The organism is Acetobacter sp. DsW_059 (assembly GCF_002153695.1).
GTDB lineage: Bacteria > Pseudomonadota > Alphaproteobacteria > Acetobacterales > Acetobacteraceae > Acetobacter > Acetobacter thailandicus.
Window position 1 is genome coordinate 1 of the sequence record NZ_JOPI01000003.1, and the last position, 42,956, is coordinate 42,956.

Annotated in this window: 46 protein-coding genes and 3 pseudogenes; 28 read left to right on the plus strand and 21 right to left on the minus strand. The window is 47.9% G+C overall.

The features are described 5' to 3' along the window. The first annotated feature begins 326 nt into the window (after positions 1 to 326). From HK25_RS00880 to HK25_RS00920, 9 genes are all read left to right on the plus strand, one after another. Complete coding sequence (locus HK25_RS00880) at positions 327 to 824, plus strand: RNA polymerase sigma factor (RefSeq protein ID WP_158092806.1); 498 nt, start codon at positions 327 to 329, stop codon at positions 822 to 824. An 81-nt stretch (positions 825 to 905) separates the two neighbouring features. Further along, positions 906 to 1,859, plus strand: coding sequence for a FecR family protein (locus tag HK25_RS00885; protein WP_086634996.1), 954 nt, complete (start codon positions 906 to 908; stop codon positions 1,857 to 1,859). A gap of 171 nt (positions 1,860 to 2,030) precedes the next feature. Beyond that, positions 2,031 to 4,532, plus strand: a complete 2,502-nt coding sequence (locus HK25_RS00890; protein WP_086634997.1) for a TonB-dependent receptor — start codon at positions 2,031 to 2,033, stop codon at positions 4,530 to 4,532. Continuing rightward, positions 4,532 to 4,816, plus strand: a complete 285-nt coding sequence (locus HK25_RS00895; protein ID WP_086634998.1) for a hypothetical protein — start codon at positions 4,532 to 4,534, stop codon at positions 4,814 to 4,816. The genes HK25_RS00890 and HK25_RS00895 overlap by 1 nt, the downstream gene beginning before the upstream one ends. A 1-nt stretch (position 4,817) precedes the next feature. Continuing rightward, positions 4,818 to 6,362 (plus strand): PepSY domain-containing protein, encoded by a 1,545-nt coding sequence (locus HK25_RS00900; RefSeq protein ID WP_086635029.1) that lies wholly within the window; start codon positions 4,818 to 4,820, stop codon positions 6,360 to 6,362. Beyond that, positions 6,362 to 6,724, plus strand: coding sequence for a DUF3325 family protein (locus HK25_RS00905; protein WP_086634999.1), 363 nt, complete (start codon positions 6,362 to 6,364; stop codon positions 6,722 to 6,724). Before HK25_RS00900 ends, HK25_RS00905 begins: the two co-directional genes overlap by 1 nt. Positions 6,725 to 6,743: 19 nt before the next feature. Further along, the gene (exbB, locus tag HK25_RS00910) at positions 6,744 to 7,463 is read left to right on the plus strand and encodes a tonB-system energizer ExbB (protein ID WP_086635000.1); all 720 of its coding nucleotides are present in this window, start codon (positions 6,744 to 6,746) and stop codon (positions 7,461 to 7,463) included. 5 nt (positions 7,464 to 7,468) lie between these two features. After that, positions 7,469 to 7,924, plus strand: a complete 456-nt coding sequence (gene exbD, locus HK25_RS00915) for a TonB system transport protein ExbD (RefSeq protein ID WP_086635001.1) — start codon at positions 7,469 to 7,471, stop codon at positions 7,922 to 7,924. 59 nt (positions 7,925 to 7,983) lie between these two features. Continuing rightward, positions 7,984 to 8,802 carry an energy transducer TonB gene (locus tag HK25_RS00920; RefSeq protein WP_233127553.1) on the plus strand — a complete coding sequence of 273 codons (819 nt, stop codon included), beginning with the start codon at positions 7,984 to 7,986 and terminating at the stop codon, positions 8,800 to 8,802. A gap of 28 nt (positions 8,803 to 8,830) precedes the next feature. Here HK25_RS00920 and HK25_RS00925 read toward each other — a convergent pair whose 3' ends face one another. From HK25_RS00925 to HK25_RS00985, 13 genes are all read right to left on the minus strand, one after another. Continuing rightward, positions 8,831 to 10,021, minus strand: a complete 1,191-nt coding sequence (locus HK25_RS00925; RefSeq protein ID WP_086554839.1) for a hypothetical protein — start codon at positions 10,019 to 10,021, stop codon at positions 8,831 to 8,833. Between the two features lie 119 nt (positions 10,022 to 10,140). Then, the gene (locus HK25_RS00930) at positions 10,141 to 11,016 is read right to left on the minus strand and encodes a hypothetical protein (RefSeq protein ID WP_086635003.1); all 876 of its coding nucleotides are present in this window, start codon (positions 11,014 to 11,016) and stop codon (positions 10,141 to 10,143) included. A gap of 88 nt (positions 11,017 to 11,104) precedes the next feature. After that, positions 11,105 to 12,148 (minus strand): EscU/YscU/HrcU family type III secretion system export apparatus switch protein, encoded by a 1,044-nt coding sequence (locus HK25_RS00935; protein WP_086635004.1) that lies wholly within the window; start codon positions 12,146 to 12,148, stop codon positions 11,105 to 11,107. Continuing rightward, positions 12,145 to 12,945: a type III secretion system export apparatus subunit SctT gene (sctT, locus tag HK25_RS00940; RefSeq protein ID WP_086635005.1), complete on the minus strand. Its 801-nt coding sequence runs from the start codon at positions 12,943 to 12,945 to the stop codon at positions 12,145 to 12,147. The genes HK25_RS00935 and sctT overlap by 4 nt, the downstream gene beginning before the upstream one ends. 3 nt (positions 12,946 to 12,948) lie before the next feature. Then, the gene (locus HK25_RS00945; RefSeq protein WP_086554835.1) at positions 12,949 to 13,221 is read right to left on the minus strand and encodes an EscS/YscS/HrcS family type III secretion system export apparatus protein; all 273 of its coding nucleotides are present in this window, start codon (positions 13,219 to 13,221) and stop codon (positions 12,949 to 12,951) included. 24 nt (positions 13,222 to 13,245) lie between these two features. Continuing rightward, a complete protein-coding gene (gene sctR, locus HK25_RS00950) occupies positions 13,246 to 13,896 on the minus strand; it encodes a type III secretion system export apparatus subunit SctR (protein WP_086635006.1) in 651 nt (216 codons plus the stop codon). Continuing rightward, positions 13,893 to 14,948 carry a FliM/FliN family flagellar motor switch protein gene (locus HK25_RS00955; protein ID WP_086635007.1) on the minus strand — a complete coding sequence of 352 codons (1,056 nt, stop codon included), beginning with the start codon at positions 14,946 to 14,948 and terminating at the stop codon, positions 13,893 to 13,895. Before HK25_RS00955 ends, sctR begins: the two co-directional genes overlap by 4 nt. Then, a complete protein-coding gene (locus tag HK25_RS00960) occupies positions 14,945 to 15,493 on the minus strand; it encodes a hypothetical protein (protein ID WP_086635008.1) in 549 nt (182 codons plus the stop codon). The genes HK25_RS00955 and HK25_RS00960 overlap by 4 nt, the downstream gene beginning before the upstream one ends. Next, positions 15,469 to 17,172 (minus strand): FliI/YscN family ATPase, encoded by a 1,704-nt coding sequence (locus HK25_RS00965; protein ID WP_086635009.1) that lies wholly within the window; start codon positions 17,170 to 17,172, stop codon positions 15,469 to 15,471. Before HK25_RS00965 ends, HK25_RS00960 begins: the two co-directional genes overlap by 25 nt. Positions 17,173 to 17,178: 6 nt before the next feature. Beyond that, complete coding sequence (gene sctL / locus HK25_RS00970) at positions 17,179 to 17,760, minus strand: type III secretion system stator protein SctL (RefSeq protein WP_086635010.1); 582 nt, start codon at positions 17,758 to 17,760, stop codon at positions 17,179 to 17,181. Further along, entirely contained in the window at positions 17,753 to 18,325 is a 573-nt protein-coding gene (locus tag HK25_RS00975; protein ID WP_143295942.1) for a hypothetical protein, read from the minus strand. The genes sctL and HK25_RS00975 overlap by 8 nt, the downstream gene beginning before the upstream one ends. Before the next feature lie 44 nt (positions 18,326 to 18,369). Then, a complete protein-coding gene (gene sctJ, locus HK25_RS00980; protein WP_086635012.1) occupies positions 18,370 to 19,122 on the minus strand; it encodes a type III secretion system inner membrane ring lipoprotein SctJ in 753 nt (250 codons plus the stop codon). 4 nt (positions 19,123 to 19,126) lie between these two features. Next, positions 19,127 to 19,660 carry a hypothetical protein gene (locus HK25_RS00985; protein ID WP_086635013.1) on the minus strand — a complete coding sequence of 178 codons (534 nt, stop codon included), beginning with the start codon at positions 19,658 to 19,660 and terminating at the stop codon, positions 19,127 to 19,129. Between the two features lie 146 nt (positions 19,661 to 19,806). Here HK25_RS00985 and HK25_RS00990 point away from each other — a divergent pair, with 146 nt between their 5' ends. From HK25_RS00990 to HK25_RS01035, 10 genes are all read left to right on the plus strand, one after another. Beyond that, positions 19,807 to 20,427 (plus strand): hypothetical protein, encoded by a 621-nt coding sequence (locus tag HK25_RS00990; RefSeq protein WP_143295943.1) that lies wholly within the window; start codon positions 19,807 to 19,809, stop codon positions 20,425 to 20,427. 216 nt (positions 20,428 to 20,643) lie between these two features. Further along, positions 20,644 to 21,426, plus strand: a complete 783-nt coding sequence (locus HK25_RS00995) for a hypothetical protein (protein ID WP_143295944.1) — start codon at positions 20,644 to 20,646, stop codon at positions 21,424 to 21,426. Between the two features lie 82 nt (positions 21,427 to 21,508). After that, positions 21,509 to 21,697, plus strand: a complete 189-nt coding sequence (locus HK25_RS01000; RefSeq protein WP_086554824.1) for a hypothetical protein — start codon at positions 21,509 to 21,511, stop codon at positions 21,695 to 21,697. 109 nt (positions 21,698 to 21,806) lie between these two features. Next, positions 21,807 to 22,730, plus strand: coding sequence for an EscD/YscD/HrpQ family type III secretion system periplasmic domain-containing protein (locus HK25_RS01005; protein ID WP_158092907.1), 924 nt, complete (start codon positions 21,807 to 21,809; stop codon positions 22,728 to 22,730). A 38-nt stretch (positions 22,731 to 22,768) separates the two neighbouring features. After that, positions 22,769 to 23,149: a hypothetical protein gene (locus HK25_RS01010; RefSeq protein WP_086554822.1), complete on the plus strand. Its 381-nt coding sequence runs from the start codon at positions 22,769 to 22,771 to the stop codon at positions 23,147 to 23,149. 4 nt (positions 23,150 to 23,153) lie between these two features. Further along, positions 23,154 to 23,474, plus strand: a complete 321-nt coding sequence (locus HK25_RS01015) for a lipopolysaccharide assembly protein LapB (RefSeq protein ID WP_143216367.1) — start codon at positions 23,154 to 23,156, stop codon at positions 23,472 to 23,474. Further along, complete coding sequence (gene sctV, locus HK25_RS01020; RefSeq protein WP_086554820.1) at positions 23,474 to 25,609, plus strand: type III secretion system export apparatus subunit SctV; 2,136 nt, start codon at positions 23,474 to 23,476, stop codon at positions 25,607 to 25,609. The genes HK25_RS01015 and sctV overlap by 1 nt, the downstream gene beginning before the upstream one ends. A gap of 31 nt (positions 25,610 to 25,640) precedes the next feature. Then, positions 25,641 to 26,321, plus strand: coding sequence for a response regulator transcription factor (locus HK25_RS01025; protein WP_158092803.1), 681 nt, complete (start codon positions 25,641 to 25,643; stop codon positions 26,319 to 26,321). Positions 26,322 to 26,358: 37 nt separating this feature from the next. Further along, entirely contained in the window at positions 26,359 to 27,747 is a 1,389-nt protein-coding gene (locus HK25_RS01030; protein ID WP_158092908.1) for a type II and III secretion system protein family protein, read from the plus strand. Continuing rightward, positions 27,744 to 28,481, plus strand: coding sequence for a CpaD family pilus assembly lipoprotein (locus tag HK25_RS01035; protein ID WP_086635018.1), 738 nt, complete (start codon positions 27,744 to 27,746; stop codon positions 28,479 to 28,481). The genes HK25_RS01030 and HK25_RS01035 overlap by 4 nt, the downstream gene beginning before the upstream one ends. On the opposite strand, the gene HK25_RS01040 is transcribed toward HK25_RS01035, so the two are convergent. Beyond that, a complete protein-coding gene (locus tag HK25_RS01040) occupies positions 28,439 to 29,299 on the minus strand; it encodes a tetratricopeptide repeat protein (protein WP_158092909.1) in 861 nt (286 codons plus the stop codon). The two genes, HK25_RS01035 and HK25_RS01040, sit on opposite strands and share 43 nt — an antisense overlap. Positions 29,300 to 29,500: 201 nt before the next feature. Between HK25_RS01040 and HK25_RS01045 the strand changes: the two genes are divergently transcribed. From HK25_RS01045 to HK25_RS01060, 4 genes are all read left to right on the plus strand, one after another. Next, on the plus strand, positions 29,501 to 30,568 hold the full coding sequence (locus HK25_RS01045) for a cupin-like domain-containing protein (RefSeq protein ID WP_086635020.1): 1,068 nt from the start codon (positions 29,501 to 29,503) through the stop codon (positions 30,566 to 30,568). Between the two features lie 44 nt (positions 30,569 to 30,612). Beyond that, positions 30,613 to 30,948 (plus strand): hypothetical protein, encoded by a 336-nt coding sequence (locus HK25_RS01050; RefSeq protein WP_086635021.1) that lies wholly within the window; start codon positions 30,613 to 30,615, stop codon positions 30,946 to 30,948. Between the two features lie 240 nt (positions 30,949 to 31,188). Next, a complete protein-coding gene (locus tag HK25_RS01055) occupies positions 31,189 to 31,746 on the plus strand; it encodes a hypothetical protein (RefSeq protein ID WP_086635022.1) in 558 nt (185 codons plus the stop codon). A gap of 207 nt (positions 31,747 to 31,953) precedes the next feature. Continuing rightward, entirely contained in the window at positions 31,954 to 33,303 is a 1,350-nt protein-coding gene (locus HK25_RS01060) for an inorganic phosphate transporter (RefSeq protein WP_086554812.1), read from the plus strand. Positions 33,304 to 33,372: 69 nt separating this feature from the next. Here the strand turns inward: HK25_RS01060 and ppk2 are convergent, their stop codons facing one another. After that, positions 33,373 to 34,284 (minus strand): polyphosphate kinase 2, encoded by a 912-nt coding sequence (ppk2, locus tag HK25_RS01065; protein ID WP_086635023.1) that lies wholly within the window; start codon positions 34,282 to 34,284, stop codon positions 33,373 to 33,375. Between the two features lie 279 nt (positions 34,285 to 34,563). On the opposite strand from ppk2, the gene HK25_RS13535 reads away from it, so the two are divergent. Further along, on the plus strand, positions 34,564 to 34,851 hold the full coding sequence (locus HK25_RS13535; RefSeq protein WP_086635024.1) for a glycosyltransferase: 288 nt from the start codon (positions 34,564 to 34,566) through the stop codon (positions 34,849 to 34,851). Continuing rightward, positions 34,791 to 35,231 (plus strand): hypothetical protein, encoded by a 441-nt coding sequence (locus HK25_RS01075; RefSeq protein WP_143295946.1) that lies wholly within the window; start codon positions 34,791 to 34,793, stop codon positions 35,229 to 35,231. Before HK25_RS13535 ends, HK25_RS01075 begins: the two co-directional genes overlap by 61 nt. 6 nt (positions 35,232 to 35,237) lie before the next feature. On the opposite strand, the gene HK25_RS01080 is transcribed toward HK25_RS01075, so the two are convergent. The 5 genes and pseudogenes from HK25_RS01080 to HK25_RS01100 form a co-directional block, all read right to left on the minus strand. Continuing rightward, positions 35,238 to 35,570, minus strand: a complete 333-nt coding sequence (locus HK25_RS01080; RefSeq protein WP_198945925.1) for a transposase — start codon at positions 35,568 to 35,570, stop codon at positions 35,238 to 35,240. Positions 35,571 to 35,656: 86 nt separating this feature from the next. Then, positions 35,657 to 35,967, minus strand: a pseudogene (locus HK25_RS01085) (DDE-type integrase/transposase/recombinase); the annotation flags it as partial. Then, the gene (gene mgrA / locus HK25_RS01090; RefSeq protein ID WP_086635026.1) at positions 35,958 to 36,956 is read right to left on the minus strand and encodes an L-glyceraldehyde 3-phosphate reductase; all 999 of its coding nucleotides are present in this window, start codon (positions 36,954 to 36,956) and stop codon (positions 35,958 to 35,960) included. The gene mgrA and the pseudogene HK25_RS01085, both read right to left, overlap by 10 nt. 39 nt (positions 36,957 to 36,995) lie before the next feature. Further along, complete coding sequence (locus HK25_RS01095) at positions 36,996 to 38,243, minus strand: MFS transporter (protein ID WP_086635027.1); 1,248 nt, start codon at positions 38,241 to 38,243, stop codon at positions 36,996 to 36,998. A 3-nt stretch (positions 38,244 to 38,246) separates the two neighbouring features. Beyond that, positions 38,247 to 40,538 (minus strand): TonB-dependent receptor, encoded by a 2,292-nt coding sequence (locus tag HK25_RS01100; RefSeq protein WP_233127554.1) that lies wholly within the window; start codon positions 40,536 to 40,538, stop codon positions 38,247 to 38,249. A 340-nt stretch (positions 40,539 to 40,878) separates the two neighbouring features. On the opposite strand from HK25_RS01100, the gene HK25_RS01105 reads away from it, so the two are divergent. From HK25_RS01105 to HK25_RS12755, 3 genes and pseudogenes are all read left to right on the plus strand, one after another. Beyond that, entirely contained in the window at positions 40,879 to 41,835 is a 957-nt protein-coding gene (locus HK25_RS01105) for a TauD/TfdA family dioxygenase (RefSeq protein ID WP_086635028.1), read from the plus strand. An 86-nt stretch (positions 41,836 to 41,921) separates the two neighbouring features. Then, positions 41,922 to 42,089: pseudogene (locus HK25_RS01110) on the plus strand (IS6 family transposase); the annotation flags it as partial. After that, positions 42,078 to 42,304, plus strand: a pseudogene (locus HK25_RS12755) (IS5/IS1182 family transposase); the annotation flags it as partial. The pseudogenes HK25_RS01110 and HK25_RS12755, both read left to right, overlap by 12 nt. On the opposite strand, the gene HK25_RS12760 reads toward HK25_RS12755, so the two are convergent. Beyond that, on the minus strand, positions 42,243 to 42,506 hold the full coding sequence (locus HK25_RS12760; protein WP_369824721.1) for a DUF6538 domain-containing protein: 264 nt from the start codon (positions 42,504 to 42,506) through the stop codon (positions 42,243 to 42,245). The pseudogene HK25_RS12755 and the gene HK25_RS12760 sit on opposite strands and share 62 nt — an antisense overlap. Between the last annotated feature and the right edge of the window lie 450 nt (positions 42,507 to 42,956).

Below are 42,956 nucleotides of genomic sequence, written 5' to 3' on the forward strand. Positions count from 1 at the left end.
CAGGGCGACAGAAAGTACAACCCTCACGGCACATGCTCAGTGCTTAACTGACGACACGCCGTAGTTTAAACTCCCCAATGCTGCAAGCAAACTGAGTTCCGCTGTTCTTGCAGCCTTTCAGTTAGCCGTAATGATTATTTTGCTTACCTGACGACACGCCGTGATAATATTAACAGGTCATGAGCCTAAAAGCCGTGCTGTGCCTGTAAGATAAATTAAAGGGTTTTTTCCGAGCTGAGAACATATTTTTAGTCTCATAATTGCGAATGATTATCATTTATGTTATTATTGCGCCCGTTATGACATAAGGCGGGTATCTGCAAAAAGTGGACAGGTTACGTATTAGCAGGCTGTTTATAAGCCATAGGCACGAGCTGGCTGACTATGTGGGCAGGCAGCTCAATGACCGGGACCTGGCCGCTGATTTTGTACAACAAACCTTTATTCGCTTTATAGAACACGGCGACTCTCTTCCTGCTGAATCCTGTCGGGCTTTTCTCTACAGCACATTACGCAACCTTATTATCGATCATGTACGTTCTGTGCGCCGCCGCCAGACAGTTTGCATGCCAGCCGAAGAGCTTGCTCACATTGCTGAAGACCAGCCAGCAGCTGATGATATTGCTGCGGCAAGAGAAAGAATTCGACAAATTGCTGCATTACTTGATGAGCTACCTCCCGTTACCAGAAAAATTTTTGTACTGAATCGGGTGGGTGGTTTAAAATATCGTGCTGTAGCAACACAGCTTAATGTTTCTGAAAGCACTGTGCAAAAACACCTCTCAGCCGCTCTCCGGCATCTGCTGTTACGTTTGCCACGTTAATTTGTATGATTTGTTTTACTCTTTTATCTGATCTGCAACGTCTTATCTGTAGTGGCTTCATGACGAACAAAAGGCCGGTTTATGACTGACGCTGCGGATAACCAGCAAATCAGAATTGATACTGAAGCGGCAGAGTGGGTTATTCGCCAGGGCGGAGATAAATTTACTTCTCAGGACCAACAGTCTTTCAAAGCCTGGATGGCAGCGTCTCCACTGCATCAGCAAGCGTTTCAGCGTGCCTCAGCTTTATGGTCAGGGTTTGATGCCGGCGGGCGGAAAAAACAGGTTAAAGCCCGCCGTGCAGCAGGGTATGTTGCAACAACAGGCCTTGCAGGGCTTGGCATATTCGCACTCAGCTTTCACCTGGGCTGGTTTGATCCCTCCTCCTGGCTGGCTGATTATACCACCGGATCTGGTCAGATCCGCACTATTCATCTGACAGACGGCAGCATTGCAGAGCTGGATAGCCGTGCAGCCCTTAACATTCGTTATACCGATGGTGAGCGCCGCGTTGTTCTGGTCAAAGGCGAAGCTTATTTCACTGTAGCACCTGTAGCCGGGGAAGAACGAAGACCTTTCATTGTAGAAGCTGCCTCTGGCACATCAACGGCCCTGGGTACACAGTTTATGGTTGCGCGTGACGGGGATGATGTTGATACGACCGTTACTGAGCATAAAGTGCGCGTCACCGTAAACAAACAGAGTGGCCTGACACAGTCTCTGATCGTTGCGGAGGGGCAGGGGGTGCATTATGGCCCAGGCGGGCTGACTGACACATACAACGCAGAGCTATCAAAGCTGACAGCCTGGCGTCATGGTCAGGTCATTTTTGATAATGAACCATTAGTCAATGTTATTAACCGGCTAAATCATTACAGCCATGGGCGCATTATGGTGTTTAAACCAGGCGTTATGCAGCGCCGTGTCAGCGGTGTTTTTGCCTGCGCTGATGTCGATAATGCATTAATCACAATTAGTCAGGAACTACACCTGAAAGTTGTCTCAGTCGGGCGTCTGGTTACACTTCTTTATTAAAAGAAGTCAGTTTCCAGAGCATGAGCGCTATTATTTAACTAGCTGTAAATAAAGAGTAAAAATAAAAATATAAAAAATCTTACTGTGTCTGTGCAGCTCAGACGTCTTACTCCATACAATAATGCAAATCATTTGCAACTGTGACGAAGCGTCTTATGGAGTAAGAAGAAAATGAGCTTTGAAAAGACGCGCATACCGACCGCGTGTGGCAAAAATTACAGAGCAGTTGTTTATACGCTCATGTCGGGCACAGTGCTGTCTTTTTCCTGGGCTCTTGGTTCAGCTTCTCAAACCTGTGCACAAAGCGCTCCTCTTCAGGGTGCCGCGGCACAGCAGGCCATAACAATTAATATCCCGGCAGGCCCGCTCAATGAGTCTTTGCTTGCTCTGAGCCGTAAGGCTAGTCTGCAAATTTTCTATGATATGCAAAAGGTTAAAAACTTAAAGGCCGAGGCCGTGTCGGGCACTATGACCCCTGACGAAGCCATGTCGCGTATTCTGGCAGGCAGCGGATATACATTTTCCCGTACAGGTAACCATATTTCTATTTTAAAGCAGTCATCAGGTATCATGCTGGGGCCTGTCCGCGTAGGCGGTATCTCTCGCGTCGCCGTCCCCTCAACAGCGATGATTGGTAACCTTCCTCCTGTCCTTCCTGGTGGAGAAATTGCCCGCGGTGGCCAGCTGGGTATGCTTGGTAATCGTGATGTTATGGACACCCCGTTTAACTCGACCAGCTATACAGCAGAATTTATTGAAAAACGACAAATCAGAAGCGTACGTGATGCACTGAAAGATGACCCTTCCGTTCGGGCTATTTTCTCAACCGGCACAGCCGGCGTTGAACGCATACAGATCCGTGGGTTTACGCTTGATGATGTCGATATGTCTTATGGTGGGCTGTATGGCCTGATGCCATTTAGTGGCATTACTTCTGAACTGGCTGAGCGTATCGAAGTTCTGCGCGGCCCTGCAGCTTTGCTTAATGGTATGTCACCGGGTGGTGCTGTGGGCGGTGTTGTCAACATTGTGCCAAAACGGGCTCATGACAAACCAATGACCAGAATTGAGGCTGATTATACTTCTAATGCACAATTTGGTGGTCATGCCGATCTTGGCAGGCGTTTTGGTAAAAAAAAGCAGCTTGGTGTGCGTCTTAATGGCATGATCCGCTCCGGGCCGACTTCTGTTCCGTATAACTCACAAAAAACAGCTTTAGTGGCTACGGGCGTTGACCTGCGCCTGCACCGTGTTCGTCTCTCAGCTGATTTTGGGTATCAGCACCGCGAAATTGATGGTGTTCTGCCATATTACTCTTTGGGGAAAGGTGTCTCTGTTCCCGATGCCGGAAAGGTTAAAAGAAACTTTCACCTCCCCTGGAGTTATTTCTCAGGCAATGACTATTTCGGTGTTTTTCGTGGTGAAGTTGATATTTTTCGAAATATAACCGCCTATGGAAGTGTTGGCGTTCATGATTATGAATACAGAGGAGCCTATTCTCAGCAGATTGTTGTGAACGATGCTCAGGGCAATGGTAAAGGGGCCGTTCCGGTTGGTATTGTACAAAGTGGTCGTTACCTGACTGCTGACCTCGGTGTGCGCGGACAGGTAAAAAGTGGCCCTGTAACACAGGATCTCGCTTTTTCAGCAAATCGCCTCGATCTTACTATGGGGCGTATTTTTGGATCAAACAGCGATATTTCAGCATATGACGTTAATATTTATGGAGGAAAAAATAAATTCCTTCTGAACCGTGATGTCTCTGTTCCCAAAAGCTCTCCCAAAAGTGGCACATCTACTTTGTCAAGTCTTGCTTTTGTCGACACACTCTCTGCGCTCAGTAAGCGTATTCAGGTGACAGCGGGTTTGCGGGTGCAGCGAGTTCAAAGTGCGAGCTTTAACACAACAACAGGTGTGGCAACCAGCCGTTATGACAGAACGGCCATCAGCCCTTCTGTTCTGGCAGTGTTTAAACCTATGAAAAATCTTTCCATTTACGGAAACTGGATTCAGGGTCTTCAGCAAGGCTCTGTTGTGGGAACAAATTATGCAAATGCCGGTGAAATTTTTGCACCCTATAAATCCACACAATATGAAGTTGGTGCAAAATATGACCTTAAAAGATTTATTGTCAGTGCCGATGTTTTTCAGATAACTCAGCCCAGCACTGTCTATGACCTTAAAACTAACATTATGTCTGTTAACGGCAAACAGCGTAACCGCGGCCTGGAGCTTAATATTGCAGGGGAGATCCTGCATGGCCTGAGAGCAACAGGTGGTGTGATGCTGCTCAACCCCATTCTTACCAAAACACAAGGTGGTACTTATGATGGTATGCGTGCATCAAATACTGCCACAGTTAATTTTAATATGGGATTTGACTACGATATTCCCTTTGTCAAAGGAGCGGCCGTTACATCTGACATTATGTATACGAGTTCAGAGTATATTGAAAATGCGACATCGAATCGCCGGCGCATACCCGGCTGGGTAAGGCTTGATTTAGGTGCTCGTTATGCCATGAAAAATCCGGCTGTGAGAGATGGAAAACTCACCTTTGCCCTCAATGTCGATAATGTCACAAATGCCAGATACTGGAACGCCAGTGGTGCCAACTACCTCTCACTCAGCATTCCCAGAACTTTCCGTTTTGCTGTTACGGCGGACTTCTGATGAAACATCCCGGCATAGTTATTGCTGGCAGAACGACCCTCGCTTTGTTCGGGGGCTATTTTGCAGCCTCATCAGTCTTTGTTTTTTCTGACCGGTTTTTGATAAGCCTTGGTCTGCCACGGGCTGAGGCCGTTTCATTTGGCATGATGTGTGTTTTTATTACATATCTTTTCTTTATATTATGGGTTTTTGCTGTCCGTAACCTGTGGTTGCCATTTTTTGTTTTTTTTGTGCTGATTAACACAGCTCACCGCCTGTCTTTACATCATGGGCATGGAGGCTGAGATGGAACCGGATTTTCGTCGCTCCATGCAATGGCTGCACACCTGGACCGGCGTGGTGCTCGGCAGCATTTTGTTTGCTGTATTCTGGATGGGAACACTTTCAGTTTTTGACCGCGAAATTGATCTCTGGATGAAACCAGAAACCCGCCTGCCTCTGACTTCACACCCTCTTTCTTTTGACAGTGTTCGCACCTCGCTTAATGACGCCATTGCCAGTAAAGCAACTTTTTGGAACGCGGTCATGCCAGACGATCGCCAGCCCTATATCGAAACACACTACCGGGCAGGTAAAAAAATGATCAGCCAGGTTATTAACCCCGATACAGGACAAATATTACCACAAACAGGCACACTGGGGGCAACTGGTTTCTTTTTTCCCTTTCACTACACGCTCGAACTTCAGTTTATGCATCTGGGGGAGTGGCTTGTAGGGCTTGCTTCTGTGGCTATGCTGGTGCTCTGCATGACCGGGGTTATTATCCACCGTAAGATATTTGCAGAATTCTTTACGTTCCGCCCTCAGAAGAGACCAGGCCGCTTACTGCTCGACCTGCATAACCTGACAGGTGTTCTGGGGTTGCCATTTCATATTATTCTGACGTTCTCAGGGCTGCTTATTCTGGGCTCCACCTTTTTTCCGGCGGGGATTGAGGCTGTATATAAAAACCCGCGTGATTATTTTTACGATGCCAATGGTCTCTCCTTCTTTCCGGTAAAACCGGGTAAGCCCGGGGCTCCTGTTGTCTCGCTCGATATGGCTGCAGCTCAGGCCTCTGCCCTGTGGGGTAAAGCAGACCCACATATGGTGCTGGTCGTTAATCCGGGTCAGACAACAGGGCGTATTGCTTTTTTTCACAGTACCGAAAAACAGGTTACATCTGACCGCGATGTTATTGCCTTTGATGCGACAACCGGTCAGCTTGTTTCTCATGCACCCCTTCCTGGCCCGGCGCTTAAAACTCAGCGTTTTTTAAGCGGGCTTCACCTCATACAGTTTCACCACTGGGGCTTACGATGGTTGTACTTTATATCTGGGTCAGGCAGTTGTGTTCTCATCGCAACCGGCTTTCTGTTCTGGATGGAGGCCCGTCAAAAAAAACAGAGTGCTTCTCCCGGCTTTCGCCTGGTTAAAGGCATAACGTTAGGGTCTGTTGCCGGAATTATAATTTCTACACTTGCTTTTTTTATAATAAACCGAATTCTTCCCGCTGATGCGCAATATTATGGTCTGACACGGTCAGCACTTGAAGTCAGAGGGTTTTATCTCGTCTGGCTTATAACCTTTCTTCAGGGGTGGTTATGGCCAAAACGTGCATGGATGCTTCAGGTCAGTGCAATTTCAGTTCTGGCCTTATGTGCGGTGCTGCTTAACTGGCTTACTACCAGCGACCATCTGCTGCATACGCTCTCGCACCGTTATCTCTGGCCAGTAGCAGGAATGGATAGCATGCTGCTGTTCACTTCATTTATGGCTTTTTTTGCTGCACGCAGGTTATCCCGCCGGGTGCGAAATGAAATACACTCCAAACCATTGGTGGCAGTCTGATGATGTCATGTATTTTGTATATAATACTGGCAGTTTTACTGTTTCTTGCCTGTGCATTGTCGGCACTGACACAGCTTTCACACCGCCGTACAACCGACGTGAAAGAGCTGGCACCACAGCGCACTGTGCACATCAGAATACTCTCGGTTTGCATTCTGGTTTTTACACTAACAGCATTTATATGCCGCGAGGGCGGCGGGTTTGGATTTTTGCTCTGGGCCGGGCTTCTTTCTGTTTCAGTCTGTTGTGTTGCTCTTGTTTTAGGATGGTGGCCGCGCCTGCTCGTGCCGCTGGCTCGCCTGATGTCACATTCTCTTCTTCCTCTCATGCCATTGGCGGGTCCTGGAAAATCTCCTGACTAACCAAAACCGGAGTTTTATTATGCCTGTTTCTTTTTCGCCGTGGGACATGTTTCTCAACGCCGGACCTGTTGTCCGTAGCGTTATCATGTTGCTGACACTGGCCTCATTGCTGACATGGATCACCTTTCTGGCGAAATCAGCCGAGCTTTTTAATGTCAGACGAAAACTGCACCATGCGGAAAAAACTCTTGAAGGTGCGCATACACTTGATATGGGCGAAGACTATGTACGCAATACCGGGTTACCTTATACTCTGGTCATGGCGGCAAGAACCGAACGTGAACGCTCTCAGGATATTCCCTGTGACAGTGAGGGGCTGAAAGAACGAATTGTTCTTCACCTTGAACGTCTTGAAGCCGCAGAAGGCCGCCGCCTGATGCGCGGCACGGGTTTGCTGGCCACCATTGGCGCAACCTCACCTTTTATCGGTTTGTTTGGCACTGTGTGGGGTATTATGACGTCTTTCACTGGTATTGCAGCCAGTAAAGCAACCAGCCTTGCTGTTGTCGCTCCTGGTATTGCCGAGGCACTTCTGGCGACGGCACTCGGGCTTGTGGCAGCTATTCCTGCTGTTATTATTTACAATTATCTGGCGCGTCAGACAGCCTCATGCCGGGCACAGGTAGCGGACATCACAGCCCTGGTTATGCGTCTGGTATCGCGTGATCAGGGGCGGGCACAGGCTCTGCGCAACAATGATAAAGTACTATCATTTGGCACACGTATAGCCGGAGAATAATCATAATGATCCGTATACGTCATACAGATGAGAACCCGCATGAAGTGAATGAGATCAACGTCACGCCTTTTATTGATGTGATGCTCGTTTTGCTGGTTATTTTTATGGTTACAGCCCCGCTGACAACGGTCGATATTCCTGTTGATCTGCCCTCTTCCTCTGAGGCACCAACACCCCGCCCTGAAGAGCCGGTATTTCTGACAATTCAGGTGGATCATTCTCTGGCTCTGGGCGAGAAAAGTATAACCTCTGAAACTCTTTCCAGTGAAATGTCAGCTGTTACAAAAGGAAATAAAGATCAGAGAGTTTTTTTGCGGGCTGACAAAGCGGTAGATTATGGCACCCTCATGAGTGTTATGAATAAACTGCGTGCTGCTGGTTATCTTAAAGTTGCCCTGGTTAACCTGCAGGGTCAGGAACAGGGGAGTGAGGCCAGCACCTCAACAGGTATTACGCCGTGATGATAAAAAAAGAAGGCCACAGCTGTCAGTCAGCTGCGATCCGAGCGGTAACACAGTCTGTGTTACCTTCTTTTGAAGATGTTCAGCGTAATCAGCGTTTGCGTACACAGCGCTACGATGCGCTGCGCTGGGGGACATCCTGCCTGATTGTTTTTACCCTGACAGGGTTAGCTGGCTGGTGGGCACTACATTTGCCCCCGATAAAGATCTCTTCTGTACCTGAGGCACCGCCACCAGCTATTGCGATTGACCTGGCGCCTGAGCCTGTATCTGTTATCGCACCCCCAACGGATGTTCCGCCCGGCCCGCAGCAGACACTCACCTCAGCTGAACCGGTTCCTGAAGAAAAACCTGATATTTCGGCACCGCCTTCTCCCGCAGTGTCTCCGCCAGTTTTGTTACCCAAGCCTGGTAAAGTAAAAAAGAATATTAAAAAACACGAGGTCGCACCAAAAATTAAACACCCTGCACCTGAAAAACCTGATCAGGCAGAGGTTACTACTGCTCCTCCGGCAACGCAGGCACCTGAAGCACAGGCCATGGCCGCCCCAACACCTGGTGTGTCATCCTCTCATGCAGCTCATGATCCTGTAAAATGGCAAAACGCTTTGCTGGCTCAGCTTGAAAAATTTAAACGCTACCCGTCTGAAGCCATGCTTGACCATCAGGAAGGCGTGCCGACTGTCACTTTTTCAATGGACCGTAAAGGACACATTCTGACAGTTGCTCTGGCCAGTAGTTCAGGCAATTCATTACTTGATCAGGAGGCCCTGGCTTTGCCAAAACGCGCGCAACCTCTTCCTGTTCCGCCCGACAGTATTGAAGGCGACATTGTAACACTAACGGTGCCGGTTGAGTTTTACATTCATGAAGACTGAGACTTTAGCCAGGTCTTTTTATAAGATCTTAGCTGTTACCCTGCGTCATACTGTATAGATTTGTTCCATAATCTACTTTATCAGCAACGGAAGAGGCTGTGTTAAGAGCATCAGAACCAGCATTTTTCAGCGTGTCTGTAATTGAGGCACTTTCTTTGGTTGCAGCGCTTGCAGCAGTTTCACCAATTTCTGCTGCCCCTTCAGCAGCATCAATTTCAGCACCTGCCCCGGGTACAACAATCAGTGCAGCGTCACTGAGGGTTCCCTCAACCATTTCGCCCATATCTTCAAACCCTTGTTTGATGTGCCCCTTAGCAAACTGGTCAACCATACCAACGCCATTAGTTACAGGGGAGACAATTGAAGACATAAAGCTTGCCATGCCGTTTTCTATTTTGTTCCATGCTTTTGATCCTCTGGTGCTACCCCGGTCGATGGTCCCTTCACCAAATTCTGCCTGAAACATAGCGGCATCCTGCCTGGAAACTTTTCCTTTGCCTAATACTCCTATCTGGCTACCAAGCATTGCGGCATCGGCATCAGAGAATGTGCTGCCGGTCTGAGCTGATTCTTCTCCCGCAATTTCAAGATCTTCAGCCATAGCATTTCCATTTTTTGCTTTGGCATCTTTAGAAAATTGCTGAGCAAGATAAGGGTCGGTTTCTTTGAGGTCAGACATAGCCTGTTGTGTACCCTGGCTCAGGGCGGTGCTTCCGGCATCAAGAACAGTGTCTTTTGCTACGCCGTCAGAGGTTTTTTCTTTAATACCTTTGATTAACTGAGCGAGAGGGGAAGACGCTTCGAGAAATTTCAGAATATCGTGTCCGGCACGTGTCTGGCCGCCTTTAATATAATTTCCGCCTAAAATTTCTTTAGCTTCTGCCCTGATATGCTTGTTAATTCGTCCCCCGCCATTTTTATTGGCAAGTGACTGCGCACCAGAGACAGCATCAATGGCCTGACTTTTGGTCAGATCACCTTCCTGATAGGCCTCAAGCTCATCTTTCGCCAGGTTATTCCCGTTTCCTGACTCTCCTGCTGTCATAATTTTTGCAAATAATGCAGGATCATTTTGTTCAACGGTGTCCATGCCTTTTTCAAGGTCAGTATTATAAGCCGTGTTTTTACCAGACTTACTGCTGCCACTTTTCTCCAGAGCACTTGTCGCTTCCTGGGTGCCAATGTCAGTTGAACTGGTTGCCACAGATCCAAGCAGCATGAGGTGGACTCCTGGTAAGAAAAATGCAGAGAATAATAGTATGCGTAACCTGAAACCCTGACGTTAACCTGACTGATGAAAGTAAGGTTTTGTCAGAGGTTCAGACGTGAGGTGAGCAGTCAGGCATCTCCAAAATCAGCTGTGTAAGTCTGACTTGTATCTTCAGCCATTGTCATGGGGTTTGAGCCGGTTGCATTACGGTCATCATCGGGGTGAATGTATGAATTCCCTGTTCCCAGTTTAGATTCCATGTATGCGCCGCCGCTTTGCATAGCCTGCGTTGAGCCATCATACCAGCCGGTAATAGTTGCGCGCCCCCCTGCGTCTTTTGTTATGTCAGCAGCGGGTGCATCACTGGCAATGCTTTCGCTGTCGCCAGCTGTTTTGCCTTTGCCGTCAGATACCTTAATTGCAGCGTTACGACCATCAATATAGCTGACATCAACACTGTTAACGCCTTTATTGCTGGCATAAAACTCAAGCCGGCTTGCTGTAGACTGATAGGTGTCAGAGGAGTCAGCTTCAGCAGCATACCCTCCCTGACCATTCTGATATTTTAGTGTGCCACTCTGACCCGGTTTCAGGTCAATTTCAGCAACAGGTGTTGTTGTCGAACCGCCGTTCAGAAATTCACCAATTTTTTCATCATGATCACTGGTATTGGTAATATGTAACGTATTTGCACCACTTCCTGCGCTGGTGCCCGAGGTGTCATCCTGTTCTGATGTATTGTTTGGTGTGGCAGTACCGGTGGTCTCAGATGGTTGTGTGGTGCTTGTTGTCGCTGTTGGGGTTTCTTCAGAAGACCCGGAGGTTGTGCCTGAGGATCCTTTCTCCAGCAGGCTCATAAGTTCCTGAAAAATTTCAGAAAGCTGTGAGCTGGTATTGCTCTCGCTGCTGGTTGGTGATGCTTCTGATGATGAGGACTGCGTATAGGCCTGTAGTTCCTGCAGCAGGTTTTGTAATGCAGGGTCTGTTTGTATCGAATTGCTCATGCCGGCCTCATCATAATACTGTGTTACCTGTGGGGATGCAGCTTTTACTGGCGGTTATTTTAAGCTCTGAAGCTGACGTCAGCCTGATTTATGTCGGAAGATTTTGTAAAATACGGGCAACAGGCTGAAAATATGCTGGTGTAATTGTCATGCCAGGTTTGAAATTTTCGGCCAGATCGCGTGTCAGCTCCGCCTCCCATACGAGGGGGATACGACTGTCACGTGCAGTCTGCCGGTAGATTTCAGCCTGCTCCCCGTTCCCCCGGCATACAATTTTAGGCAGCGGTGTATCGGGTGGGTTATAGCGTAGACCAATAGCAGAAGAGTGGTTGCAAAGCATTACTGTGGCGCGACGCGGCCCCATATGCTCTGGCTTACGCCGGGCCAGAATCTGAGCGCGTCTTTGTTGTTTCCTGATGAGTGGGTTACCCTGAGTTTCCTTGTGTTCATTTTTGGTTTCTGTTTTGGTCATACGCATTTCCTGCATAAACAGGTAGCGTTGAATTATAAGGTCGGTGACACCCGCAATCAGATAGAAAATACAGGCGGCTGCGCATAATGGTGTCAGGAGCATAAATAATATTCCTGGCAATCCGGAGGCGCCGGCTTCGGGCACTCTCATCAGGCCATTTAGTGAGCTGAGTATGATCAGGGCAAGTGTGCCACCAAAAAAAATGGTTTTCAGCACAGACATTCCCAGATCAATAAAAGTTCTTTTTTTGAAAATATTCTTTAACCCGGAAACAGGGTTAATAGTTTCAGGTTTTGGTATGATCGGATCAAGGGAGAATATAAAACCACCATTTGTGATGAGCTTAATTAAAATACTGCTGATGACAGAAAGAGCCAGTGGAGCAAGCGCATCCTGCAGAAAGAGAGTATAGATAATTTTTGAAAAAACGGCTCTGGCTGAAGTAAAATCCATCAGCACAGAATGGTCGGCCGCATCAAACAGCATTATCATATGCGCAGCAATGGCGTGGTGTCTGATAGCCAGCCAGCAAATCATAATAATTGTTACGACACCAGCCTGCAGGTCGGGTGCTTTGGCGATATGCCCCTTGCGGCGCTCATTCGCCAGTTTTCGGGCCGAGGCAGGAAGGTTTTTTTCTTCGCTGCTGCTTCCGCTCATGGCTGCAACAGTGTGTTCAGAGTGCCTGTTACATGATGTAAGGCAACAAGGTCATGTTTCATATAAACCACCAGCCATGAGCAGTAACCAAAGATCATCAGTGTGAAAGCAAGGTTGCGCAAATTGGGTGCGAGGTCATACAGATGTAGCTTAGGAATGGCCCGCATAAGCAGGATAATAGAAAATTCACAAAGCAGCATGGCCAGCATCACCGGGGCGCCGGTTGTCAGGGTGATGAGCTCCAGCTGATCTAATAATGTCAGGAGCACTGTCGTAGCACCAGGCTGAGGGGACAGGTTCAGAACTGTGGGTGGCCAGAGGCTCTCTGATGAGAGGATGGCACCGGCCATCAGGTTTAACCCGCCGGATACGACAAAAAGTGTAATAACAGCCATAGCAAGAAAACCTGCCGTGATAGAATCCTGATTTCCACTTGCAGGATCTTCCGACTGGCCTTGTGTGGCACTACGCTGTGTATCCAGCATCTCACCTGCGCATTGTACTCCCCATACAGGCAGACCGAGAATAAACCCGATTATAATACCGATCATCAGCTCTTTTGCACTGAGGAGCCCAAGCATGATCAGAGAGTGCGATGTATCTGTTAATTTTTCGTAGACTGATGGTGTAACAGGTAACCCAAGGGCAAAGGCAATGGCACCACGCACCGGTCCGCCTAACTGCGCGCGCGTAAACACTGGCAGAACAACAGCTACGCCTGCTGGCCGTGACATAGAGATAGCCAGAGCTGATAGCCATGGCATGATATTTTGTATCAGATCAGCAGGCGCTGACATAGGTTAGTACCGTGTCATGGTCGGAAAATCATTCAGAATACGTTCCGTAAATGACAGCAGAGGAGGGAACAGTGTGGAGGCCATAAGCAAAAGGGTGGCGCAGACCGCCACGACTTTAAAAGTAAGAGGCATGGTCTGATCCTGTAGCTGTGTCACAGCCTGCATGAGCCCGACAACCAGCCCGACAATGAGAGCAACTGCCAGAGGCGGCCCTGCAATTGAGGCGAACAGGAAAAGAGCAGATGACAGTTCCTGTGTGAGCGAGGCATCATCCATTTATGAGAGCTCCGTTCAGCATATTCAGGTATAACTCAGCACCAGGCCATGCAGCAGGCGGGTCCAGCCACTGGCGAGAACAAAGAGTAATAATTTTAAAGGAACGGAGATCGTATTGGGCTGGACCTGTGAAAGCCCCATAGCAATCAGAATAGTAGTAACGATCAGGTCAATGGTAATAAAGGGCAGATAAATCAGAAAGCCAATTTCAAAAGCGCGTTTAAGTTCACCTGTCAGATAAGCCGGGAGTAAAATTGGCAAAGAGTCATCTGATAGACTATCTCTCATATCCTCAGGCCATAATCGTTTGGTTGCACTTATAAAAAATTTTCGTTCAGGCGCCTGGGTAAAGTGTAGCAGATGGTGTGCTATGGGCTCCTGAATATGATCATAAGCTTCAGCATAGTCTGAAATCGTTTCATATTTCTGGTCAGATTCAGCCAGTGATTTATAAATATCGTGCCCCAGAGGCGCAGATATAAAAAGGGTTAACATAAGAGCAATGGCATAAAGTACGATATTGGGCGGTGCCTGCTGAATACCCAGAGCTGTGCGCAGCAGAAAAAGAACAACAGAAATTTTTACAAAAGAGGTGACTGTCAGAACAGCAAGAATGAGAATGCCAAAACCAAGTGTCAGAACCAGTGCTGTAACAAGGTTTGATGAACTGATCATGACGTAATAATCCGGGTTATGCGAACAGCTGCTGACTGTCCGATCGTCACCAGTTCTCCTTCACCTATGCGTCGTCCGTTCGCAATAATAGAGACAGCCCGTTCGTTCAGAGGGCCAATGTCAATGATATGTCCTTCTCCCATTGTTCTGAGCTCAGCAAGTGAGACCGTTATACGCGCCAGTTCAAATGTTAAAGGGATCTGAAGCTGATCAAGAGTGCTTTCACTGATGAGGGAAGAAGGGTCTGTTTCAGGAGAGGGGGGTGTATCAGTCATATCAGTCCTGTTTGCTGTCAGGTTTTGTGTCACAGGTGAAAGGTTGCTGTGAAAAATAATTTTATTATTTAAGTAATTAACCGAAGCACTTAGTGCTTCTGCGGCTGTGATGCTCAGGCTGATGCTGTCACCTGGCCCCAGCACCAGGCCAAAACCTGGCGCAAGCATGCTGAGCTGCCCGGGTGTCAGAGCAACGCTGCCAACAGTCAGAGCAAGAGTGACTGGCGGGTCAGGAAAATGCACCGCCAGGGGAGGGGCCAGAGAATGCAGTAAAGGCAGAAAGGCAGTTTCGAAACATAATACGCCTTCAAATAATATGTTCGTGTCAGATGCTGCCTGAAAACCCGTTCTGCAGTTTATATCTGTGTGTCGCAGAGCTTCTGCCGCTGTGGTAATATAAGACAGATGAACAACCTGACCACTCATCTCCTCAAAGCTGTTTAGTGCCTTCTCAAACAGAAGCTCAAGCAGCAGGAGTGCGACCTCTGGCTCTATGCCTGCATGAGGTGAGGGCTCAGCCATGTGTAGCAGTGCAGACATGCTTTCCTTAGAGAGAAGGAAAAATCCTTTATCCTCACCAGTAGAAAATACGAGTGCATACCAGTCATTTTCTGGTGTGACGGGAGGGTTGAATCTGATGGTAAAAGTGGTCTTTCCTGCGGGGATAATAAACGGTTTTCGTCCGAAAAGGCGGCTGACTGCGGCATTATAACCGAGTGTATGAGGGTGGTATGGTATTGCCGAAGGCAGGGGGTATGTCCGGGCCTCAGTAGTCATGACTTAAGCTTATTCATTATTAATTTTTTTGTGCGCTCTTTTGTCTGACTGGCACTGTGACGAGCCATAACCAGGTCAGAAAGTTCCTGTTCATCACGGTTGTATCGTGCTTTTTTTTCATTTTCCTGAATTTTCTTTACGAAATCCTGAGCCTGTTTTTCTTTTTGTTCAGCCATCATCAGGTCATGACGTATCTGCGTGGCCATCAGTATCAGGTTTTCAACAGCCTTATGGTCTGCCGCAGCTTTCTCCTCCAGACGGATAGCCTGATCAGCCATACGCTGCAGTGTTTCGTGATCCTGACGGAAGTGCTGCCCTTTGAGGATATGCCCTTTATGTTGCTCTGATATGCGGTCTTGTGTTTCAGCCCATGCGTTCTGATGCGACTTCAGCGCGTTAAGAGCCTGTGTGTATGAGGTGACTGCGTGTGTCAGTTCTGAGCTGATTTTCTTAAATAATATACGAGCCTGGTCACTGCGCCGCGTACGTAGCAATGTCAGTTGCCGGGCTGTATAGATTGTCAGCTGTGCAGACGGTTGAGCCATGCCAGCACCTCAGTGAAAGACGTATAGTCATTATGGTCTTGCTGTAAAAAGCTGCGCAGTAAATCGATTTTAGCAATGGCTTCATCTGCCAGAGGATCACCGCCCGCTTTGTATTCACCAACCTGTAAAAGAAATTCGATTTCTTTATAACGCGCCCATAAGCTACGTATTTTTGTAGCAGTCTTAATATGTTCTGCACTGGTTACGAGGTTTATAACGCGCGAACGGCTGGAAAGGACGTCGATGGCCGGGTAGTGGCCTGAAGCGGCCAGAGCACGTGAGAGAATGATGTGACCATCAAGAATGCCGCGGGTTTCTTCTGCTATGGGGTCATCTCCGCCATCTTCAACCAGCACCATATAAAAAGCGGTGATTGACCCCTTCACGCCCATACCTGTGCGCTCCATGAGCTGTGGCAGCGCGGCAAAAACGGAGGGAGGAAAACCACGGCGGGCAGGAGGCTCTCCCGCAGCAAGGCCAATTTCGCGTAATGCCCTGGCATAGCGTGTAAGGTTATCAACAAACAAAAGTACTTTCAGTCCCTGGTCACGAAAATACTCTGCGATTGTTGTGGCCGTTTTTGCACAGAGAACCCGCTCAGCCGCAGGTCTGTCAGAGGTGGAAACGATAAGAACCGTTTTTTTCAGACCATCCTCACCAAGGTTATGTTCAATAAATTCACGCACTTCACGGCCACGCTCACCCACCAGGGCGACAACAGCAACATCAGCGCTGCTACCTTTAACAATGGCAGACATCAGGGTTGATTTGCCGGCCCCGGCTTCACCATAAACGCCAATACGCTGCCCTTCACCACAGGTCAGTAACCCGTCAAGAACACGCAATCCCACAGGTAAGGGCCGAGCAACAGACTGACGCTCCATAGCAGGAGGCGGGGGTGCCGAAACAGGGCGGGACGGACCGGGAGGAAGAGCGCCCCGGCCATCAACAGGCTCACCCAATGCATCAAGCACGCGGCCGAGCAGATGTTCTCCAACCGGACAATGGCGCTGCCGGCCTGTTGTGACAACTTCGGTTTCAGCTGAGACGCCATAGATTTCGCCCATGGGGGTCAGGAGCACTTCCCGCCCATCCAGCCCGACAACCTCGGCATCAAGTGACCAGTCATCGTTGTGATTATGTAACCGGCATAAATCGCCGATAGCAACATTGGGCAAAACTGCACGAATAATAGTGCCTGTTGCTCCTGTTACCCGTCCGTGCAGTGGGCGGGTATTCAGGTCTGTTGTCAGAGTGCGCAGGTCCGGCAGCCGTTGTTTTATACGATTAATAATATGGCTGGCTGTACTGGCAGGAGAAGGGGTTGTCGCGGGAAGAGAAGTATCTTTCTGATATAAAAAAGATGCTGTGTTGCTTTTTTTGTTTTCTTGGCTGGTTTCTGCTTCTTCGTGGGGGAGAGGATGCGGAGAGGGGGTGGTATTATACGATTGTTCGGCCTGTGGCTGCGGCGAGGCAGATTGTTTCGTTTCGGCAGGTAGCTTTGCCTGACCTGACTGTTTTTCTAAACTGCCACTAATATTTTTTTTAAATCCGGCCTGTAAGTTTATAAAGTCAGCTTCGAGTGCAGTAGCAAGAGAGCGCACCGGCAGCTGTGCAGGCTCTGTTATATCCGGCTGCGCATTATACAGCTCAGCGGGGGAGAGGGGCAGGTCAGTCATAACGGTTTACCATTTTGTGGTAAGGTAATCGCGCAAAACAGCAAGCTGTGCTTTTATCCCCAGCTCTGCCACGCCCAGCTCACTTTCAAGAACGCATCGGCCTGCTGGTAAGTAAGGGTCTGTTTCCAGCTGAATCCCAGGAGGGGGGAGTTCTGCGAGAACAGGTCTTATAAGTTCCGCACAATCGGATGCCACTCTGAGGGTTGCAAGTGTGCCTTGTCTGATTTTTGTGAGCGTATGACGAATGGCGTGGGGGAGTACAGCACTGATATCCAGCCTGCCAAAAATATCATCCACTACGTCTGCAATGACCGAGGGAAGATTTTGCTCCAGGTCCTGTAAAATTTTTGCCACGGCCTGATCAGCACTCAGCAGGCGCTGCGCCATATCTCCGGCAGCTTTGTCACATCCCTCCTGATAACCGCGCAGGCATTGTTCGTTATAGGCATTTTGCGCGGCAGAGAGTAATGCCCTGGCGTTGCTGATGGCAGCATTGTAAGCAGTAGTTGCATCACACCAGGCGTTCATCTGCTCGGGTAGCAGAATGGTCTGATCTGGCTGAAGGCGGGAAAAAACTTTATCAGACATGACCTGTTATCTCCTGCGCTACATACAGGATAACAGGGTCGAAATGCCCGGCAGCTGCCTGAGGCAGGTTTGTGGCAGGGAGTTTGAGCCTCGCGACGGGGCGATATTCAGCGCGTAGTGTCATATGCCAGCGTGCCAGGCAGGAGTAGGCAAAATCCGTAAGAGTGCGTATCAGAACCTGCGGCTCTGTCGGGCTGGTCGATGTGGGGGGTGAGGTAAGAGGCGAGGGAGAGTGCCCGGCAAGCTGCGCGCCAAGCCGTATGGCAGATAAGCGCAGCTCAGCCCCCAGAGCGCTGTCAATCAGTGTGACTGAGTGTTTATCAACATGTTTTGCAAGTTCACGCCAGTAGGTTAATGCGCTCATACGATAACCTGCCTGCATAATGACATGACTTGTTTGCGACGCCAGTGCCTCGCAGGCTGTCTGTGCAGCGGGAGGCTGTTGAAACGTCTCAGAAGGAAAGAGGTCGCTCAGTTTGCCAGTCAGGCGGGTGCAGGCCTGAAGGCGCAGAATAGTTTCCCGGCGCAGCGCAGGCAGACGCAGCTGTAAATGAGAAGAGTGCATACTCTGTATCATCTGCACAGTGGGTGGCAGAGCCGCAGGCATTGTCATGGTGTCTGACGTGGTGAAACGGTGAGCTGGGAACCTGTGTCAGATGTTTGTTTTTTGCGACGCTGTAACCAGTAATGCACGCCATAACCGCATGGAAACAGCAAGGCAAAAAACCAGCCCAGAAGACCAGGCAGGCTCATTCGGTTTGATATCTGAACCTGAGGCAGGTGTGGCAACGCTTCTGGCAGCAAGATCACAGAAACCCGGTCATAGGCCAGGTCCTGCACTGCATTGGCGACCATGAGCTTAATTTTGGGCAGTAGCCCTGTCATTGAAGTGCCGGCATCATAGCGTATAACGACTGAGGCTGTCGCTGGTTTATCTATACCGGTAACAGGGTCATTCACGGCTGGTGCTATATGCACACGGGCATCAATAACGCCGTCTATATCGTTGAGTGTGTGTCCAAGTTCCTGGCTGATGCCATAATATAGTTTTGCGCGCTCAGCTGTCGGGGTGCTTATCATGCCCTGCTGCTGAAAGATTTTATCCATACTTTCGTAGTCGTTGCGTGGATAATGACTGGCCCGAAGAACAGAGACTGCATCTGCGACCTGACTGCCTGCCACTTCAATGGTTGAGCTGCCATCTTTTGCAATGACCCGGTCAGCAGAGATGCCGTTATGGAGCAGAATGGCAGTCATCTCCATGGCATCACGTTCTGAGAGATGGGTGTACAGCTGTGTCTGACAGCCTGTGAGTGAAAGTAAAATAAGCAGGGCCGGTAGTCTGACCTGAAAGCGGCGCATAATGTCAGCCCCCCTGCGTGAGCAGGCTCTTCAGGGTAGAGGTCATATTTTGTGAAGAGACAGTAATAATATGTGTTTCAAACTCAGCGTTTGAAAACGCCATCTGCCTGCTCAGTGCCTCATTATACATCGCAATTCCCTCCTGCTCGACCTTTTCGAAGATCTTTGAATGATCTCCGCCCGGTGCTTTTTCGGTGGCAGAGGTGAGAGATGAGAGAGGTGTTTCCGAAGCGTAAGGTGAGGATTTTGACGATGAAGAAAGGCTAAGCTGTTTACCATCAGGCAACATTTCAGGAGCCAGAGAATCAAGATGGGTAAAAGAGCTGTTTATTTTTCCCAGCCCGCTCAGAAAATGCTCGCGGAGTGTATCTGCCGGAGTAACAGAACCGGTAATGAATGATGTCTGCTCAGGTGTTATTTCAGTAAAAGCAAGCTGCTGGACGCCATGTGCGCCCCCTCCCTGAGATATATCATCTGAAACCTGATTCAGTGCTGGTGACGCAAGAGATGTTGCATCTAATCCTGCAAGTCCTGTCATACGTATTGCTCCGGAGACAGCATTTCTCTTCTGCACACAATGATTTTTTAACAACTAAACCTGACCTGAACCTGACCTGATATTATAGTGCTTGAAAGAGGGCTTAATGATTGTCGTGTACTTTTTTTGAGGTATATAGTGCAGCGATGAAGCAGAAATTTAAGTCGCGTATGATGAGGCTGATGACACTGCGTAAAGGGTGGAAAAATCCATCGTTTCTTTCTGGTTTTTTGGCTCTGATAGCAGTCATAACTGTTGAGACAACAGCCCGGGCAGAGGTGATGCCGTTACCAGATCAGGGGCGGTATACTGTGCTTCATCAGACATTATCTGAGGCGATTACTCAGTTTTGCGGAGATGTGGACTTAAGGGTTATTATCGACCCCTCAGTTGAAGGGAATGTCCGTTCAGGGTTTACAGCGGCAACGCCGATGGCATTTCTTGATGCCCTGACTGCCGAATACCACCTGGACTGGTATTACGATGGTAATACATTATACATCACGCCTGCTTCAGCAGCGTCCAGTCATACGTTTTCACTGGATGGTGTGCCCTATGCACGGCTGAGACGGGCTATTGATGCCAAAAAAATGTTAGAACCACATTATTCTGTTCATGAAGATAGTAATGGTGATGCTGTTACGGCCTTCGGGCCACCGCGTATGCTTGAGCGTATTGATCAGACCATTCAGTTATTGAAAACCAGGGCGGCTCGTCAGACAGTGACTATTTTTCGTGGTGGAGCAGTGCAGCAGGTGCCTCAGTAATAAATGACAGTTTGATGAAACCGCACCGTTTTTGTCAAAAATCAACTCATCTCAAAACTGCGTCAGGTTCTGGTCAGAATAGTCAATTACTTCCAGCTTATGGCCGATCCACGTAGCGTTTTTTAAAAACGTTGCCGGGTAAAGATCGGACCTGAGAGCAGGTTAGCCCTGCTCTCTGGTGTTTCAGTCTCTGGGTCGGAAAGTATGGTGACGACGATGGATGCGACAAGTGGCGTAAGTAGTTATTCAGACGGGAGTACGACGTCTGACCAGGACCTGAGCGCTGATACTGCTCAGCAAATGGCGCAGGCTCTTTCTCAGTTACTTGAATTAATGGAAAAGCAGGCCGAAACTCAGGATTCTGCTAATTCAACAGCTGTGGGTGATACCGGGCTTTCTGTTACAGGTAATCTTGATCAGGATATGACCACGCTTAAAAAGCTGGTCGACGGAACAGGCACAAACGGCAACACGCTGCAGGAATATGCACGGGCTGTTGCGTCTGAAGCCAGCAATCAGAGCGACGGTATTGATTCTTCCGTTGCGACAAATATTGCTAACAGCCTCTCTGATGGCACTTACGAGCAGGGCGGCAGCAGCAATGCCATCGCTGCGGCCATTCAGGGAAAAAGCGTTGATGCAATAACAAACAACGTAAATTCTATTGCGAGTGGTCTTGAGTCCGGTCAGTCAGGGGCGGATGAAGTCAATAACTTTAATGCACTGGCAACCGAAGCCTCAAACGCAGGCAATACACAGCTCGCACAAACGGCTAAAAACCTTGCGAGTGAAGCTGAATCAGGTTCGTTTAACAGCTCTTCCGCTGTCAAAGACCTTGAAGCCGCAATAGGTGAAAGTTCAGACACCAGCACTTCAGCTGCCTCTTCAGCATCTTCCGATAGCAGCACGCAGGAAATGGAAGGGGTCGCAGAGGAAATGGCGGCTATGATCTCCCAGCTTATGTCAGAAATGAAATCAGGTGGTTCATCTTCTTCGTAAGAAAATCTCTGATGTTCAAAGAGGTATCAGTAACACACTGATATTTTTCACTTAGTTTTTTTATTGTCCAATGGAGTTTAGAATGAGCGGTTCAATTTCTTCTAATACAGATTCTACAATGAGCCAGGTTATGCAGGAATCTGAAGCTATGGAAGATCAAAACCTGCAGGAGCAGGAAAAAATGTCTGAAATTTCTAACGCTCAGACGTTTGCTAACGACTTTGCTCAGACAATGGAAAGCAATGCCAAGTCTTCCTTCACGAAAGACTGATCTGCACTAAGCAGAAAATGGTCTGCAAGGGGGAATATTTCTGCCTGGCAGACCATTTTTGCATCTGATGAGGGGTTGCCGTAAAGTTATGAACGCAGAAAATTCTTTTATGTTACAGGTGCATAATGGCTTGCATGCTGAAGCAAAAATGATTTCTGCCAGTGGTGCCCCGGTGGTGATTGGCTCCGGCCCTGAAGCCGGTATGGCCTTGCTTGATGAGGGCATTGTTGCCCGGCATGTGTCTGTAGAGCGTATCGGGCCTGATATTTTTTCAGTCACAGCTCTCAGTTCAGATGTCTTTGTTGATGATGCACCGCTGGCGGTGCATGAAAAAAGAGAGATCAGAGCACCTGCGGGTCTAAGGGTTGCAGGTGTAACAATTGCGCTGTGCTCCAGGCAGAATGTTGGTGATGTTTCTACTCTGTCTGCGCAGTTTTCTGAGGTTTCAGAAAAAAACAGATCGACAAAAAAGCTCAATCCGGTTGTGTTAATTGCCGGTGGGGTTGCCGTGGTTCTGGGAATTCTTTTGTGTCAGGCAGCATTACACCCTGACGCGATGGGTAAAGAGAAGCCGTTTGTGCCACCAGCCAGCCAGAGCGCTGATAATGTCGGGACCGGATCTTTGATCAGAGAGGCCACGTTAAGCGATGCGGCCCTGGGACAAAAGGTTGTAAGTGCCATTGCCCGCGAGCGCCTGTCAGCTCTTAAAGTCAGTGCTGAGTCAGGTGTTGTGACTGTTGAGGGCACTCTGCCGGCGCAGGATATGGCAAAATTTCATACAATAGAAAAATGGTTCGATTCTGCTTTTGGCACGCAGTATGTCTGGATTTCTAAGGTTACTGTCGGGTCAGACAGTCCGCCACCCGACCTGCCTGTGCAGGCGGTATGGACCGGGAAGAACCCCAATATCGTTGTGCATGCCCAGCGTTATAAAGCCGGATCAGAAATTGTAACAGGATTGTCTCTTTTAGAAATCAGATCTCATCGCATAGTTATGAGTAAAGGTTCGCAAATCATTAACGTTCGTTACTGATCTGCGAGTCTGAGGTGCGATAGCGATATGAGGTCTATGTGTTTCAAAGGATTGATGGCGGAGGCTCTGTCAGGCTCGATCGTGCTTTGCAGGATGTATCTGTGCAAAGTGATGATCCTTTACTGAAAACAGAGGTTGCGTCAGTTCAGGAAGCGCTTTTTGCTGAGGATGAAATAACCGACAGCATAGACCCGCCGAGTGTTATTAACGCTGTTTTTACGCATATTATGCCGCATATTTGTAACCCCGCGGTGCTGATGCCTGCGCAGAGGCGGCTTCTTTTGCGGCGTCTGGAAGCACGGATATCTTCGCATGCGAATACGGCACCGGTTGTGCCTGGCGGTCTTGATACATTACGTCATGAAATCGCCAGTCTCGACAGGTTACTTCATGCTTCCAGCAATATAATTGGCGGATAATGTGATGGAGCGCGATCAGCGCGATCTTCTGGTCTCTCTGGCTTATCTGTATATTTGCTGTGGTCGTAACTGGCGGGCTTTGCCAATGCTGCTGCTGGTAATTTCTCAGCAGCCTGACGATTGCGAAAGCCTGCGTATGCTGGCGCATGTTTATACAATGATCAGACGGGGCGAGCTGGCTCTCGCCGTTCTGGACCGTCTTGAAGAGATCAGGCCCGTTTCTGATAATGCTCATACTCTGTTGCGGGCACGTGCGTTGCATCAGCTTGGGCGCCTGGAGGAGGCCCGTGCGGCTTTTGCCTGTTATACGCGGGCTCTGCGCTGATGAAGGCTCTGACACCTTTTTTCCGTGTTATGAGCCAGCGTCAGGATCTGGCTCTTGTTCTGGTTCTTATGCTGACTATCGGCATGCTGATCATGCCATTGCCAGCGGCTCTGGCCGATATACTTATTGGCTGCAATTTGAGCTTATCTGTTCTGCTGCTGATGGTTGCAGTATATCTGCGCTCCCCCCTCGATCTGACGGCCTTGCCTGGTATTATCCTGATCTCTACAGTTTTTCGCCTGGCTCTTGAGGTCACGGTGACCCGCCTTATTCTCACGACTGCTGATGCCGGTACGATTGTCGAAACTTTTGGCGAGTTTGTTATCGGGGGGAATATTGTTGTTGGTCTGGTCATTTTTGCAATTGTAACGACTGTTCAGTTTATCGTTGTTACAAAAGGTACTGAACGTGTAGCCGAGGTTGGTGCACGTTTTACGCTTGATGCCATGCCAGGTAAACAGATGAGCATTGACAGCGATCTGCGCTCTGGTGACATCGATGCTATTGAGGCAAGGCGAAGGCGAGCCGAATTATCGAGTGAAAGCGCGTTACATGGTGCAATGGATGGTGCGCTAAAATTTGTAAAAGGCGATGCTATTGCAGGGTTAATTATTATTATTGTGAACCTTGTGGGGGGTATTAGCATTGGTATTGCACAGCGTGGCCTGTCTGCCAGTGAAGCCATGCACACATATACACTGCTGACTGTTGGTGACGCGCTTATTTCTCAGATTCCGGCCTTGCTGTTGTCAATTACTGCGGCAATTGTTGTGACCCGTGTCGGGGGGCATGGTCTTGACCTCGGGCGTGATATGGCAGGCCAGCTGACATCGCATAAAGGCGCGCTGCGCGTCGCATCATGTATATTGCTGGCAATGGGGCTCATCCCTGGTTTTCCTAAATCTGTATTTTTTGTTCTGGCATTACTCTTCTTTTGCGGCAGTCGTCCTGACTGGAAAGCTATTTTTGATAAGCTGACACGACGAAAATCTGTAGATGAATCTGAGCTTGCTGATGGAATTTTTCCTGAAATATCCGTTCCTGAAGGGCAATTAAAGCCCGGTGAGCAGTTTACGTCATTGCTGGCTATTACCCTGACCCCGGGGATGGCCGCTGTGTGTGATCGCTCTCGTCTTGAGCGCTTTCTGGCCCGTGCTGGTTCTGACATTGAAAAAGAGTTTGGTTTCAGTTGTCCTGCTCCATGCGTGCGCACTGCTGGTCATACGGATGATTTACGGTTTTCAATTGATCTCGAAGATGTCCCGATTGAAGAGCATGAAATGTATCGCAATGCATTCGTGCTGTATGATGACCCTGTGCATCTTGATCTCGCCGGAATTGAAGGGGTGGAGGGAAAGCCTCTTTTAACGTCCGGGCCTTCAGTATGGGTTGCTATGGCGGAAGAAGGACGTCTCAGAGCAGCAGGTATCGGGTTTTATGATTATGTCGGGGTTATAGTTTTTCGCTTCCGTGCGGCCATGCGCCGGCATGCTGGCCGTTTCGTCGGCTTACAGGAAACCAGACATATTATTCAGCGCGTGGAAAAAGAGTATGGAGACCTGACGCGTGAGGTTCTGAAAATTGTGCCGGTGCAGCGTCTTGCAGAAATATTGCGCCGCCTTGTGGAAGAAGATGTTTCATTACGCAATATGCGTCTGATACTTGAAACACTTGTGATGTGGGGCGAGAAAGAGAGCAAAGCGCCGTTACTGACAGAGCATGTACGCCAGGCTTTATCGCGTCAGATATGTCATCGTTATGCCTCTGCACAAAAGGCTATTGCTGCTGTTGTCATGACGCATGAAGCAGATGAAATCATTCGTAAATCTGTTCGTGAGGCACCTTCAGGAGCATTTCTTGCGCTGGAGGCAGATGCCTCACAAAACCTGCTTGATGCAGTGCGTGACTGCCTTAATGCAGCCCAGGGTAACATGGGTGAAGACACTGAAATTACAAAACCAGTTGTGGTGTGTTCAGTGGATACACGTCGGTTTGTCAGAGGGTTTCTGATGCGTAACGGCTTCGATAACGCCGTACTTTCTTATCAGGATCTGGCTGAAGAATTTCCGGTTCATCCTGTTGGTTCTGTCGGGATGGGCTTTTTTGGAAATGACAAGGCTATTGCAGGAAAATAGCCCGGGTAAAAGGACGAGGCAGGAGAAGATCATGAGACTGATGATCATGTCACCCGATCAGAGCTTTGCAAACAGTCTGGCAAAGCACTTACATCATGCTGGTTTTGGTACAGATATTTTTATTATGTTTGAAGATGCCAGCTATGCCCTGACACAGGGGCATTATGATGCCGTTATTTTTGACCCCCGCGTGTATGATGGTGATTATAAAACGTGGTGGCGAGACAGGAAAACTATCAGGGGTGCTGCTGAGGACACTTTTCTTCTGCTGATTACAGACACACCTGAAGAGCGAATTATTGCTCTTGAGTCAGGAGCGGATGACAGCGTAACGCGCGAAGTTACACCACGAGAGGTTATTGCCCGTATTCGTGCCGTTTTACGTCGCTCTCGTGTGCAGACCAATGATTATCATAAATTTAGTGATGTCACGCTTTGTCCGTTCACGCGTGAAGTGTCAGTGGGTGGCCTGGCTTTGCAGCTTCAGAAACGCGAAACGTTTATTCTTGAAGCTCTTATGCGTCGTCGGGGGCGTGTGGTGCCACGTGCCGGGCTTGAACACGATGTATATGGTGCACTGGCAGAATATTGCCCCAATTCTTTAGAAGTACGTGTCAGCCGTATCCGCAGGCAGCTGGCTAAAGCTGGCTCGCATGTGAAAATTGAAGTCGTGCGGGGCGTTGGTTACCGGCTGGCTGCAGAGTGTGGTTAGCAATAAAATGTTTTTAAAAAAAATCTGGCATATTCGCATGGCAATCAGGCCTGTCAGGCTTTTATGCACTGCTTCAGCGACTATGCTGGCACTTAGTTCTTCTCTCAGTGCCCGGCAGGTTCAGGGCATTCATAATATGACACTGACAGTCGGCGGCGGGCAGCTCATCTCTCTGTCCGGGCAGGTGGCAAATGTTATGATTGCTGATCCGGCAATTATGGACGTACAGTATACCGATAATAACAACCTCTTTATTTTTGGTAAAAAGCCCGGTCATACCACCTTTATTGTGCTTGATCAGAGTGGCCGGAAAATGATTTCGGGTGACGTAACAGTCACTTTTAATATGGATGCAATGCATCAGGCTATTCAGGCTGAAGGTGGGCAGAATATTCAGGTAGAAAATTCACCTCAGGGTGTTGTTCTGTCCGGTCGGGTGCCAGATGCACGGGCAGCAGCGCATCTGACCGCACTTGCGCGTCAGTATGCGGGCCCGGGAGAGCAGATTATAAACCGGCTGACCATAAGCCAGGCTGTGCAGGTTAACCTGCAGGTCAGAGTAGCCGAAGTACAGCGTAAGGTATCGCAGGACCTTGGGTTTAACTGGACAACCGTTTTTAACGGTGTGGGGTCTTTTGCTATCGGAGCGGCTACCGGTGGTCTGAGCGAATTGCCCAGTGCCATTAAAACTGTATCAAGTGCAACAAATACACTATCAGGCAGTTATACTAACGGGAGCTCATCAGTAACTGGTACCCTCGACGCTATGGCGACGGAAGGTCTGGCAACAATGCTGGCGGAGCCTAATCTGACAACAATGTCGGGCGAAACCGCAAAATTTTTGTCCGGCGGGCAGTTCCCTGTTCCGGTGCCTCAGGGGCTTGGTTCGGTTGGCATTACATATAAAAATTATGGAGTAAGTGTAAACTTTACACCGACGGTTTTGTCTGACGGTACTATAAGCATGCACGTAGCACCTGAAGTCAGCACGGTGTCGATGGAGGCTGTTGATGGAGCGTATTCCCTCTCCGGCGGGAGCGGGAATATCGTGCCGGCAATTCGTACAAACAGGGCCGATACCACTATACAGCTTGCCTCCGGTGAGAGTTTTGCCATTGGTGGTCTGATCTCTAATGATGCGAGTAATACAATTTCGAAAGTGCCCGGGCTGGGTGATATTCCTGTGTTGGGAGCGTTGTTCCGTTCTACGTCTTTTCAACGCAATGAAAGTGAGCTGCTGATTGTTGTAACAGCTTATATTGTGCATCCATCTGATCATGTACCTGTGTTGCCGACTGATTATATCAGGCCAGCTTCAGCTTTTGAGGCGCTTTTACTGCATCGTACTGCCAGTGCCACGCATGGTGATATTGATGCCCTGTGTGCACCGCATCTGCAGGGTGCGGGAGGGTTTCTGTATCAATGAAAAAATACATCTTACTGACTCTGCTTCCATTTTTTGTCGCTGGTTGTGATATGCACTGGGCACGTCAGGGTAACAAACCGCCGCCATTACTCGTGGGAGAGAATGATATCAGCATATCGCTGTCAGAGGAGGGGGCTTATCAGGCCGTGGCGCAGGCACTGGCAAAAATAAATGACCCGCAAAAACTGCATGTGACACTTAGCAGCGTTAATAAACAGCAGGCTGAAACAATAAGGCATATGTTAACCCATGCAGGTGTTAATGCTGCCCGGATTTATTATGTGGATTCACCGGCAGATATGCTGGTGATGAGACGTTACCTCGTCGCGCAGCCTGACTGCCGCCTGGCTGTTCATAAAAGCTGGACAGGAGATGTCTCGAACAGCTTGTCTGCTACCGGATCATGTGTGCAGGCCAGTGCACTGGCTGAAGAAATTGATAATCCGGGAGATCTGGTTCAGCCGGCGCATCTGCAACCTGCTAACGGGGCAAGATTTGGCCGGGTTGTTGAATTGTGGGAGCAGGGGGCGGATAAAAATAACCAGCAGCAGCCTGTATCGCAGACAGGTTCAGGTTCAGTTTCTGGTGCTTCTGGTTCAGCCGGCGGGAGTGATAGCAGTCTGACACCTGCAAGCCAGACGACGCCGGCTGAGACCACGACAACAACACCGCTTGCGGCCAGAACAGCAGGTCAGTCTGATAACACAGATGATGATGCAGACTCTGTTCCCTGAGATGCGTGGAGAAACGAATAAAAACGCATATTTTGTCGCGTCTCTTCGCTGTTAAGGGCAGCACCCTGTGCGGCCTGGCGCGCATCAGTGAGGTTACCTTCAAGCGCATAAACAATAGCGAGGTTTCCATCAATGGTGGCGAGTGAGCTGGCGGGGGCTCCTGTTTCTACAGCTTCCGTGCGCAAGGCCAGAAGTGCTTTACGGGCTGTTTCGTTCTGTCCGTCCAGCGCTTCAGAGAGAGCGAGATTATTACGTGCTGCAATATTATGCGGGTCAATTTTTAAAGCCGTAAGGTAGGCCTGCTGTGCTCCTGGTGAATCTCCTGACAGTTCATAGGCGACGCCGAGTGCAACACGAAGAGGTGCTGAGTCAGGGTGTTGTTCTATCAGAGGGTGTAGAGCTGCAATGGCTTCCTGAGAGCGGCGCGCTGTATTGAGCAGGCGGGCAAGGAAAAGTGTAAGCTGTATTTTGTTATGATCAGATGAATAGTTTTCAGCTTTATGAATAGCATTGATTGCTTCTTCTGCATGACCATTATGCATAAGAGCATTGGCATAAGCTATGACATAGTCAGCATTATCAGGGCGTAGTTGCATCGCGTGGCCGTAAAATACGGCAGCCGCAGCCCAGTCACCACGGGTTTCAGCACTGGTGCCTATTCTCATCATAGCGTCTGGGTTATGAGCAGCCTTTTGTTGTCGGGCTGCATCTGAAAGGTTGTGTGAATTATTTGTGACGCACCCGGCAAGGAGCGTTGCCGCAAAAATTGCAATGACCACTCTGGATAAAGCTGTGAGTGGCAAAGAGGACAGCGGCATGTAGAAACCTTTATTATGACACATAACAGAGCGCTGAGAAAATCAGGCGGATTTTATAATACCAATATTAAAAGTATTTTCTTAATATAGATTTTTTAAGATTATGTTACACGTCAGGTCCGGGTCAGCTTTCTGTGACATAGCCAAGCCGTTGCGGTGAAACCGTGGCAGCGATTTATGGTGTGTTAACAGGTGAGTGGAATGAATCTGACGTCTGCCGAAAAACATTCATCACGACCAGAGCAGAGAGTACAAACACAGGTTCTTTCCCGCTCTGTTCAGGTCTGGATCGCCGAAAGCCTGGCAAAGGGCTATACGGCCGGGCAGATAAGAACAATTCTTATCAATGGTAATACACCTGGTGAGCTTGCTGATCGTGAGATAGCACAGGCAGAAAACAGTCCGTACACATATGCAGCGCGGCGTTGTATGGTAGTGGCCAGAAAGCGTGAATCATTGCTGAAAACGCTTGACTTTTATCATCGTATGAACAGCGATTATTTTCGCCTTAAAAAAGAAACTCTGCCTGCCTATAAAACATTTATTCAGAATTTTTTGTCGATAAACCGTGCCGGTTTGTTTAGCGGAAGCTTTGACCACTGGGCAGCCCGCCACTGGACACCTCAGTCGTTACTTGAGCTTGTCGGGGCTGGTACAAAAATACAGGTGCAGGCAGGCCGAACAGGTGAAAGTGCATATGAAGAGAAAGGTGAGAAGCTTAAGCGTTTCATTCCTTTTGAAGAGCTCATTTCTGCTATGCTTCATGGCAGGGGGAATGACCTTTATCTGACGGCTAATAACTTTTTTCTCGATCAGTCGCCATTCGCAGCATTGCGAGAGCAGATTGGTAATATAGGGGATTCATACCTTAATAGTGAATATTTAGCGAAATCTGTGTTTTTATGGATGGGGCCTGAAGGCATCGTAACGGGGATGCATCAGGACCTGAATCATATTCTGTTTTGTCAGATTTACGGTCGTAAAAGATTTCGTCTCTACCCGGCAACTCAGGTCCCTTATATGTGTAATGACAGGTGGATTTTCAGCCCGGTAGATCCGACGCAGAACATCCCTGAGCAACATGCAGAGTTCAGAAATGCTGCGGCAATCGATATTACTGTTGAGCCGGGCGACATGCTTTATATTCCGGCAGGCTGGTGGCATCACGTAACAGGTGAGACAGCAAGTATCAGCATAAGTCTTACAAATTTACGCGGGATGCCTAATCATTTTATTGATTATCCACCTGACTACTCCAGTATCATCTGAATTTAATAATAAATTCAGTGGTTTTTAAATAAAGGTGATGAAAAATGGTAGCTCTTGATACATCTTCAGCGCAGGGTAGTGCGTTATCACAGCCTTCTTCAGGTAACACTGAAAATCTCTCAGATTCTAAACTGGAAGCTGTGTTTACAGAGCTTTTAAATGAGCTGACTGGTTCTGACGGCGCTAAAAATAATCCACATATAAAAACGATTACTGTGATGCAGAATTCTAAACCATCAGAAAATTCTGAAACATCTGCATTACATACCACGTCAGATATAAGAGTTATTACAGTCGTGAATCACCGGCCAGAGAGTACTGTTTCTACATCTGATACTTTGCCAGAAACCAGATTAATTACTGTTGTTAATCATTTATAATTTTAAAAACATCATGTTATTTACCGGCGTGTTGTATTTTAGTTTAGGTTTTTAACAAAGGTATATGTCGGGTTTTTATTTCTGATATGTTCATAGTTTTAGAAAATTCGACATTTTGAAATCAGGATAAGGACAGCTTTGCCTTTTAAAAAAGATGAGCAAAGCCAGGGATTATTCTGGATGCCTTATGGTTCTAAAGTATTGATGCGCACGGTAATGGCAGTAGAGGGGTATAAATAAATGGGACATATTTTTTCTAGGGAAACAGGTGTTTCCGAGATAGCCAGCGAAAATAGAGATGCTGATGATGAAATTACGGATTCTTCTGTAAATAATACAAATAGTGAAGAATTTTCTGATCATTTGACACCATCTAACGGAAATTCAGCGTCGAATGAAAATACGGAACAATCTGCTTCTGGTTCAGTGAAAAATCAGCAAGAGCTTGCAGGGCGTGATGAAGGTCTGGTATCGGATGCTACAACCGAATCTTCTGCTGTAAAACCTGGTGATTTTAAAGGGTTTAAAACAAAAAATGAAGATAAAATAATAAATATTTTAAAAAAACAGCCAGGAGAAAGCATTAAAGACTATGGTGACCGCCTTGACAAATCTCTTAAGCCGCTGACACTTGCGCTGGGGGTTTTGAGTTCGGGTGTAGGTTTAACAAGTATGGTTATGAGCGTTGAAAATCATGAAGAATCAGAAAAGAAAGATGATACATCTTCTTCTTCAGAAAATTCAGGTTCTGATACACTTCCGTATATCAGTAAAGCTCCGGACCTTAACCAGGTGTAGAATATAACTGATTAAAAACGATATAAATTTTTAATAAATTTAACGGGCAGATTAAAATTTTAATCTGCCCGCATTGTATAATTATCATGTAAAAATTTTTCATAAGAATTTTATGAATATATTAAGAAATTATAAATCATGATCTGTTAATAATATGATTAATGACGGATATAGACAGGAAATCATTTTTCTGAATCCGGAGTGCTCATGTTGCAATTAGCTCCATCATCAACGGCATCTGTTGTTGCCCTGATAATTTGTTTTGTCCTTGTTTGTGTCTTTGAATTTGCTAATGGATTTCATGATACAGCTAACGCAGTTGCGACTGTTATTTACACACGATCTCTAAAACCGCGTACTGCTGTTATTTGGTCTGGGTTAATGAATCTGGTCGGTGTGCTGCTGGGTGGCATTTCTGTTGCTTACGCCCTTGTAGAACTGCTTCCGCCCGATGTGCTGACCCCGCCTAATGGTAATCCGGCAGTACCAATGCTTGCAGCATTGTTTGGTACTGCGCTGGCATGGAACCTGCTGACCTGGTGGCTGGGTATTCCCAACTCTTCATCTCATTGCACAATCGGTGCTTTGATCGGTGTAGCTATTGGTGATTCGTTTTTGCATGCCCGTGATCTGGGACATTCGGTTGACTGGAGCCAGATCTGGAAAGTACTGCGTGCCCTGGCTGTTTCGCCTGTTTTAGGGTTTATTCTCGCAGGAATTCTGTATCTCCTCATCCGTGCCTCTGTAAAACTTCCAGCATTATTCACTCCGCCTGATCAGGATGATAAACCGCATCCGGTTGTGCGTTGTCTTTTAATTTTAACTTGTACTTCAGTTAGTTTTTCACATGGCAGCAATGATGGTCAGAAAAGTATCGGTTTGATTATGCTGACAATTATAGGTTTGTTGCCGGCATCATTTGCTATGAATCCTGGCCATCCTATCAATCGTTCTGAGCTGGCTGGCATTGCTATTGAGGCTCGCCCGCTTATTGCTCAGTATGATCGCTTTAATTTTCGTCAGGATGCGCTTGAATCAGTTGAACGTCTGAGTAATCCATCCGTTCCTGTTACAGCATCAGTAGTGAGGGGAGATGTGTATCAGATCCTTTCAGGCGTTCAGGATGTCAGCGCAAACCCCGCGGCGTCAGGTGCTGAACGGATACAGGCTAAAAAATTAGCCAGTCGTTTACGCCCCAGTGTAGAGTATGCACCGATGTGGGTACGTATTCTTAGCGCACTGTGCCTGGGTATAGGTACAATGGTGGGCTATCGTCGTATTGTTAAAACCCTGGGGGAGGGGATTGGAAAGCAACATCTGACACCCGCACAGGGAGCGGCTTCTGAGCTGGTTGGCGCAGGGTTAATTGCCACAGCTGGTTATACAGGACTTCCCGTTTCCACTACACATATCATTACTTCTGGCGTTGCGGGAACAATGGTTGCAGCAGGAAGTGGTATTAATGCGCGAACCCTGAGTAAAATTGCACTCGCCTGGCTTACGACGTTACCTGTTACGATAGTTGTGTCTGCCTGTTTGTTTTATATCATGGCCTGAAACGTAAAAAAGCGAGCCATATCATATGGCTCGCCTGGCTAAACTATTTTTCTTTTTGATATAAATATTTTAATACAGCTCTGGTACAAGCATAGTTTCGGGAACAGGCTTGCGTTCATAATCAGGATGAAAAATGCGTTCTGGTAATACAATATCAGGGTGTTGCGCTGCCTCATATGGTACCTGTGCCAGTAAGTGAGAGATGCAGTTCAGGCGTGCCCGTTTTTTGTCAACAGCCTGTACAACCCACCATGGTGCTTCTGGTATGTTCGATCGTTTCAGCATAATCTCTTTAGCAAGGGTATAGTCCTCCCAGCGGCGGCGGCTTTCAAGATCCATGGGAGAAAGTTTCCACTGTTTAAGGGGGTCTTCAATGCGGGCGCGGAAACGGCTTTCCTGCTCATAATCAGTGATAGAAAACCAGTATTTTATAATTTGTATACCGCTGCGCACCAGCATTCGTTCAAATTCAGGTACGGCACGAAAAAATTCTTCGTATTCATCATCGCTACAAAAATTCATAACACGCTCAACACCAGCGCGATTGTACCAGCTCCTGTCAAATAATACGATTTCTCCTGCTGCCGGAAGATGTGACACATAACGCTGAAAATACCATTGTGTTCGCTCACGATCATTAGGGGCTGGTAAGGCTGCAACACGACAAACACGGGGATTTAAACGTTGTGTTATACGTTTTATTACCCCCCCTTTGCCGGCCGCATCCCGTCCTTCAAAAATGACAACGACCTTGTGTCCTGTGTTCTTGACCCAGTCCTGTAGTTTAACCAGTTCCCCCTGCAGGCGTACCAGTTCGTGAAAGTAGGTACGTCTGAAGGCACGTGAAGCTTCATCCAGCTGGCCACCAGCTATGTCTTCTTCCAGTGATAATTCAAATTCTTCATCGAGGTCATCAATGATCTCCCGGCGAATTTGTTCTCTCATATTGTCATTCAGGAAGGTTTTGTCGCTACTGTGCATAGTTGTGTCCTTATTGGTCTGGTTAACTTGTAGCCACAGGAGTTACGATAAACTTACAGCTTCAACGAATGAAAGTTCAATGACGATATTTATATGCCCGAATATTATATACTCAGAGAGCACATCAAACTTACAGTCTATCATTTCTGCAAAAACTTTCCTGTAAAATAACTCATCGGAGCAGATAATAGTTTAAAGTTGATACTTGATTGGGCAAAAAAAACTTACAGTCCCGCAACAGTGGTTGATCAGGTGAATGCAGGGCTTTCGTAAGCCAGAATGTCCGGACTAACCAATGCCCGGGGTGATTATATTGCATTTTTGGATAGTGATGACACCGTTACGCCAGCTCTTTACACACGTATGGCGCGTTATGCTGTGCAGGAGCAGTGTGATCTGGTGATATGCCGAAGTGTCGAGTTTAATGATAGCAATTGCCATGTAAGTTGTTTTTACGACGAATGGCTATGGAATGATTTGCTGCAAAATGCTCCGGCAAAAACAACATGTCTAAAAACACCCCTCTTCTTCTTCGCCTGGAGCCTAATGCAAATACGCGGGTCATGAGGCGTGAGTTTATGCTTGCTGAAGGTATTAACTTTAAACGAGATCTGATTTTTGAAGATCTTCCAGCACATGCCCATGAAATAGCTGCTGCCCGCCGTATTGGTCTGATTAATGAAACAGGCTATCACTATCGTATTAACCGGCCAGGTAAAATTACCCGAGAACGCAGCCTGCGCCGCTTTCATATTTTTACAAGTGTTAATCTGGCTATTCAATACGCCAGGCAGTATTCGATCGATAAGGAGGCCGGCGCATGGCTTCTGAACCTGATGACACGTATGATTATCTGGTGTGGTGAAAATGTTCTGCTGCCGCATCGTTTGAAATTTTTTGAGCAAGCCTGCGAGGTGTATGCGTGTTCCCCGCACACGCGGGGATGAACCGGCTTATCGTGCTTTACAGGCTAGGCTCAGGACATATTTTTTAAAATAGAAGATGACGGTTGCGGCGATATGAATTGCGGACATAAAAGTATGAGCATAGCGATCGTATCTTGTCGCCACGCGTCGCCAGTCTTTAAGCTTTGCGAACATATTTTCGATCAGATGGCGTTTTTTATACAGAAGCCAGTCGTAAGGTGGCTTTGATTTCCGGTTCTTTTTCGGGGGAATACAGGCCGGGATATTACGCTCTGTGAGAGAGTGTCTGATTATATTGCTGTCATAGCCTTTGTCCCCGATACCCTCTTTTGTCTCACTGGGCAGATCGGCCAGAAGCACATCTGCGCCTTTGAAGTCACTGGCCTGTCTTTTTTTTCAGAGCACGTATCACCTCAAAGCCTTTGATCGTCGCATAAGCGGTTTTCAGGCTTTTCTCGCTTCTTAAGATCACTCACTGTCTTATCTGAAAAACGTCTGGCAGCCTTTGCGTTTCGGGGCGGCGACAGGTAAAAATTGATCATATTACCACTCTTATCAACCGCCCGATACAGATACGCTATTTCTCTTTAACTGTGATGTAAATCTCGTCCACACGCCAGCTGCGCGAAAGGCCCGGGCGTTTCCATTACCAGTGCAGGCGCTTTTCCATCGCGGGTGCGTAGCACTGAACCCAGCGGTAAATCGTGGAGTGATCAACACTTACCCCGCGTTCGCAGAGCATAGTTTTCAGATCTCTGCATGTGCAGTCAGTGCATCTATTCTGGCAAGCTCATTTGTTTCAAATGTCAGGTTATTTAAAGCTTCAAGTGTCTCATCCAGCTGCTGTGTATTGCGTGCTCCGACAATAGCTGATGTCACACGTGCATCACGCAGCGTCCAGGCGACAGCCATTTGTGCCAGACTTTGCCCACGGTTTTGTGCAATGGCATCCAGCCCTCGTACGGTCTCAATGAGCCGGGGGGTAATCGCTGCCTGATCGAGAAAGCGGCTGCGCGCTGCACGTGAATCAGTCGGGATACCTTCAAGATATTTACGGGTTAGTAACCCCTGAGCAAGCGGTGAGAAAATAACGCATCCTGTACCCAGCTCATCAAGGGTGGGGAGCAGATCGGTTTCAATTGTACGATTAAGGAGGGAGTAAGCCGGCTGATGCACCAGGAGGGGAACGCCGGCTTCACGCAGAATAGTCTCTGCTTCGCGGGTTGAAGGGGCATCATAAGATGAAATGCCGACATATAAGGCTTTCCCCTGTTTGTAAGCATGAATGAGTGCACCCATGGTTTCTGCAAGTGGTACATCGGGTGTATGACGGTGTGAGTAAAAAATATCAACATAATCAAGGCCCATCCGCTTCAGGCTCTGATCAAGTGATGATAAAAGATACTTGCGTGAGCCGCCATTGCCATACGGGCCTGGCCACATATCCCATCCGGCTTTTGTGGTGATGATCAGCTCATCTCTGTGAGGGGACAGATCTTTATGCAGAATCCGCCCGAAATTTTCTTCAGCCGAACCATATGGTGTGCCGTAGTTATTGGCGAGATCAAAATGAGTGATCCCTCTGTCAAAGGCACGTCTGACAGTAGCCCGGCCTGTGGCGAATGCATCCGTATCACCAAAATTATGCCATAACCCCAGAGAAATACGCGGCAGATCAAGCCCTGAGCGACCACATCGCTGAAATGTTGCATTGTCATAACGCGCAGGCGAAGCAAGCCAGTTCATAATTTCTTTCAGTCCTTATTCCGGTGAATAATAAAAAATTTACGCAACAGCGTAGTGGGCTCTCTGAGAGGAGGTGAATGTACGTTCAAGCCAGCCTGGCCCTACTCTGACCAGCAGTACACACCAGGCGGCCACGTAAGCCAGGCTGCAACTGCCCAGCAGATAAGGCATGGGCACAAATCCACTAAGCCACAAAATAGTGGCGCCTCCAAGGTTGCCACAAAAAGCACCAATGCCAATGACACGACCTACCAGGCCAGCTGGTAGCCAGTCAGTCACAAGACCGAACAAATTGCTCGAAAATACCTGATGTGCCATGAGCGCCGTTGTCAGCAAAATCAGTCCGAGAGGCAGAGAGCTTGTGAAAAATACAAACATCATTGGTATAACACATAGTGCTGCAGTGCCCATTACGATACGTCGGGCTTTTTCTGCTGAGCCTGTATAAGGTCTTAATATTCCAGGCAGAACGCCACCTATAAATGCTCCGGTTCCGGCTCCGACATATACCGTTCCTGATGCGCTGCCCATAGCGCGCAGGCTCAGGCCAAAATGAGTGTGAAAAATATCAGGTAGCCAGAAGAGGAGCAGCCACCAGGTTGCATCAGATAAAACTTTGCATACTGAAAAGGCGATAATAACCCGACGCACAGGCGGAGCTGATAAATGCTCTTTTTTTAAAGGCCGGCTTTCGGTGTGAGACTGAAGCATCACAGATGGCCCGCGTAGCAACCAGCATACGGCAAGCCCAAGACCAATGATACCAAGCCCGACCACAAGTGCGCGCCAGCCAGCCCATGGCAGTAAGAAAGCAACAAGAACCGGTGTTATAACAGCTGCAAAATTAGGCGCAGCGTTTAAGGTGCCGATTACTCTGCCGCGTTCAGAGCGGGGAAACGTAGAGGCTATAAATTTCATCATGCTTGGGGTGCCGGCTCCTTCAAATGCACCGAGACCTGCACGTATTAAAATAAAATCAAGCACCGAAAGCGCTACGGCATGCAGGGCTGTCAGCAGGCTCCACCCGGTTAATGCCGCACCAAGTGTGCGCCTGGGACCAAACCAGTCAACCAGCCACCCTGCGGCCAGCAGACTGAAAGCGGCTGCAACCTGTGTCCATGTTGAAATGGCAGCGTAATCACGTGCTGACCAGCCAAATGTCTGATCAAGAACCGGTTTGATAAGGGCAATAATCTGCCGGTCAGCAGCAGCCACGCCGATAATCAGGCACAGCAGCGTTGTTATGAACAAACTGGAAAAAGGGCGCTGTGAAGGAGCTGCTGACATTGTCTAAAAGTCCTTATGCAGTACAAAGCCACCATAACGACCGTAATCACGTGGAATAGAGCTGACCACACCACCAAGAGCGCCATACGCCATGTAAGAATTGTAGTGCGTGTTCAGGGCATTACGCATGATAAGTGAGAGTTGAAGTCTGAGCTTTTTATCCTCAATTGTGGTGCTCATATTCCAGATCCCATATGCTTTTTGCACAGTGTCTGGTGTTTCGGTCAGAGCATACTGAGTGCGGCTTTGCCATGTGTAATCGCTGTTAAACGAGAGGTTAAATCGCTCAGTCAGTGGTTGTGTATAATTAGCGTTAAGAACAAATTTCCAGCGAGGAGCGAAGGGTAAGGGCTGACCATTTACGTTGCACGATGCCGGCGAACCTGCCGGGCAGTTAAATTTATCAACCACAGCGTAGGTATAAGCAAAATTGCCGCCCAGTGTCAGTTTTTGTGTTGCCCGTACTGTAATATCGCCTTCAACCCCTTTTGATGAAACCGAACCGGCATTAATCATGCGGTACACAGTGCCACCAGCAACATTATCAAGAAAATTAGCCTGATAATTGGAGAAATTTTCAATGAAAGCTGCAAAGTTAGCTGTAATGCGCCGGTGGAGAAACTGTGATTTCAGCCCTAGTTCAAAGCTGTCATTCTGCTCAGGTTTCAGGACCTTTGCATCTGTTGCCTGCATATTGAAAAATGCATTATAAGCTGGCCCCTTATACCCATGTGAGTAGGTAAAATAAGCGTGGATATTAGACTGGATATCATATTGCAGGCCGATACGGTCACCATAGCCGTTATGAGAAGATCCGCCGGATGACGCATAGGATGGGCGAATACCTGTAACTGCTACGGGAGAGCTGGAAACGCGCCGCATATAGTAAGACAAATCATCGCGCAGCAATCGCAGGCCAAGAATAGCGCGGAATTTTTTTGTAAAATTCAGATTACCTTCTGCAAACAATGCGTAGTTGTTATTGGTAATGCCATAATGTGACTGACCGTAAGCTGTGTGGTGTCCGTTTTCAGACAAATCACGGCTATAAACTTCGCGGTCAACGCCGTGCAGATAATAAAAACCGGCAACATAATCAAAAAAGTGACCACGTGGTGATGCAATGCGCAGTTCTTCTGATGCCTGCCAGAAGTTGAGTTTTCCGTTGTCACGCACCTCAGGCAAAGTGGCATGTACTCCCGCCAGGCCATCATAATCCTGGTCCTGAATGTTCTGCCAGCGACGATAAGCTGAGATCGATGTCAGCTTATATCCCCGCCCCAGATCACGGTCGATGGTTGTTGAAAAACCGCCGGTATGATCAACTGAACGGCTTTGTGTATTATTACTGACCGAAGTATTATTTTTGGATGGTGTGACACCCTCACTTGCCAGTGCGGCAGCCAGAGCTGGATTGCGTGTTATTGTATTGGTTGGATAAGCCACCTGATTAGTTGAGGTGTAAACACCGGTTGGTACCAGGTCATTTTGGTACATATAGTCAAGGTTAAACAAAACCTGAGTGGCGTCATCAGGTGTCCACAGCAGTTTTGTGCGGGCACCACGGTGCTCATAACCATTAACGGTGGTATTATTGGCTATGTTTTTAACATTGCCATCAAAACCGCCGACGAGAACTGAAGCGTTTGCAATCAGTTTTGAAGGTATTAATGTGCCGGATACGCCGCCGGTCAGGCGATATTCGTTGCCTGAAAAATAAGATGATTCTGCAAATGCGTGAAAGTCAGAAGTGGGTTTGCGGGTTACAATATTTATTGCGCCTGCTGAAGCATTTTTGCCAAAAAGGGTGCCCTGGGGGCCGCGTAAAACCTCAACATGGTCGAGGTCAAGAATATCGGCAGTAGCCTGCCCCGGGCGCGCCAGTACAACACCGTCAAGCACGGTGGATACAGAGGGTTCAACCCCGGGAGAGGTAGCAATTGTACCAATACCCCTTACAAAAGTTGCTCTGTCTTTAGATGATGAGTTTGTACGAAAATTTGCTGAAGGGATGAATTCAAAAATCCCCTGCAAATCATGAACATTATCGCGGGTTGCCTGCCTGGCTGTGTAGACAGAGGTTGCCACCGGTACTTTTTGCAAAGGTTCGCTGCGTCGCCGTACGCTCACGGTAATATCTTCGGGCTGAGAAGATTCACTAATTTTATGTTCAGCCGGGGGATGCTTTTTATCTGCACTCTGCGCCTGTGCTGCCGCTGCAGCCATAGCGCACCCCAGAGACGTCATCGAAATATTTAAGGCAATCCGACGCAGATTCGATGACAGGGGGGGCATACTCACATTCCACTAATTAAAATGTTATATTAATGATCGAAAACACAAATTACGATCTTTTTCGTTATCATTAATAAAATTAAACTAGTCAACAGAGTCATTTTTAAATTATCTTTATATTTAACGATAACATATAGTTTTATATGTCGGTTCCATATAGGGTTAAGCTAAGAAATTCCATATTTTTTGATCATGATAACCGTTTTTGATCATGATAACCGGAGGAAAATTCTAAAAATAATCAATAAAAACATAATGATAAAATTTAAATAATTGAATTTTATCATAAGGTTCTTAATTCAACTAAAAATTAAAGTTATTAATAATTAAGGGAATGAAGATGTCTGTAAGCAGTCTGAATGGAGCAGGGGCGCCATTTGTCACGAAAATTGGTGGGAGAATTGGTGCTCTTATAAGTGGCATCACACTCTCTCCTGATCTTGATGCTGCGAGCATTAAGTTCATCTATGACGCGATGCTTGAACATAAGGTTATTTTTTTTCGTAACCAGTCACTGACGAGCTTACAGCAGGAAGAACTGGGTGCGTTATTTGGCTCTCTTGTGCCGCACCCGACAGTTTCGAGTGCAAGTGGTACAAAACATATTTTTGAGCTTAAGGCGCGCAAAGGGCGTGCTGCCAATACCTGGCATGCAGATATGACTTTCATGGAAAATTTTCCAAAAGCTTCTATTTTACGCTGCATTAAACCGTCGGTTTATGGTGGTTCAACTTTGTGGGCAAATACAGCGACGGCTTATAGTTCTCTGCCTTTACCTTTGCAGGAATTTGCTGAGAAGCTTTGGGCTGTTCATACAAACAATGAATATGATCATACTGACCTTATTGTTGAACGAGACTGGGAGTTTATACAGTGGCAGGCTAATATCTTTGCAGCTAAAGTATACGAAGCCAAACATCCGATTGTACATATTCATCCCGAAACCGGGGAGAAATGTTTGCTACTAGGGCAGTTTGTTAAACGACTGGTTGATTTTAACCTGCCGGACTCCCGTGCTGTTCTTGAACTTTTACAGTCTCATGTTACACGCCCTGAGAATACACTTACCTGGCACTGGCAGGCCGGTGATATTGCTATGTGGGATAACAGAGCGACAGAGCACCGGGCTATCGCTGATTTCGACTATGAAGAGCGCGAACTGCAGCGTGTCACCCTTTCTGGGGGAACCCCTGTCAGCGTTAGTGGTGAGCATAGTTATCAGCTGATTAATGGTCAGACTAATCCGATCTGGTTATCAGATAAAACCGGCGCATGGACTGTGAGAGATCAGGTATAATATTTCTGGCCCTGTCGTAAAGTTGGTTTTCATGACTGAAAGCGTTTCTGGTGTTGGAACGGGACATGTCAGATGAGTGATTTCAGGTGCGGCATTTTCGGGGTGAGATAATCCTGTGGGTGGTTCGTTGGTGTTGCTGCTACGGGATTAGTTACCGGAATCTGGAAACTATGCTCTGCGAACGCGGGGTAAGTGTTAATCACTCCACGATTGACCGCTGGGTTCAGCGCTGCGCACCCGGGATGGAAAAGCGCTTTCTGGATAAAACCAATACAGCCTATCGCTCAAAAGCCAATGAGGACTTCATGGAAAAGGGGGGGGCTTTGTCTCAAAGGTTCACAGGAAAAAGCCTGACCTCAAGCCTATGCCCCGTCATATCCAGAGATCCAACGCAGGGAAGTCCGTGATCAGATCTCGTGTCGAGCATGTCTTTGCCTTCTCAAAAAGAAAAGTGCGCCGGTACGGGCGTAAAGGGCTGCTGCCCGTTCACGGGCTACCAGCTTACTCTGAGTTTGCAGCGAGAGAGAAATTTCGGTTCGACCCAGTCGGGCCTGAACGGCAACGGGCACAGCCCGGCGGAAGTGGTAGTGAGAGCCGATAAGGCGAAGCATGATGAGTTCCCGGTCCGGGAAGACAAACGGGAAAATCCCGCAGATCCGGCAGATCCTCATTTTACTGTTATATTTCAATCGGTTGGTGGTGCGAGCTGCGGGACTTGAACCCTCACTGACCCGCAGGGTCAGTCGCACAACACCTTGAAAAGACAGCGGATAATGATACGCGGTCTTCTGGTTGAATTTTCTGCTTCCAATTTTGGTTAAGCACTCTGGGTGCGTCAAGCCAAAAGAGAGAAGGAGCCATAGTCTGGCGTGAATCTGGCTTGTTCAAAAAAGAGGAGAGTCAGCCGTGCAAACCAGCGGACACGTTGTGTCGCGATGGTTTGCAAACTGGTCAGGGGGAGAGCGCTGCTCTCCCCCGTAAACCCTCTTTTGATGTCAGAATTGGGGAGGAATTCGACCGTCCGCTGTCGGAAGCAGTTAGTAAAAAAACTGACATTTAGAGCAGTTCCACTTTAATCTGAATTGATGGGTGACACTGAAGGCATCTTGTGTTTCACCGTT

Bases quoted from the DNA above. Each gene is read 5' to 3' on its own strand.
- HK25_RS00985 (WP_086635013.1), bottom strand. From the start codon at position 19,660: ATGACAGGACTTGCAGGATTAGATGCAACATCTCTTGCGTCACCAGCA.
- ppk2 (WP_086635023.1), bottom strand. From the start codon at position 34,284: ATGCACAGTAGCGACAAAACCTTCCTGAATGACAATATGAGAGAACAA.
- HK25_RS00885 (WP_086634996.1), top strand. From the start codon at position 906: ATGACTGACGCTGCGGATAACCAGCAAATCAGAATTGATACTGAAGCG.
- HK25_RS00895 (WP_086634998.1), top strand. From the start codon at position 4,532: ATGAAACATCCCGGCATAGTTATTGCTGGCAGAACGACCCTCGCTTTG.
- HK25_RS01015 (WP_143216367.1), top strand. From the start codon at position 23,154: ATGGAGCGCGATCAGCGCGATCTTCTGGTCTCTCTGGCTTATCTGTAT.
- HK25_RS12760 (WP_369824721.1), bottom strand. From the start codon at position 42,506: ATGAGGATCTGCCGGATCTGCGGGATTTTCCCGTTTGTCTTCCCGGAC.
- HK25_RS00975 (WP_143295942.1), bottom strand. From the start codon at position 18,325: ATGCACTCTTCTCATTTACAGCTGCGTCTGCCTGCGCTGCGCCGGGAA.
- HK25_RS00900 (WP_086635029.1), top strand. From the start codon at position 4,818: ATGGAACCGGATTTTCGTCGCTCCATGCAATGGCTGCACACCTGGACC.
- HK25_RS00890 (WP_086634997.1), top strand. From the start codon at position 2,031: ATGAGCTTTGAAAAGACGCGCATACCGACCGCGTGTGGCAAAAATTAC.
- HK25_RS01075 (WP_143295946.1), top strand. From the start codon at position 34,791: ATGTCTAAAAACACCCCTCTTCTTCTTCGCCTGGAGCCTAATGCAAAT.
- exbD (WP_086635001.1), top strand. From the start codon at position 7,469: ATGATCCGTATACGTCATACAGATGAGAACCCGCATGAAGTGAATGAG.
- HK25_RS01040 (WP_158092909.1), bottom strand. From the start codon at position 29,299: ATGCCGCTGTCCTCTTTGCCACTCACAGCTTTATCCAGAGTGGTCATT.
- HK25_RS01095 (WP_086635027.1), bottom strand. From the start codon at position 38,243: ATGTCAGCAGCTCCTTCACAGCGCCCTTTTTCCAGTTTGTTCATAACA.
- HK25_RS00960 (WP_086635008.1), bottom strand. From the start codon at position 15,493: ATGGCTCAACCGTCTGCACAGCTGACAATCTATACAGCCCGGCAACTG.
- HK25_RS00965 (WP_086635009.1), bottom strand. From the start codon at position 17,172: ATGACTGACCTGCCCCTCTCCCCCGCTGAGCTGTATAATGCGCAGCCG.
- HK25_RS01030 (WP_158092908.1), top strand. From the start codon at position 26,359: ATGGCAATCAGGCCTGTCAGGCTTTTATGCACTGCTTCAGCGACTATG.
- HK25_RS00990 (WP_143295943.1), top strand. From the start codon at position 19,807: ATGAAGCAGAAATTTAAGTCGCGTATGATGAGGCTGATGACACTGCGT.
- HK25_RS00925 (WP_086554839.1), bottom strand. From the start codon at position 10,021: ATGCTGCTTGGATCTGTGGCAACCAGTTCAACTGACATTGGCACCCAG.
- HK25_RS00995 (WP_143295944.1), top strand. From the start codon at position 20,644: ATGGATGCGACAAGTGGCGTAAGTAGTTATTCAGACGGGAGTACGACG.
- HK25_RS01000 (WP_086554824.1), top strand. From the start codon at position 21,509: ATGAGCGGTTCAATTTCTTCTAATACAGATTCTACAATGAGCCAGGTT.
- sctL (WP_086635010.1), bottom strand. From the start codon at position 17,760: ATGTCTGATAAAGTTTTTTCCCGCCTTCAGCCAGATCAGACCATTCTG.
- HK25_RS01050 (WP_086635021.1), top strand. From the start codon at position 30,613: ATGGTAGCTCTTGATACATCTTCAGCGCAGGGTAGTGCGTTATCACAG.
- HK25_RS01005 (WP_158092907.1), top strand. From the start codon at position 21,807: ATGTTACAGGTGCATAATGGCTTGCATGCTGAAGCAAAAATGATTTCT.
- sctJ (WP_086635012.1), bottom strand. From the start codon at position 19,122: ATGCGCCGCTTTCAGGTCAGACTACCGGCCCTGCTTATTTTACTTTCA.
- HK25_RS01060 (WP_086554812.1), top strand. From the start codon at position 31,954: ATGTTGCAATTAGCTCCATCATCAACGGCATCTGTTGTTGCCCTGATA.
- sctR (WP_086635006.1), bottom strand. From the start codon at position 13,896: ATGATCAGTTCATCAAACCTTGTTACAGCACTGGTTCTGACACTTGGT.
- HK25_RS00935 (WP_086635004.1), bottom strand. From the start codon at position 12,148: ATGAGCGGAAGCAGCAGCGAAGAAAAAAACCTTCCTGCCTCGGCCCGA.
- mgrA (WP_086635026.1), bottom strand. From the start codon at position 36,956: ATGAACTGGCTTGCTTCGCCTGCGCGTTATGACAATGCAACATTTCAG.
- exbB (WP_086635000.1), top strand. From the start codon at position 6,744: ATGCCTGTTTCTTTTTCGCCGTGGGACATGTTTCTCAACGCCGGACCT.
- HK25_RS01025 (WP_158092803.1), top strand. From the start codon at position 25,641: ATGAGACTGATGATCATGTCACCCGATCAGAGCTTTGCAAACAGTCTG.
- HK25_RS01035 (WP_086635018.1), top strand. From the start codon at position 27,744: ATGAAAAAATACATCTTACTGACTCTGCTTCCATTTTTTGTCGCTGGT.
- HK25_RS13535 (WP_086635024.1), top strand. From the start codon at position 34,564: ATGTCCGGACTAACCAATGCCCGGGGTGATTATATTGCATTTTTGGAT.
- sctT (WP_086635005.1), bottom strand. From the start codon at position 12,945: ATGTCAGCGCCTGCTGATCTGATACAAAATATCATGCCATGGCTATCA.
- HK25_RS01100 (WP_233127554.1), bottom strand. From the start codon at position 40,538: ATGCCCCCCCTGTCATCGAATCTGCGTCGGATTGCCTTAAATATTTCG.
- HK25_RS01045 (WP_086635020.1), top strand. From the start codon at position 29,501: ATGAATCTGACGTCTGCCGAAAAACATTCATCACGACCAGAGCAGAGA.
- HK25_RS00930 (WP_086635003.1), bottom strand. From the start codon at position 11,016: ATGAGCAATTCGATACAAACAGACCCTGCATTACAAAACCTGCTGCAG.
- HK25_RS00955 (WP_086635007.1), bottom strand. From the start codon at position 14,948: ATGACTACTGAGGCCCGGACATACCCCCTGCCTTCGGCAATACCATAC.
- sctV (WP_086554820.1), top strand. From the start codon at position 23,474: ATGAAGGCTCTGACACCTTTTTTCCGTGTTATGAGCCAGCGTCAGGAT.
- HK25_RS00905 (WP_086634999.1), top strand. From the start codon at position 6,362: ATGATGTCATGTATTTTGTATATAATACTGGCAGTTTTACTGTTTCTT.
- HK25_RS00945 (WP_086554835.1), bottom strand. From the start codon at position 13,221: ATGGATGATGCCTCGCTCACACAGGAACTGTCATCTGCTCTTTTCCTG.
- HK25_RS01105 (WP_086635028.1), top strand. From the start codon at position 40,879: ATGTCTGTAAGCAGTCTGAATGGAGCAGGGGCGCCATTTGTCACGAAA.
- HK25_RS01055 (WP_086635022.1), top strand. From the start codon at position 31,189: ATGGGACATATTTTTTCTAGGGAAACAGGTGTTTCCGAGATAGCCAGC.